Origin of the sequence: Streptomyces rubellus, from assembly GCF_036323805.1 — a bacterium.
Classification (GTDB): domain Bacteria; phylum Actinomycetota; class Actinomycetes; order Streptomycetales; family Streptomycetaceae; genus Streptomyces.
Genome location: NZ_JAZDCX010000036.1, coordinates 1 through 45,554, shown reverse-complemented (window position 1 = coordinate 45,554; position 45,554 = coordinate 1). Strand labels below are relative to the sequence as shown.

Below are 45,554 nucleotides of genomic sequence, written 5' to 3'. Positions count from 1 at the left end.
GGGAGCCGGGGCAGGGCCGGGCTCCGGGTGGCACGGGCGCCTGCCGGGGTTGCGGACGCCGCCGCGAGTTCCGCCCCGTGACGTCCGGCATACGGGCGCGCCTTCACGGCCGAGCGGCCGGATGTGCTCGGTCTGCGGCGTCGAGGACGGCGCACGTCCGGGTCCGGACCCGCGGAGCCCGCAGGTCCGTCCTCGGCCGGGACCTCGACGCGGCGGTCGGCGTCGCCGGGACGGCCGGACCGGCGGTCTCCGCCCGCGGAGCTCCGCGGGCGGAGACCGCCGTCCCTTCAGGCGGCGGGGGACGTCAGCCCAGGGTGATCTCCAGGACCCGGTCGGAACCGGCCGGCTGTCCGCCGGACCAGTCGCCGTTGGTGGTGGTCAGCCACAGGGCGTCACGGCCGGGCACCGTCTCGACGGTGCGCAGCCGCCCGTAGTCGCGTACGTAGAACGCCTCGGGGGTCCCGGTGTTCTCACCGTCCACCGGGATGCGCCACAGCCGCTCGCCGCGCTGGGCGGCCATGTAGAGGGCGCCGTCGGCGTAGGTCACCCCGCTGGGTGAGGCCTCGCCGGTGGCCCACTGCTCCTCGGGGTCCGTCATCCCGGCGGTGTTGCAGGCGCCCTCGCACTGCGGCCAGCCGTAGTTGTTGCCGGGCTCGATCAGATTGAGCTCGTCGAACCGGTTCTGGCCGAACTCCGCCGACCACAGCCGGCCCTGCTCGTCCCAGGTCAGCCCCTGCGGGTTGCGGTGGCCGACGCTGTAGACCACCGTGCCGTACGGGTTGCCGGGGGCGGGCCGCCCGTCCGTGGTCATCCGCAGGATCTTGCCCTCCAGCGCGTCGCGGTCCTGGGAGCGCTGCGGCTGCTGGGCGTCCCCGGTGGTGGCGTACAGATAGCCGTCGGGGCCGAACTTCAGCCGCCCGCCGTTGTGGTAGGTGGCCCGCGCGATGCCGGTCAGGATGGGCTGGTAGCCGCTGACCGAGGTGCCGTCGAAAGTCATCCGCGCGATGCGGTTGTCCGTCGGGGAGGTGTGGAAGACGTAGACGGAGCGGTCCTCCGCGAAGTCGGGGGAGACGGCGATGCCCAGCACCCCGCCCTCTCCGCCGGTGCTCTGCGCGTTGGGCACGGTGCCCACCGGGGTGCGCCGTCCGTCGGCCGTGAGACGGAAGACCTGGTGGCTGTCGCGTTCGGTGAGCAGTGCCGAGCCGTCCGGCAGCCAGGCCAGGCCCCAGGGGACGGTCCAGCCCTCGGAGAGCACCGATATGCCGGTGGGGACGCTCAGCACGCCCGGTAAGCCGGAGCCGGACCGTTCCTGTCCGGAGGCCGTCGCGCCGCCGGTGCCCGCGGTGAGGAGCCCGGCGGTCAGCGCGGCGGTCGCGCCCAGGGCCAGGGCGGCGCGGAACTTCTGGAATGCCATGGAACCTCCAGTGGTGTCATCCGGAAATCCTTTCGATTTCCGGAATCGATACCACCAGTTCGGTGACAGACCGTCAAGACATCTCCGGACCTTCCGGCTGCCCCGGCCGTGCCTCAGGTGCGGGACTCCAGGTCCCGCCGGGTGTCGTCGCCGTACACACCCTCCTCGTCGCCCCGTATCCCGTACCACTGCTGGAACCGGGCGACGGCCCGGGCGACCTCGTCGTCGTAGCGGCCGTCGACGTCCCCGCCGGGGTAGACCTCCGGGACCTGCCGCAGCCGCGCCTGCAGATCCGACACCGCGGGGCCGCTGTCCCCCGGCCGGAGCTCGTCCGGCGCTCCGGACCGCGGTCCGGAGGCGGCCGGGGCGGCCGGCCGCGAGGGGGGCGCGTCGGTGACCGGTCCCTCCGGGGCGGAGGTCGGAGCGGGCACCGGCGAGGCGGTGGCCGGGGGCGGCGGTGCGGGAGCCGCCGAGCGGGACGCGGAGGGGGCGGGCGCCGCGGAGGTCTCCGCGGGCGGTGCGGGAGGCAGGCCGGAGGGGCCGCCGGGATCGGTGGGCGTCAGCACGCCGGAGGCGAGCAGCAGGGCGGCCAGCGCGGAGCCGATCGCCCCGGTCGTCAGAAGCAGGGCGGTGGTGCGCGGTCCGCGCCGGCCGGTCAGGAAACCCGTGTGCGAAGGCGCGTCCGCCTCGGCGGCGGAGGACCCGCCGTCCTCCGCGGGGGCGGATCCGGCATCGTTGCCGTCCCAGGGGGGCGGGGCCGGGCGGAACGGACGGGTGCGGGACCGGAGGCCGAAGGCCCGGACCGGGCCGGTGGCCGGAGGGCGGAACGGCGATGCCGGGTCCGGACGGGCCGTCACACCTCCACCTCCTGTCTCTCCTCACCCCCGTCGTACGGTACGGAGGGGGCCGGGGAAAACGCCGGACGCCCGTCTCCCGCGCAGGCGCGGGGACCGGAGGCCGATCGGCAGGGCCGCACCCGAGAGTGCGCGGCCGTGCACGGATGGTTCACCCGACGACGATACTCGGTCGGCCCCGTTCCGGAACCCGTCCCGTCGCCATCCCGGCGGGCCGTTCCCGCGGGGGAGGCGTCGGCGGCGGACCGGCGGTGGTCACTTCCCGCCGGAGGCGTCCAGATACACCCAGGCACCGGCAAGGCGCACGAAACGGCTGTGCTCGTACAGGGACTCCTCGTGTCCCCGCTCCGCGTAGTGGGCCCGGAAGGCGACGGTGCCCTCCGAGTGGAACGGGCTGCCGCCGGTGGTGGCGAGGATCTCCAGCCGCAGCCAGCGGACCCCGGGGGCGGGCACCGGATCCCGCGGCCGGGTGTCCGGATGCCAGGTGCGCAGCAGATAGGCCCGGTCGCGCACGGCGAAGGCGCTGTAGCGCGAACGCATCAGGACCTCCGCGGTGGGCGCGGCCAGGAGCCCCCGGTGGAACCGGGCGCAGCAGTCGGCGTAGGAGGCGGGCAGCCCGCACGGGCAGGGTGCGGCCGGGGACACGGCGGGGGACACGGCCGGGGAGGCGGCCGGGGAGGCGGCCGGCCGCGAGCGGGATCGGCGTCGGGACACCCCTCCATGGTGCCCCGCGGCGACCGCCGCCCGCGGCCGGGGCCCGCCGGCCTACCGGGCGGCCGGGCCCGCGTCGTCCGCCTTGGACAGCTCCGTCAGGTACCTGTGGCACTCGGCGGCGCGCTCCGAGTCCTCCGCCATGACCTTGCGGAAGAACTCGGCGATCTCCTGGTGTCCGGCGTTCTCGGCGTCGCGGACGTACTGTCCGTAGTCGTGCCCGGCCTTCAGCGCGTGGTACTGCACCGAGATCAGGTCGTAGGCGACATCGCTGAAGCCGGTCTCTCCGGTTGCCATGGTCATCCTCTCCGGGGTCGGGGACTGGAGAGGAACGGGGTTTCCCGCGACGGCGCGGGGAAACGGCCTTCCGCCCACCGGTACGGGACGGCCGGGAGGAGGAGGCCGGAAGGAAGAGTGGGAAGAAGGGCCCGGTGGTTCCCGGGCCACTGCCCCGTTCGGCCCTGTGTCCGGCCCCGGCCCGGGCGGCGGGCTCGTCGTACGGCCGTGGGGGCCGGGTAGGGGAGCAGGATGGGCGGTCCGGGCCGGGAGGCCCGGACCGCCCCGCGCCGTACCACCGCTCCGCTCCGGGAGGAGACCCATGCCACGACAGGAACCACGGCGGGAACAGGCGGACCGGCCCGCCCGGCTGCCCCGCCGCGTGTACGAGAAGGAACTGTTCCGGCTCCAGGAACAGCTGGTGATCATGCAGGAGTGGGTGCGCGAGACCGGCGCCCGGCTGGTGGTCGTCTTCGAGGGGCGCGACGCCGCGGGCAAGGGCGGTGCGATCAAGCGCGTCACCGAGTACCTCAACCCCCGGGTCGCCCGGATCGCCGCCCTGCCCGCGCCCACCGAGCGCGAGCGCACCCAGTGGTACTTCCAGCGCTACACGGAACACCTGCCCGCCGCGGGCGAGATGGTGCTGTTCGACCGCAGCTGGTACAACCGCGCCGGAGTCGAGCGCGTCATGGGGTTCTGCACCGAGGAGGAGCACGCCCGCTTCCTGCGCCAGTGCCCGGTCTTCGAGCGGCTGCTCATCGAGGACGGCATCCTGCTGCGCAAGTACTGGTTCTCCGTCGGCGACGAGGAGCAGGAGCGGCGGTTCCGGGCCAGGCTGGCCGACCCGATGAAGCGCTGGAAGCTCTCCCCGATGGACCTGGAGTCCCGCATCCGCTGGGAGGCGTACTCACGGGCCAAGGACGAGATGTTCGCCCACACCGACATCCCCGAGTCGCCCTGGTACGTCGTCGACGCGGACGACAAGCGCCGGGCGCGGGTGAACATGATCGCCCACCTGCTGTCCAGCGTGCCGTACCACGAGGTCGCGGGGCCGGAACTGGCCCTGCCGCCCCGCCCGCCGTCCACCGGCTACACGCGCCCGCCGCGGGAGACGCAGACCTGTGTCCCGGACCACGCCGCCGGCCTGCCGGGGGCGGAGGAGGCGGGCGGCCGGCCGTAGCGCGGGCCCGCCGCCCGTACGGCGCGGCGCCGGTGCGGGCCGGACTCCTGTCGTCCGGCCCGCACGCGCGCGCGTCCCGCGGACGGGGGCACCGCCGGACGCCGGGCCGCCGGAGGACCGCCTCGCCCGTGCGGTGCGCGGTCGTGGTGCCGCCTCCGGTGCCGTCTCCAGGACACCACGCCCGGCGCCGGGGCGGCAGGGTCCGCGGCCCCCGGACGGGAGGCCGACCGGCCTGTGCCGGAGGCGCGTACGGTGCCGCACACTCCCGGGGCGGGACGGAAGCCGCGCCACCGCCCTCCGGCGCACGGCCGCCCCGACCGGGTCCGGGATCCGGCACGGTACGGGCGGGACCGGCGCGCACGCGCGCGGAAACCGGCACCGGAGGACGGGCAACCTCTCCGGGGCGGGTGGTGGTCCTCCTCTCGGAGAATCTGTCACCCCCCGAAGAGAGAGAACCTTGAGACGACCACTGAGCAGGCGGGCCGCCGTGGGTGCCGTGGCACTGGCCCTCACGGCCACCCCCGTGGCGACGGCCGCCGCGGCGGACGCCCCCCGTCCCGCCACACCGCGCTCCGTCGCTGCCGAACTGCCGCCGCCCGACATGCGGGCGGTGCGGGAGGTGCTGCGGCAGGCCGTGGAGCAGGGCGCGCCGGGCGGTCTGACCCGCGTCGAGTCCGACGGCGCCGTGTACGGCGAGGCCGTCGGACTCGGCGACACCGCCACCGAAGAGCGCATGAGGACCGGCAACCGCTTCCGCGTCGGCAGCGTCACCAAGACCTTCTCCACCGTGGTGCTCATGCAGCTGGTGGCGGAGGGCGGGGTGGAGCTGGACGCCCCGGTCGGCGAGTACCTGCCGGGACTGCTGCCCGACGAGCGGGTCACCGTCCGCCATCTGCTGAGGCACCGCAGCGGTCTGTGGGACTACACCAACGACATGTTCGCGCGGACCGTTCCCGGCTTCGAGGCGGTGCGCGACGAGGTGTTCACCATGGAGGAACTGGTGAAGCGCTCCGTGGCGCACGGCCCCACGGCCGAGCCGGGCGCGGCGTACCAGTACTCGAACACCAACTTCGTCGTGGTCGGCATGATCATCGAGAAGGTCACGGGCAACCCGGCCGCCGAGGAGTACCGGAAGCGCATCATCGGTCCGCTGGGACTGCGGCACACCCACTACGTCCACCCCGGGACGACCGTTCCCGGGCGGCACAGCCGCGGCTACCTCAGACCGGACGAGGCCGGGCAGCCGCTGGTGGACTCCACCGAGCAGACGGTCTCCTGGGGGCAGACGGCCGGCGCGATGATCTCGAACGCGGCCGATCTGAACCGCTTCACCTCCGCCCTGCTCGGCGGGGAACTGCTGGCACCGGAGCAGCTGGCGGAGATGCTCGCCATGACCCCCAGCGACGGCACCGGCAAGCGGTTCTACGGTCTGGGCCTGCGCCGCTACGACCTGTCCTGCGTCTCGGTGTACGGGCACACCGGCACCGTGCAGGGCTACTACACCTACGCGTTCACCACCCGCGACGGGAGCCGCAGCGTCGCCTCCTCCGCCAACACCTCCAACAACGGCACGGTGAACACCACTCTGGGCGGCACCCTGGAGGCCGCCTTCTGCGGTACGGACCGGGCCGCGGCCGTCAACCGCATCCCGAAGACGCTCCGTGAGGACATCGCCCCGAACGTCCGCACGCGCTGACGTTCCACCCGGTGCGGTGGTCGCACAGCGACCGCACAACGGCCGCTGTGCGACCACCGGCCGTTGTGCGGCGGGCGCGGCCGGGGACACGATGCGCGGCATGAGTCTGACGACCGCCGGAAAGGCGCCGGGCCCGGTGCGGTTCTACCTGGCCTGTGACCGGATGGGCTGCCGGGAGAGGGTCAGCTTCGATCTCGTCATCGCCGAGGAGCCCCCGGACCGCGGAACGGATCTGTTCGGGTATCTGCTGCACGAGGCGGGGAAGGCCGCGCCCTACATCAGGGACTGCGGCTGGGTCTTCATCGAGGGCGGGGAGGGCTACTGGTGCCCGAAGTGCTCCGCCCCGGCCTCCCGGGCCCCGTCGGCCGACCGGTTCTGAGGGCGGTCGGGACGGCCACTTCGCCGTTCCCGCCCGCGGTCGGCCGCCTCCCGGACGGCTTCCCCGGCCGTGCCTCACCGTGCCCACCGCGAGGTCCTGACCCGACACGTTCGCGCCGTGGTGCCTCCTCGCCCTGTGCGGCCGGATCCCTCCGCTGCCCACCGGATGCCCGGACAACCGGCCGCGGGCCGGTACCCGGCCCGGGACCAGGGGCGGGAGGAACGCCGTGGGCGGGCCGGCGGACGGAAAAGGCCGAGGAAGGAGTGCGCCCGGGAGCCGTGCGTAACTCCCGAAACCGCGACCGGGACCGGAGGCCTGTTCAGCTCAGCCCTCGCCGGACTCCTGCCGTTCGACGGCGGCGGCGGCACCGTCCAGGGCCAGGGCCAGCAGTTCGTGCAGCCCGTCGATGTCCGCCGGGTCGACATCGGTGCCGTTGGCGGCGTACAGGCCGTCCGCGGCCGCCATCGTCAGCCGCGCCAGCTGGGACGGCAGAGCGGGGCGGGCCGCGCACACCCCGGGCGGGAGGACGGCCGTCCACCACTCGCCCATGGCCTTCAGCACCTCCTGGCGCAGTGCCAGGAACCGCGCCCGGGCCGCCGGCTCGACCGCGCGGCGCTCCAGCATCAGCATCAGGCCGAGCCGCATGAACTCCGGCCGGTCGACCATCGTCCGACCCGCCTGGCGCAGTATCGACCGCAGCCGCTCGCGCCGGTCGCCCGCGCCGTCGGCCGGCGGCTCCCAGGCGGGGATCTTGGCCGCCCACTCGCGGTAGCTGTGCTCGATGACCTCCGCCAGCAGCTCGTCCTTGCTGCCGAAGTGCCAGTACAGGGAACTGGCCGGGAGCCCGGAGCGCTGGGTGACCAGGGCGATGCTGGTGCCCTCGTAGCCCCGCTCCGCGGCGATCTCGGCCGCCGCCTCCAGAATCCTGCGGCGTGACTCGGCGCTCTGCCGGGTACGCCGTTCGGTCTTCCTCGCTGACACGGGACACCTCGTCGTCGCTGACGGCACGGCGGACCGCGCCGCGGCCATGCCTTTCCTGTAGTGGTCACTACAGGGTATCCCGGGGGCGACTGCCGCGTACCACCGCCGTCCGCCGGTCCCGGGGGCTTCGGGTGGCCGGTCACGGCTCCCGCCGGGAGCGGGCGACCCGGGTAATGTACGCCGTCCGTCCGGGGCGAGGAAGGGCCCCGGCCCGGCCCGCCGACCGGGCCTGCCGGGCCGCCCGCCGGCCTGTGCCGCCCGGATGTGATCCGCGCCCTTTGCCGCGGCACCGCGGCCGTGGACGATGGGGGTGCCCCGCGGACCGTACGGCCCGCGGGACGAGCACCGACCGGGAGCCGGACCGCGATGGCAGAGCATGTGCACGTACGCCTCAACCACGGACTGGAGGTGTCCGAGGAGGGGGAGCTGATCGAACTGTCCCGCTGCCGCTGCGGCGCCTCCTGGACCAGGACCTACCGGGTGGACGAGGCCGACCCCGAGAAGTGAGCCCGGCCGCCGGCCCCGTGAGCGCCGTCGCCGTACGGGCCCGCCTCACGGGGGCGGCCCCGGCCGCTCCGACAGGAACTGGGTGGCCGCCAGCCGCCGGTACAGGGCGTCGCGGCGGAGCAGTTCGGCATGGGTGCCCACCGCCCGCACCCTGCCGCCCTCCATGACCACGATCCGGTCGGCCGAGGCCACGGTGGACAGCCGGTGGGCCACCACCAGCACGGTGGTGCTCCGGGCGGCGTCGGCGACCGTCTCCCGCAGCGCGGCCTCGTTGGCCGCGTCGAGCTGCGAGGTGGCCTCGTCCAGCAGCAGCAGTCTGGGCTCCCGCAGCAGGGCGCGGGCGATGGCGACGCGCTGCCGCTCGCCCCCCGAGAGCCGGTCGCCCCGGTGGCCGACAGGAGTGTCCAGGCCCTGGGGCAGCCGGGCGACCAGGGATTCCAGCCGGGCGCGGCGCAGCACGCCGGGAAGGCGCGCCCCGGCCTCGGCCGGGGCGCCGAACAGCAGGTTGTCCCGGAGGGTCCCGGACAGTACGGGGGAGTCCTGCTCGACGTACCCGATGGCCGCCCGCAGTTCGGCCAGCGGCCACTCCCGTACGTCCCGGCCGTCGAGCAGGACACGGCCGCGGTCCGGGTCGTGGAAGCGCTCGATGAGGGAGAAGACCGTGGTCTTGCCCGCGCCCGAGGGGCCGACGAAGGCGGTCATGCCCCGGGCCGGGACGGTGAAGCTCACCTCGCGGTGCGCGGGGGGCAGTCCGGCGCGGTAGGCGAAGCCGACCCGGTCGAAGACCACCGCGGCCGGTCCCTTCGCGCCGGTGTACCCGGTGCGCCCGCCGGACGGGGCCCCCGGCCGTCCCCCGGGCGGCTCACCGCGCGCCTCCGCAGGTGCCTCCGCGGGCGGCCCTGCCGACGTCTCGACGGGCATCCGCTCCACCTCCGCCACCCGCCGGGCGGCGGCGGCGCCGGACTGGAGCTGGCTCACCACGTCGATCAGCTGGTGGACGCGCGGAGCGAGGGAGAACAGGTAGAGCAGGAAGGCCACGAGTGCGGAGACGCTGGTCTGCCCCGCGGCCACCCGTGCTCCGCCCACCCCCAGCACCAGCAGGAACGCCACCTGCACGGACACGGCCCCCGCGGTGCCCGAGACCGCCTCCCAGCCGGCGGCACGGACCCCGGCCCGCCGGGCGTCCGCCGCCGCGCCGTGCAGCCGTACGGTCTCCGCCCGCTCCGCGCCGGCCGCCTTCACGGTGCGGAAGGCGCCCAGGGCGCGCTCGAGCGCGGCACCCATGGCGCCCACGGCCTCCTGCGCGTCCCGGGCCGCACGGCCGATCCGGGGCGCGGCCAGCGTCACCGCGGCGGCGACCAGCGCGAGCGCGCCCAGGGTCACCCCGAGCAGCACGACGTCCAGCAGCCCCATCATGACGACGGCTCCCGCCAGGACCAGCACGCAGACGACGGCCGAGGCCACCGACTGGGTGGCGGTCTGGCGCAGCACGGTGGTGTCGGAGGTGACCCGGGAGATGAGGTCGCCGGGCTCGGTGCGCTCCACCGCCGGCACCCGCAGCCGCAGCAGACGCGCGGTCAGTTCCCTGCGGGTGGTGTGGACGACGGCCTCCGCGGTCCGCTCCAGGACGTACTGCCCCGCGGCGGCCAGCCCCGCACCGGCCAGCACCAGCACGCTGAGCAGCAGGATCCAGCCGGTCGCCGCCCGGCCGCCGTCGAGTTCGTCCACCAGCCGCTTGGCGGCCATCGGCTGGGCCAGGCCGAGCAGGCTGCCGAGCAGGCCGAGCGAGACGCCGGCGAGGACGCCGGCACGTTGCGGGCGCAGCATGCGGGCGAGCGCGCGGCGGCCGGACGGGGACGCGCCGGTACGGCCCGCGGAGCGCCGCCGCCGCTTCGCGTCCGCCGGCCGTGCTCCGGCGCCCGGCCCCGCCCCGTGTCCCGGACCGTGCTCGGGGCCGGAGGTACCGGTGGGGACGGGTGATGCGGCCTCTGCGGTCACGACGTCAATCCACCGCGAAGAAGCGCCGGTAGTAGTCGGCCGGGCAGCCCTCGCCCACGGGCACCCCCTCGGCCTCCACCCAGGCGTGCGCGGCGAAGGGCGGCCTGGCGCGCGCCCCCACGCACCAGGTGGCCCACCGGCCGCGCATACGGCACAGCAGCACGGTGGCCAGCGAACGCGGCAGACAGCCGTACCGCCCGCCGCAGACCAGGCTCACCGCGACCACCGTCTCCCGGGCCGCCGCCGCCTCGGCGACCGTCGCCGGGCGGGCGCCGCGCCGCAGCGGCCCCAGCACGGCACGGATGCGGCCCGGGGGCAGGACGGCCAGCAGATGGGCGCACCCCACGGCGAACCGCGCCGCCAGACGGTGCGGCAGGGGGACGGAGCGGGGTTCGTACGGGACCGCCTCCGGTGTGGACATCGTCGTTCTCTCCTCCTCGCTCGGACCTTTCGGCCTTCCGTGGCTTCTCCTCCGCCGTCACCGCCCCGCGTCCGGTCCCGGGTCCGAGACGAGCCGGGCCTCGCGCAGTTCGGCGAGGATCCGGGCCACGTCCTGCTCGGCCTCCCGGGGGCTCACGTCGTACTCGCCGGTCAGGGCCGTCACCGCCTGCCCGGCGGAGCGCCCCTCCAGCAGCACCCGCAGCACGGCGGCCGCGGTGGGGTTGAGGGTCCAGTACTCGCCGCTCCGCTCGTCGAGCAGCGCCGTTCCGTACTCGGTGTCGGTCATCAGCACACCGGACCGCAGGGTGAGTGCCATGGGCGGCCTTTCTCGTCGGCTCTCGTCGTCTTCCGCCGTCCCGCCCGCCGGGGCGGGGCAGTGTGGGGTGGGGCCGGGGTGGGACGGGGCTGGGAGGTGGATCAGCGGTCCGCCGGGGAGGGGGCGGCGGCGGCCTCGCGGGAGCGCAGCCACACCTCGCAGGCCACGGTCGGATGCAGCAGCTCGCTCTCCCCCTCCGGGGACAGCGGCCGGGCGCACCAGCGGCGCAGCTCGGCCGGATCGACCAGGCCCAGCCGTCCCAGCCGGGAGTCCTCGCACAGTGCCAGCAGCCGGTCGCGGTGGCGGCGCTGGCCGGCCACCTCCTCCAGGGTGGCGTTGGCCCGGGTGGCCCGGGTCCGGCTCGCCTCGGGCACGATGCCGCGCATGGCCTCCACGATCAGCGGCTTGTACCGGTAGGGCGTGATCCGGTCCTGCGGCCGTACCGCCAGGGCCGCCTCGACGACCCGGTCGTCGTAGTACGGCGCCGAGCAGACCACGCCCAGCGGCACGGACAGCTGGTTGACGTGCCGGGTGAAGCGGGAGAGGAGGTCCATGGTGACCAGCTCCCGGTGCGCCCCGTGGCCCGGGGCCAGCGGCCGTACGGCGGACGCCTCGGCCCGGAGGAGATCGCGCACCGCGTCGGCGGCGTCGGCCGTCACCCACGGCGGCAGCCGGGGCGGTGCGCACCACTCCAGCAGCGGCTGCCGCTCCGCCGGCTGCGGCCGCCGCAGATCCGCCGCGACCCCCCTGAGCCAGGCCGGGTAGCTCCGCCGGTCGGCCAACTGGCGCAGCGCCTGGCGCCGGGACCAGCCGTACTTGGCGGCGTAGCCCCGCAGCCGGTGCAGGGCCGCGAGCGGACGCGTGCGGATCATCGCGTGCAGGTGAGCCGCCGAGCCGCCGAGCAGTTCGTCACCGCCCAGCCCCGTCAGGTGCAGGGCCGAGCCCCGCTCGGCCGCCAGCCGCAGCAGGCTCATCCGCCGGTCGTGGTCGACGGTCATCAGACAGGGCGCGTCGAGCAGGCCGCCCGGCGAGCCGAGGCCGTCGTAGGACAGCGGGATCCGCTCGGCCGGGACCAGGTGGTGCTCCACGCCGCTCCCCAGGGCGGCCACCGTCCGGCGTGCCCAGTGCACGTCGTCGCCGAGCGGGTCGTGGGTCGCCGCGGTGTACGCGACCACCCGGGCCGGTCCGCGGGCGGCCGTGCAGCACACGGCAGTGGAGTCCAGGCCGCCGAGGTCGGCCGTCACCAGGGTGCGTCCCCGGGTGCGCACCTCGACGGCCTCGGTCAGCGCCCGGGCCAGGGCCGCCGCGCCCTCGGCCAGGGGGACGGCCGGCTCCGGCGCGGACCACCGGCGAAGGCGGCGCGCCCGGCCGTCCGGTTCCAGCAGCAGGCAGTGGTCACCGGGCAGGCGCTCCACACCGCGCCACAGCGGGCGCCCGGAGAACGGATGGAGCAGACCCGCCGTCAGCAGCTGTACGGCCAGCCGGGTCTCGTCCAGCTCGCCGCCCAGGAGGTCGGCCACCACGTCGGCCCGGTCGCCGGCCACCGTCACCGGGCCGGTGGTGGCGCCGTGGAAGACGCGCCGCACCCCGGTGACGCCGCCCTGCACGCGGGTTCGCCCGGCGGCGCTGGCCAGCAGGTGGAAGCTGCCCGGCCAGGCGGCGGTGAGCCGGTCGAACGCGGCCGGGGAGTCCGCCGCGGCCGCGGCGGCCCGTGCGGCCTCCCCGTCGGTGACGCGGTGCTCGCCGAGCACCGCCACCCGCGCGCCGCGGCCGTCCCCGACCGTCAGCGTGTCCCGCGGCCAGCGGCCCAGCAGCCAGGGGCGGCCGGAGGGGTGCGCCAGCTCCCGGGAGGCGTGTGTCCGGGCGCGCGCGCCGATGTCGGAGGCCGCGTCGCTGTCCGGCAGGACGACGAACCAGGCGGGGGCGCGGGCGGGGGAGAGGGAACGGCTCGCGGACACGGGCACACCTCCGGGCGGCGGCACACGGGATCGGTGGTACGGAAGCGGTGAGGCACAGGCACAGCGGTACGGCGGCACTACGGCGGCGGTACGGAAGGGAGGGCCGGGTGGCGGGGAGCGCCACCCGGCCGTACGGCCCGGTCAGCCGTGGGACCGGCGGAACACCGGCGGTCCGGTCAGAGCAGCTGCTTGCCGCCCAGCAGGTCCCGCGGGCCCTTGTTGCCGATGCCGGTCGTCCGGCGGAAGCCGCCGGCCTTGGACAGGGTGGGGCGCTCGTAGGTGCGCATGGTTGTTTCCCTTCTCTGCGATGTGTGGGATGTGCGGTCCGGACGGATCCGGACGCGGACACGGGTCACCCGCGAAGGCTCCGGGAGCGGACAGGGTGGGGGGCGCCGGAGTCCCGGTGGGACACCGGCCCGAAGCCCGGGTGGGGGCACATGCCCGGTCCGCCGGCGGGCCCGCCGACGGTTGTGGCAAATCCCTCGAAGCCGCACACCACGCTAGAAAGACGAGCACATCACCACAACAGCGCACGGTGTCACCAACGGCGCGTAGGGAAATTCCTATGTGTACTTGCGTGAGGCGCTGTTTTCGGCCATGGGGCGCGCTCGGACCCGCCCGCCCGCCGGTGCCGCACCGGCGGGCGGACGGGTGTCCGGGCCGCGGCCTCCGCGCGGCGGCGGGTCAGGCCGGGTCCAGTCCGGCGACCCGCAGCAGGAGTCGCTGCAACTGCCGCCGCTCCTCCTCGCCGAGGGGCTCGAGCAACTGCTCGGTGACGCGTGCCGCGTCGTGGTCGCTGTCGCGCAGCAGGTCCCGGCCGGCCCGGGTGAGGACGACGATGCGGTTGCGCCGGTCGCCGGGATCGGGGCGCCGCTCGGCCAGTCCGAGGCGCTGGAGGTCGTCGACGAGGCCGACGACGGCGCTGGGGTCGTAGCCGAGCCGGTCGCTGATCTCCCGCTGCCGGACGCCCTCGGCGGTGGCCAGATAGCGCAGCAGGGCGTAGTGGCGCAGCCGGAGCCCGTGCTGTTCGAGCGCGGAGTTGAACAGGCTGCCGGCGCGCAGGCCGATGCGGTGGAGGAGGTAGCCCGTGTCGGTGTGCAGCCCCCGCATCCAGGGTTCGTCGGTCATGGCGTCGATGGGAGGCTCCGTCGGCTCTCGGCGGTGTGATGCGGGCCGATCATCCCGCAATCGCAGGTGGGAAACAACCATTGACGGCAACAACTATTGCTCTTACCTTCGTTTCTCGCATCCCCGCTCGAAGGGACGGAACCCGTATGTCCATCGATCTCACCGGCAAGGTCGCCGTCGTGACCGGCAGCGGACGCGGCCTGGGGTACGCCTACGCCGCCGCGCTGGCCCGCGCGGGCGCGGCCGTGGTGGTCAACGACCTCGACGCCGACGCGGCCGGGCACGCCGCGAAGACCATCGGCGAGGCCGGCGGCCGGGCCGTCGCCGAAGCCGTGGCCGTCGGCACCGCACAGGCCGCGGACCGCCTGGTGGAACGCGCGGTGACGGCCTTCGGCCGACTGGACGTGATGGTCACCAACGCGGGCATCCTGCGGGACCGGGTGCTGTGGAAGATGACGGACGAGGACTTCGACGCCGTGCTCACCACCCACCTGCGCGGCACCTTCACCTGCGCCCGCGCCGCGGCGGTGCGGATGCGCGAGCAGGGCGAGGGCGGCAGCCTGATCACGGTGGGCTCCCCGGCCGGGCAGCGCGGCAATTTCGGGCAGACCAACTACGCCGCGGCCAAGGCCGGCATCGCCGCGATGGTGCGCACCTGGTCCATGGAACTGGCCCGGTCCTCGATCACCGTCAACGCGGTCGTCCCGGTCGCCGCGACCGCCATGACCGAGACCATCCCCGCCTTCGCCCCGTACGCCGAGGCCATGCGGCAGGGGAAGCCGCTGCCGGACTTCCTCCGCAAGGGGGAGGGCTTCGGCACCGTGGACGACTGCGCCGCGCTGGTGCCCTTCCTCGCCTCCGACGCCGCCCGCGGCATCACCGGGCAGTGCGTCGGCATCGGCGGCGACCGGCTGGCCCTGTGGTCGCACCCGCAGGAGACCGCCACCGCGTACGCCGACGGCGGCTGGACACCCGAGGACATCGCCACCGTGTGGGAGTCCGCGCTGGGCCGCCACCAGGAAAGCGTCGGCATCCCCGCGCCCCGGATCCCGGAGGAGTGAGCCCATGACCGACCGGGCCGCACACCTGGACGTCGAGGCGCTGACCGCCATCGACGTGCACACCCACGCGGAGGTCTCCAGGGACGGCCACGGGGCGCTGAGCCCCGAGCTGTTCGCCGCCTCCGAGGACTACTTCAAGGCCCACGGGCACCGCAGGCCGACCATCGAGGAGATCGCCGCCCACTACCGCGAGCGGTCCATGGCCGCGGTCGTCTTCACCGTCGACGCCGAACACGCCACCGGGCACCGGCGCATCTCCAACGAGGAGATCGCCGAGAGCTGCGCGGCCCACCCCGACGTGCTGATCCCCTTCGCCTCGGTCGACCCCTGGAAGGGGCGGGCCGCCGCCCGGGAGGCCCGGCGGCTGGTGGCGGAGCACGGCGTGCGGGGCTTCAAGTTCCACCCGAGCATCCAGGGCTTCTTCCCCGACGACCGCATGGCCTACCCGCTGTACGAGGTCATCGAGGAGACCGGGACCATCGCCCTGTTCCACACCGGCCAGACCGGCATCGGCGCGGGCGTCCCCGGCGGCGCCGGGATCCGGCTGAAGTACTCCAACCCGCTGCACGTGGACGACGTCGCCGCCGACTTCCCCCGACTGAAGATCATCCTGGCGCACCCGTCCTTCCCCTGGCAGGACGAGGCGCTGGCGGTGGCCACGCACAAACCGGGCGTGCACATCGACCTGTCGGGCTGGTCGCCGAAGTACTTCCCCGACTCCCTGGTGCGGTACGCCAACTCGCTGCTGAAGGACAAGGTCCTCTTCGGCTCCGACTACCCCGTCCTGACCCCCGACCGCTGGCTGGCCGACTTCGCCGGGCTGCCGATCAGGGACGAGGTGCGGCCGAAGATCCTCAAGGAGAACGCCGCCCGCCTGCTCGGCCTGACCCCTCCTCCCGATCCCTCCCCCTGACCCCGCCGCCTCCGGGAGAGCACCTCATGCGCAACCAAGGACTGGGCTCCTGGCCCGCCCGGCGGGCCCGCCGGACCCCGCGCCGCACGGCGCTCGTGCAGGGCGGGAGCGGCACCGAACTGACCTACGCGCGCCTGCACGAGCGCACCACCCGCCTCGCCCACGCGCTGCGCGACCGGGGCGTGCGGCGCGGCGACCGCGTCGCCTACCTCGGCCCCAACCACCACACCTTCCTGGAGACGCTGTTCGCCGCCGGGGTGCTCGGCGCCGTCTTCGTCCCGCTCAACACCCGGCTGGCCGCCGCGGAGATCGACCACCAGCTCCGGGACTGCGGGGCCGGAGTCCTGGTGCACGCGTCCTCCCACCGGGAGCTCGTCGAGAACCTGGACACCGGCCTTCCGGGGACGGTCCTGCCGGTCGGCCGGCAGTACGAGGCATGGCTGGAGCAGGCCGCCGCCGAACCCGTCGACGAGACCGTCACCCACGACGACCCGTGCCTGATCATGTACACCTCGGGCACGACCGGCCGCCCCAAGGGCGCCGTGCTCACCCACGGCAACCTCGTCTGGAACGCCGTCAACGTCCTGGTCGACCACGACCTGACCGCCGGTGAACGGGCCCTGGTCGCCGCCCCGCTGTTCCACGCCGCCGGACTCGGCATGATCACCCTGCCGGTCCTGCTCAAGGGCGGCACCTGCGTCCTGGCCGAGTCCTTCGACCCGGCCGGGGCGCTGGAGGCGATCGCCCGGCACCGGATCACCTTCATGTTCGGCGTGCCGACCATGTTCGACCTGATGAGCCGCCGGCCCGAGTGGCCCGGGGCCGACCTGACCTCACTGCGCCTGCTCACCTGCGGCGGCGCGCCCGTGCCCGAACCCCTCATCCGCACCTACCAGCGGCGGGGCCTGGCCTTCCAGCAGGGCTACGGCATGACCGAGGCCGGTCCCGGAGCGCTCTTCCTCGACGCCGAACACGCCACCGGCAAGGCGGGCTCCGCCGGGGTCCCGCACTTCTTCACCGACGTGCGGGTGGTCCGGCCCGACCTCACCGAGACAGAGGTGGGCGAGGTCGGCGAGATCGTGGTGAGCGGCCCCAACGTCAGCCCCGGCTACTGGGGGCTGCCCGAGGAGACCGCCGCCGCCCTCACCGACGGCTGGCTGCGCAGCGGCGACGCCGCGCGGGCGGACGCCGACGGCCACATCACCATCGCCGACCGGATCAAGGACATGTACATCTCCGGCGGCGAGAACGTCTACCCCGCCGAGGTGGAGAGCGCCCTGCTGGCCCATCCCGACGTCGCCGAGTGCGCGGTGATCGGGGTGCCGGACGAGAAGTGGGGCGAGGCCGGGCGTGCCCTGGTCGTCCCCCGGGCCGGCGCCCGGCCCGACCCGGCCGAACTCCTGGCCTCCCTGACCGGCGTCCTGGCCAGGTACAAGATCCCCAAATCGGTCGTGGTGGTGCCCGAACTCCCCCGTACCGCCTCCGGGAAGCTCCTCAAGCACCGCATCCGGGCCCGCTACGGCGACTGACCCGCCCCTGCCCGCCTCCTGCCCGAACACCGAAGGAAAGAAGCGGCACATGACCGTCACCGTCTCCGGCCTGGCCGAACTCGGCACCATGTCCGGCACCGATCTGGGCACCAGCGACTGGATCGAGGTCACCCAGGAGCGCATCGACACCTTCGCCGACGCCACCGGCGACCACCAGTGGATCCACGTCGACCCCGAGCGCGCCGGGGACGGCCCGTTCGGTAGGACCATCGCCCACGGCCATCTGACCCTGGCGCTGTTCATCCCCCTGTTCACCGGCCTCCTCGACGTGCGGGGCGTCACCACGAAGGTCAACTACGGCCTCAACAAGGTCCGCTTCCCCGCACCCGTCCCCGTCGGCTCGCGCCTGCGGCTCGCCGCCCGCATCGCCGAGGTCACCGAGGTGCCCGGCGGCGTGCAGCTCACCGTGGACGGCACGATCGAGATCGAGGGCGGCACCAAGCCCGCAGTGGTGCTCCAGAGCATCCTCCGCTTCTACGCCTGACACCCCGCGGGAGCGTCCCGCCGCCCGCCGCGGGTGGGCGGCACGCCACCGAGAGCACCGGGAAGGAAGAAGCACCATGGCAGATCCGCACCCGTACCTGGGCCTGGAACTCCTCGCCGAACTCCACGTCGGGACTGGGGAACCCGTGGCGGCCGGGCGGGTTCCCGGCGGAACCAGGACCGTCATCCCCATCACCGGGGGAACCGTCGGCGGCCGCATCGAGGGCACCGTGCTGCCCGTCGGCGCGGACTGGAACCTGCGGCGCGCGGACGGCACCGGGACCGTCAGCGCCACCTACCCCGTCCGCACGGCCGACGGCACCGTTCTGACCATCACCAACAGGGGCACCGTCACCACTCGCGACGGCGTGCTCCTCGGACTCACCGCCGTCGTGGTCGAGGCGCCGGAGGACAGCCCCTGGGCGTACCTCAACGACACCCCGGTGGTCGGCTCCCTGGCCCTGGCCGGGAGTGCCGACCGGCCCGCCGTCCACCTGCGGTTCTACACGGTCGACCCCGTCTGAACCGCCGGCCGCCGCTCCTCCGCCGCCCCCGAACAGCCGAGGAGGACCATGTCCGTCCTGTCGACCCCGATCGTCGCCGACACCGTGGCCCGCGTCCTGAGACGCGGGATGTCCCTGATGAAACCGCGCCCGGCCTTCGAGGAGATCCCGGGCAGGACGCGCACGGTCCGGGTGCCGACCCGCCACGGGGAGGTGGAGTGCACCGTCTACTCCCCGCCGCCCGGCGGTGGGGAGCGGCCGGGCGTGTACGTGAACGCCCACGGCGGCGGATACGTCATGGACAACCGCGAGCAGGACGACCCGTGGTGCCGCTACCTGGCCGCCAGGGCCGGCGTCACCGTGGTCAACACGGACTACTCCGTCGCCCCGGAGCACCGCTTCCCCGTCCCCGTCGAGCAGGTCTTCGACGTCGTGACCTGGGCGGCGCGGCCGGAGCACGACTGGGACGGGCGGCGGCTGTGCGTGGGCGGCCAGAGCGCGGGCGGCGCCCTCGCCGCCGGGGCGGCCCGCCTCGCCCTGGAGAACGGCGGGCCCGCGATTGCGCTCCAGGTGCTGCACTACCCGCCCCTGGATCTGGTCACCCCCGGCGGGGAGAAGCGGGCCAGGGCCGCGAAGCCGATGCTCCGCCCCTGGATGTCCGAGGTGTTCGACACCGCCTACATCCCCGATCCCGCCGCCCGGCGCGACCGCCTGGCCTCGCCCGCCTGGGGTGCCAACGCCGAGGGCATCGCCGGGATCGCCCCCGCCCTGGTCGTCACCTGCGAGCTGGACCTGCTCCGCGACGAGGGCGAGGCGTACGCCAGGGCGCTGGACGCGGCCGGCGCCCTGGTGGAGCACCACGAGGTGGCCGGGGCCGACCACGCGTACGACCTGGCGGGCGGTGACCGCGAACTGACCGGGCGTGTGTACGACCTGATCGCCGGTCATGTGCGCCGGGCCGTCGGCGGGGCGGACGCCCGGTAGGGCTCCCGGCAGCGGCGAAACCGGGCCGTCGGCAGTGCCGATACGGCCGTTTCCTGCTTTCCGGCCCCGGAACGAGGGCTTCATCCGTATGCTCGGCGTCCGGCCGGGTGGGATCCGTGGCTGACAGGGCACACAGGGTGAACTGGGTGAGGGACGGTGCCGGGATACGAGGCGCTCCTGACACGTGTCATGTCAGAACTGGTGATGCTGAAAAAACTCCGCCCCAGTGCGGGAAGCCGGCTGCGCGCCCGGGGCGGACCCCCGGTCATCGAGATCACCGGCCTCGGCGAAGCGGAGCGGAACCACCTGCTGGAGCGGCTGCACCAGCGCTACTGGCGGCTGCTGCCGGTCAACAACCCCGCCGAGATGCCGCTCGGGTCCGGGCCGGTAACCGACTCCTTCTGGTACCTGTCGACGCGGGTGTACGGCCTGGGCGGCCGGGTCGCCCGGCGGCGGCCGATCCGCTTCCCCCGGTTCGCCCTCGGGATGATGGCCCATGCCTGGGTGAAGGAGAACGGCCGTCCCGACCTGGAACAGATCGAGTGGTTACACGAGTGGCTGCAGCGCGAGCTGCGCAAGCAGAGCAAAAAGAACCCGCCACCGGCAGGTCAGGTGCTCGCCGAGCTGGAGCCCCCCATGGCGGCCGTCGGGGGCCTGACGGGCGGCGGCCCGGATCCTGCTGGCCAGGAAGCGGCCGAGCCGGGTCGCGCTGCGCTGGTGGGGAGCGGTGCTGAGAACACCGCCGGGGACGTTCGCCCGGCGCGAGACCGTGGCCACCGAACTGTTCCGCGCCTTCAGCGGTGACCGGGACGGGCAGAAGCCCTCCAGGGACAAGCCCTCCAGGGAGGAGCTTCTGGCGGCCGCCCTGCTGGCCGACATCGACGCGTACTACGGGCCGCGCCGCCGGTTCAACAGGGACCTGCCGCCGGTCATCCTGCTGCCCGAGTACAGGCCCGGCGGCCGGGAGTTCCTCGACACCCTGCTGCGGGCGTACGACATCATGCCCCCGCGCGCGTCGAGGAAGCGGACGGTGACCAGGCCGGTCGTCGTCGCCGTGGCGGACGAGGTGCCCGGGGAGCGGGCGGCCGGACCGCTGGAGGACCTGGAGATCCACCTCAACAAATGGAGGCTGCCGGAGGAGGGCGGCGTACGGGAACGCCGGGTGCTCCGGGTGGCCGCGACGGACCCGGGGAGCACGGAGGCGGACGCGGGGAGCACGGAGGCGGACGAGGCCGGGGAGGACCGCGGCGAGATCCGTTCCGGCCCGGGGCGGGTCACCGTCATGCTGGCCGCGACGGCCGTCCTCGCCCTGGCAGCGCTGCTGTGGGGCACGCTGGGACAGCGGATCCTCCCCGGCCCGTGCGGGACGGAACTGGAGCAGGTCGGCGGGGAGTGCGTCGGGGTGACCGACGGCAGCAGCGGGAAGTGGCCCGGTCTGGAACAGGTCATGGCGCGGATCGAGGCCGAGAACGACCGGGTCACCCAGGGAAAGGACCCGTATGCCACCATCGCACTGATGATCTCCATGACCTCGGACAGCGAGGACGTCCGGGAGGAGATCCTGCACCAGGTGCAGGGCGCCTACCTGGCGCAGTACCGGGCGAACAACGACGAGAAGGAGCACGACCACCCGCCCAGGATCCGCCTGGTGCTGGCCAACCCGGGCGAGAGGCGCGACCACTGGGAGCCGGTGGTGGAACGGCTCGCCGAGATGGCCGGATCCGGCAGGGACAGGCTGCGGGTGGTCTTCGGGTTCGGCATCAGTGAACGGCACACCGAGGACGCCATAGCGCACCTGACGAACGACAGGGGCATCCCCGTCGTCGCCGGTTCGCTCACCGGGGACGACTTCGGCAACTCGGACCAGGACGAGAAGAAGTTCAAGGGGTTCGCCCGGATCGCGCCCAACAACAGCGACCAGGCCGACGCGCTGGTCGCCTTCGACAGGGACCTCGACCTGCGGCAGGCCGTCCTGGTCGAGGACAGGCGGGAGGGGGACGACTACAACGACTCGCTGCGCGAGGTCTTCCAGCGCAAACTGGACGCCTCGCCGCACCGGTCGTACCCCTTCGTCTCCGAGGGTCCGAACACCGAGGGCGTGCTGGCGAGCGAGTTCCGGAACATGGTGGTCAACATCTGCACGCTCTCGCCCGCCGTGGACACCGTGTACTTCGCCGGCCGGCAGGTCCATCTGCGGCAGTTCGTCAACGCCATGGCGGCACACCGGCCGTGCATCGACCGGGAGATCACCGTGGTCAGCGGTTCGGCGGCCTCCACCCTCTACTCGGACGGGAAGCTGAACTGGGAGGCGATGCGGGGCGACCCCGGCCCCGGCCGGAAGGAGGTGGAGGTCGTCTACACCTCCTTCTCCCATCCCGAGGCCTGGACCAGGAAAAAGGTCCCGGACACCGGCGGTTCCCGGGAGGCCTTCGACACCCTGCGCGCGTACGTGGCGAAGGCCCGCCACGAGCCGGTCGGCCCCGTCGGCGGCACCGACCTCTCCGACTCCCGCACCGTGTCCGCCTACGACTCGGCCTGGACGGCCATCACCGGTATCCGCATCCACACCCAGAAGGGCGAGGTCCCCGCGCTGCAGACCATCGGCAACGACTGGGACGGCCTGCAGGGCGTCTACAAGGTGGAGGGAGCCAGCGGATGGATCTGCCTGGACGGCGCGGGCAACCCGTACAACAAGGCCGTCGCGGTGGTCCGTCTCGACCCGCTGACCAGGAAACCGGCCTTCCTCGGCCTGGCCTGGCCCGAGGGCACCCCGCCGCCCAGGCCCCCGCAGGGCACCAAGTCCTGCCAGATCCCCAAGGAGGGCTGATCGCTCCGGGGCCGCCGGGGCCGCACGGCAACGGGTTCCTCAGCCCGCGAGGGGCACGGTGGTCCGGGTGGCGGAGTCGTAGCTGCGGGCGGCGGTGAACCGGCCCCGGGGCGCCTCGTGCGGCGCGGCGGGCAGCAGGGCGGACAGCAGCTCCTCGTCCGGCCGGTCGTCCCAGACCGGTCGGCGGCTGCGGCCGAGGGTGAGGTGCGGGACCCAGCGCCCGGGGGCGTGCAGCGGATTCAGCCGGCCGGCGGCCGGAACCGACGCCAGCGCCCGCCAGACCGCCGTGTGCAGTGCCAGCAGGGCGGGATCGGGGCGTACGGCCCAGGCCAGCACGTGGACCCGCCCCGGGAACCGCACCAGCCCCGCCACGACGAGGGGCACCGGCAGCGCCTCCAGCGCTTCCGCCAGTCGCCCCCGAACCTCCTCCGGCAGTGTCCCGGCGGTGGCCAGCGTCAGGTGGGGGCGGTTGGTGGGGTGGGTGTGCGCCGCCTGGCTCGGCAGTCCCGCTCCGGCCAGCCGGTGCCAGGACTCCCGTACGGCCCGGTCGGCCGCCTCGTCCGGAAGCAGCTCCACGGTGCGCACACCGGCCAGCGTACGGCCGCCGGGCCGGGGCCGCCCGGCGGCGGGTGCGACCGGCCGGTGCCTCTGCGGGCGCGGACCCGGGGCGGCTCAGGGCAGGCCGCTGCCGAGCAGGAAGACGGCCAGTCCGTGGGCGAGCGCGGCGGCCGTCACACCCCGCGCGTTCCGCAGGAAGGCGCAGATCAGCCCCTCGTGGAGGGCGAAGAGCAGCAGCGGCCAACCGGCGCCGGTCACCGTCGAGGCCAGGAAGGAGTGACAGGCGGCGAAGAACAGACCGGACAGCAGCGCCGCGCGCGGGACCGTGCCACTTCGCCAGGTGCCCCTGGAACAGCCCCCGGAAGAGCACTTCCTCGGCGAGGTTCCCGGCCAGGGCGAAGAACGCCAGCGCCGGCAGCACGGCCGGGGCGACGGCCCCGCCGCGCTCGGAGAGGGGCTGGAAGAGGCCGAGGACGAGGACCGGGGCGGCGGCCAGCAGTCCGCCCGCGAGCCCCCAGCCCAGCGTGGCCGGGTCGGGCCGCCCCCAGCGGACCAGCGCCGACAGCTCCCGGTCGGCCCGCAGCACCAGAGCGGTGGCCGCCACCGTCACCGCCCCGAGGATCACCAGCACCCGGCCGTCGGTGGTGAAACGCAGCCACGGCACCGGGCCGGCCGTGCCCAGCCGCCACAGACCCGCTGGTGTCATCGCGTCCCGGACCAGGAGGAAACCGAGGATCAGCAGCACGATCCGCGGAAGCGGATCGCGAACGGCGCGCACCAGCGCGAGGCAGGCGGTGAACAGCAGCGGCCCCGGCAGCACGCGGGCAGCGTAGGCGGGCAGCTCGGGCAGCACGAAGTGGCCTCCGGAGGAGACGGAAGGGAAGGGTGGAAGCGGGCCCGCACAGCCATAATGCGAGCAAAAATCGGTTTTCTGTACTCGCATGGGAGCCCCGTGGCCGTTCCTCGCAAAACCCCTCGTCAGCAACGCTCCCGTGAGACGGTGGCGGCGATCCTGGAAGCCGCCGCTCAGCTTTTCCAGCGGCACGGCTACCAGGCGACCACCACCAACAAGGTCGCCGAGCGCGCCGGGGTGTCCGTCGGCTCCCTCTACCAGTACTTCCCGAACAAGGACGCCCTGCTGACCGCCCTCGCCCAGCAACACCTGCGGGACGCCACCGCCGAGGTGCGACGGCTCCTGGACCGGGCGGCCGAGCGGGAACTGCCCCTCGGGCCGCTGGTGGAGGAGCTGGTGAGCGGGGTGACGGCACTGCACACCGACCGGCCGGAGCTGCACCGCCTGCTGTTCGACCAGGCACCCCGCACACCGGAACTCGTCGCCCGGCTGCGCGGTTTCGAGCGGTGGGCCGCCGGCGCGCTGGCACCCCATCTGCGCCGCCTGGACGTCGGCGGCCCCGATCCGGAGGTGACCGCGCTGCTGGTCGTGCAGGGTGTCGAGGCCCAGCTCCACGGCGCGGTCCTGGACCCGTCCGGCGCCGCGGAGACGGCCGCCCGGGTGCGGGCCGTGGCCGACCTGTGGACCCGCGCGCTGAGCGCGCCGCACACCGGGGGACGCTGAGGGCGCGTCAGGCCGGCCGGCCGGCGCCCTCCGCCTCCGGCGGTGTCCGCGCGGCCCGCACCAGGGCGGCGTTGTCCGGGGCGGGAGAACCGTCCGGCAGGACCAGGGCGTCCTCCAGACCGATCCTGGTGTCCAGACCCAGCCGGACGGCCAGGCGCAGCACGGGCCAGGCGCCGCCGTCCTCCCCGTGCAGCAGGACCGGTACGGGCAGGTCCCCGGGCAGCTCCGCCAGCAGGGCCGACGCCGTTCCGGCCGCCGTGGCCGGATCGGTGTCGGTGACCTCGGCGAGCACCCGCAGCACCCGGCCCGACAGCGGCGAGGCACGGAAGAGGCGGGCCGCGTCCGTCCCCGACCAGATGCCCGCCTCCACCCCGACGCCGCGCTCCAGCAGCACGCCGGCCACCTCCTCGGCGCCCTCCTCGTGCCAGTTCACCGAGGCGTGGTCGGGCAGCACCGTCCAGGAGCGGACCAGCGCGGCGCGCCGGGCGGGATCCGGGACGGCCCACGCCCCGGTGGTGACCCCGACCCGCACCCCGGCCGGCACGGCGCCGCGCACCGCCGCGACCGCCCGCGCCACCACCCGCGGTTCCAGGCTGTCGGCGCCGTCGGCGTCCTTGGGATGGAGGTGGACGTCCTCCGCCCCGGCGGCCACCGCACGTGCGGCCTCGGCCGCCAGCTCGGCGGGGGAGAGGGGGAGGGAGGGGTGCTCGGCGCGGCTCCGCGCCCCGTTCGGACACACCTGCAGCATGCCGACCACTATGCCGGACGTGTGCCGGACGCGTCCGCGGTGCGCGGCCGGGCCGCCCGCTCCCGGGACGGGAACGGGCGGCGTCGCCCGGTGCCGCCGGGGCAGACGGACCATCGGACCGAGGGCGGCGCACGGCCGCCGGGCAGTCCCGGGTGGCACGGAGGCGGGGAACGGCGTCCGAGAGGACAGGCGTGCTCGTACCGGACTGCGCCGAGCCGGAGGAGCTGGCTGAGTTCCACGCCGGACTGCTGGGTGCCCGGGTGCGCCCGGGCACCGACCCGGACCTCATCGAGGTGGTCGGGGGACCGGGCACCCGTATGGAGATCCGGCGCGACCGGGGCCTGGCCCCGCCGAGCTGGCCGCGTCCGGACGACTCGCTCCAGGCGCATCTGCACGTCCTGGTCGCCGAGCGCGACATGGACGAGGCGGAGCGGGTGGCGGTGAGCCTCGGCGCGCGCCCGGTCGACACCAAGGACAAGGGCGGGCCGCGCGACGTCCGCCGGTACGCCGACCCGGCCGGCCACACCTTCGCCCCGGTGGCCCGGGAGGGCCGCACCGGGGACTGAGAGCCGCCGCCTGCGCCGGGACGGCCGGGCCGCCGGGCAGCGTCAGTCGGGCAGCCGTACCCCGGTCAGCTCGGCGCAGGCGGCCAGCAGGCCGTCCTGGACGGCCCGGTCGTACGCCGCCGGGTTCGCCGCCAGCTCCCGCCGCCGCTTGAAGTACCGCCCGGTGACGGTCGCCGCGGGCTCGTCGCTCGTGGCCAGCCACACCTGGGTCTCCGCGCCCTCGGGGAGGTCGTCGGTGGCGTTCGGGCCGCCGAGCCTCGTCCGGATCCAGCCCGGATCGACGGCGTTGGACAGGGTGCCCTCCCAGCGGCGGGCGACGGCGAACGCCAGGACCACGTCGTGGAGCTTGGAGTCGGAGTACGCCTGCATGCCGTCCCAGGGCCGCCGCTCGTACTGCAGGTCGTCCGGCACGAACGTGCCCTGCGCCTCCAGGCCGGAGGTCAGGTGGACCAGCCGGCGCGGCCTGGGCATCAGCGCGGTGAGCAGATAGGGCGCCAGGACGTTGATCTGGAAGATCCGCTCCAGGCCGTCCCCGGTGAGGGTGCGTTCGGGCGCTCCGCCCCCGACGCCCGCGTTGTGGACCACCACGTCGAACGGGCCCGCCGCGGCGGCGGCATCCGCCAGCTCACGGGTCTGCGCCAGCGACGCGAGATCACCGGTGAGCACCTTCGCCGCGTCCGGCACCGCGGCCCGCGCCTGCTCGGCCCGGGCCGCGTTCCGCGCGTGCAGGACGACCCGATGGCCGGCCGCGGCGAGCACCCGGGCGGTCTCGCGCCCGATCCCGTCCGCCGAGCCCGTCACGAACACACTGCGCACAGCACTTCCCGGGCCCATGGGCTCTCTCCTGGCGGTCCTGAGGCGATCTTCCGTACGTCCTGGTGGTGCCACCCTAGCCACCCGGCCGGGAGCCCGCCGCCCGGCGTTCCCCGCCGGCAGCGGCCCGGCGAGACGCCGTACCCCCGGGTGGACGCCTCGGCGAAGGCGAACTCCGGTGAGTAGCTGATGAGTCCGGCCGCGGCGCGTGGTGGGACGCCGTCCTCGTCACCGTGACCGGCGGCGGCAAGCGGCAGTCCCGCTGGACGTGGGTGCGGCCCGTGCCGTCGTCTCCGGCGAGCAGGACGTGGCCGGGGGAGTCCGGCGGAGGCGGCCGTGCCCAGCGGCACGGCCACCGTCCATGGCCGGTTGGACCCGGGGCCGATGCCGATGCCGCTCAACCGGACCGGACGGCGCGCTTGTACGCCGTCCGGTGCCTGGCCGGCCCCCTCGCCGGACTGCGCAGGACCGACCACTTCGTCAAGGCGAACGCGGGCGCCAGGCTGTGCGGGCGAGGTCGGCGAGGGTGCGCAGGACGAGTGTCGGGCGGCGGTCCTTGTGCCGGATGTAGTGGACGCCCAGTACGGGTTCCACCGTCCAGGGCAGGACTGTCAGTTCTCCGCGCCTTGTCTCGTCCTCGACCGTCGCTCCGGGGACGAGGGCTATGCCGAGGCCGGCGGCCGCGCACCGTTTGAGGGCTTCCACGCTGACGAACTCCATCGTCGCCGGCCGGGCGCCCGCTCGGCGCAGTTCCCGGTCGATGATGTCGCGCTGTGCGCAGCCCCGCTCGATGACCAGCAGCGTTTCTCCTGCCAGTTCCCCGGTGTCCAGCTGTTTCCGGGCGGCCAGCGGGTGGTCCGGGCGTGCCACCAGCCGCAGCGGCTCCTGCGCCATGCGTTCGGCCACCGTCATGGGATGGTCCACGGCTTCCTCCAGGAGGAAGCCGGCGTCCAGGGTGCCGTCCTCCAGCCCGGCGACGAGCGAGGCCCGCCCGGCCGGGCCGAAGACCACCCGCAGCAGCGGGAACCGCTCCTTCAGCGCGCCGAGCACGGCGGGCAGCCGGTAGGCGCACAGGCTCTCGGGGGCGGCGATGCGCAAGGTGCCCCGGACCGTGTGCGGGTCGGCGGCGCCCACGACGGCCTCCCTGGTCTGCTCCGCGTAGCCGACCAGGTGCCGGGCGCGCGGCCGCAGCTCCCGGCCCGCGTCGGTGAGCGCGACCCGGCGGCCCAGGCGCTCGAACAGGGGCACGCCGAGGTCCGTCTCCAGCGCCTTGACGTGGGCGGTGACGCTGGACTGCACGTAGCCCAGATCCCGTGCGGCACGGGTGAAGCTGAGCTCCCGGGCGACGGCCAGGAACGTGACCAGGTGCTTGAGCTCCATACACCCATCGTATTCACCGATCCTTCGGATCGAAGAGGTTCGTTGGACGCGATGGGCAGGGGCGCGTACACCGGAGGCATGGCCTTCTCCCCCTTCCGCCGCTCCGGTCCGCCCCCCGCTCCCACCCGGGGGATCGGCGGGCGGGACTTCCTGCTGCTGCTCGCCGCCACGCTGGGCACCTTCTCGAACTACGCGCCCCTGCTGTCGGTCGTCCCCGCCTGGTCCGCCCGGGGCGGTACCGCCCTGGGCGGAGTGGGAGCGGCCACCGGGGTGACCATGGCCACCACCGTGGGCGTCCAGTTGTTCATGGCCGGGCTGCTGCGCCGGTTCGGCCTGCGCACGCTCCTGGCCGCGGGCGCCGCCCTGCTGGGGCTGCCCACCTTCGCCTACGTGCTGTCCTCCGGCCTGGAGTGGGTCCTTGCCGTCTCCGCCGTACGCGGCGCCGGCTTCGGCATGGTGGCCGTCGCGGGCAGCGCCCTGGTGGCCGAACTCGTCCCGGCCGGGCAGCGCGGCCGGGCCGTCGGCCGGTACGGAATCGCCGTCGGGCTCCCGCAGGTGTTCTGCCTGCCACTGGGCGTCTGGAGCGCCGCGCACGTGGGCTTCACGCCCGTCTTCATCGCGACGGGGCTCCTCAGCCTCCTCGCGGTGCCCCTGGCCCTCGCCCTGCGGGTGCCTCCCGCCACCCCGCGTCCGAGCCCGGCGGATGCGCCGGCCGGCCTCCGCGCCGCCGGACGACTGCGTCCGCTGGCCGCTCCGTGGGCCATGCTGATCGCCTCCGCCTGTGCGTTCGGCGCGGTGACCTCGTTCCTGCCGCTCACCGCGAGCGGGACCTTCGTCGCCTCCACCGCCTTGTTCGTCCTCTCGGCGACCGTCATCGCCGGACGCTGGGCGGCCGGGGTGTGGAGCGACCGCTTCGGCACGGGGCGGCTGCTCCTGCCCGGCCTCCTGGCGTGCGTCCTGGGCGTGGCCGGTTTCGCGCTCTCCCCCGGTTCCTCCGGGTACGCGGCCGCACTGGCCGTGGCGGCGGCGGCCGTCTACGGCACCGGCTTCGGCGCCCTGCAGAACGACACCCTCGTCGTCATGTTCCGCCGGGCGGGCCCGCTCGGGAACGGCATGGCCAGCACGGCCTGGAACATGGCCTACGACGCGGGCACGGGCGCAGGAGCGGTGGCCCTCGGGCTGCTGATCCGGCCGTTGGGGGTGAGCGGCGGTTACCTGGCGTGCGCCGCCCTCATCGCCCTCATCCTTCCTCTCGCCCGCCGCCCCACCGACCCGGACCACCCCTCCGAACGCGCCGCGGCCCACCTCCCCGCCGGTCAGACGTGACGCCGTCCACCGGCACCAGGAGACCCCGGCACGCTCCCGGCCGCCGCACGGCAGGCAGCACACCACCACGACACGGCCGACAACGCCGGGTCCCGTTGCCCGGTCGAGGGTCCGGTGCGGAATGTCCGCCGCCCTCAGAACGCGTACCGCACGCGCAGCCACGGCGCGTGCGCGGCGATCAGGCCGCGCAGCCGCTCCACGGCGGCCCGTTTGACCCCGGCCCGGTAGCGCACGTTGCGGCTGCCGTTCTCGGAGTACTTCGCCTCCTGGACCTCCGGCCGCCACAGTGCCTCCTCGGCGCGCGGGTGCCAGCCCAGGTTCACCTCGTGCAGGTCCCGGTTGTGGGTGAGCATGATCACCTCGGCCGCGGCCTGTCTCTTCACCGCGTGCGGCAGGACGTCGTCCAGCTCGCGCAGCAGCCCGGCCCACGCCTCCTCCCAGCCCGGGCGCACCACGACCGGCGAGAGGTTGAAGTGCACCTCGTATCCGGCCGCCAGGAAGTCGCCCGCGGCGGCGATCCGCTCGGCGACCGGGCTGGTGCGGATGTCCAGCAGCCGGGAGTCGGCGGCCGGCATGAGGGAGAAGCGGATCCGGGTGCGGCCGCGCGGGTCGTACGCGAGCAGGTCGGGGTTGACGAACTTCGTCGCGAAGGACGCCTTCGCCGTCGGCCACCGCCGGAAGGCGGCGACCAGCTCGGCGGTGCTGTCGCAGACCAGGGCGTCGACCGAGCAGTCGCCGTTCTCGCCGATGTCGTAGACCCAGGCGGCGGGATCGCACTGGTTGGGGGCGGGCTTGGCGCCCTGGGCGGCGATGTGGCGGGCCAGGCGCTCGACGATCCGGTCGGTGTTGGTGAAGACGGTGATCGGGTTGGCGTAGCCCTTGCGGCGGGGGACGTAGCAGTAGGCGCAGGCCATGGCGCAGCCGTTGGAGGCGCCCGGCGCGATCCAGTCGGCCGAGCGGCCGTTGGGGCGGACGGTGAGGGTCTTCTTCACCCCCAGGACCAGCGTCTCGGTCTTCACCCGCACCCAGCGCGCGGTGTTGTCCGCGTCGCCGTGCAGACCGGGGATCCGCCAGTGCGAGGGGACCTCGGTGACCCGGGCGCGGGGGAAGCGCGCGATGACCGCCCGGCCGCGCTCGGAGGCGGCGGCCTCCGGCTCCGCGTGGATCTCCCGGATGTCCAGCAGCCGGGCCGCCGCGGGGGAGTCCCGGAAGGCGGTCACGGGGGGCGGCGGCAGCAGGTCCGCCACGGGGAACAGGCCGTCCGGCTCGTCGGCGGTATGCGGCACGCTGGGCTCCGGGCGGCTGGGGCGATCTGCGGACAAGAAGGGACGTATCGCCGATCCTACGCGACCGGCGCCGACCGCCGGATTCCGGCCGTCCGGCGGGAGCCGCGTGACCGCGGGGCCGCTCACCGTCTCGCGGCGGCCGGTCCCGCGGCGTGCCGGACGGCCGGGGGAGCGGCCCGCGGCGGAGCCTCCTCCGCCGCGGGCCGTCCGGGACTCCGGTTCCGGCGTTCCCGGATCCCCGGCCGGTCAGACGCTGTCGCAGGCGGTGCCGTCGAGCGCGTAGGAGGCGGGCGCGGCGGTGTCGCCGGTGTGGGTGGCCTGGAAGCCGATGCGGACGGACGCGCCGGGGGCGATGGTGGCGTTGTGCGAGGTGCTCCTGGCCGTCACCCGGCCGGAGGCGGGTGAGTAGTCGGCGTTCCAGCCGGAGACGATGGTCTGGCCGCCGGGCAGGGTGAAGGCCAGGGACCAGCCGTCGACCGGGGCGGTGCCGGTGTTGGTGATGGTGAGGTTCGCGGTCAGGCCGTTGTTCCAGGCGTTGACGGAGGCGCTGACCTCACAGGTCGACGGCCCGGGCTCCGGCTCGGGGTCCGGGTCCGGGTCGGGGCCCGGCTCGGAGCTCTCGAACTGCGTGAAGAACTTCCACACCTCCTGCGGCAGCCAGGTCCGGGAGCCGCTGTCACCGGGGGCCCCGTCCTGCGGAGCGGCGATGTGCCCCTCGTCGAACGCGGCCCAGGCGACCGGGTACCCCTCCGCGCACCCGGAGTAGGTGGTGACCCGGTGCGTCAGGCTGCCCTGTGCCGGCTCGGGCGGGTTCTGGGGGGTGCAGCCGTTGTTCCTGACGAACCTGTCCCGCATCGTCCGTCCGCCGGAGATGTTGAGCACGGTGTCCCTGATGCCGTGCACGCCGAGGTAGGCGATGGGCTGGTTGCCGCCGCTGCATCCGCTGAGCTGTCCGCCGTTCTGGACCGCGACCGCGCGGAAGACCGTCGCCCGGGAGCACGCGAGCGAGTAGGACATGGCGGCGCCGTAGCTGAATCCCAGCGCGAAACGCTGGGTGGTGTCGATGCACAGCTCCGCGTCGAGCAGCCTGATCATGTCGTCGACGAAGGTGATGTCCTCCCCTCCGGTGTTGGCCCAGCCGTTGTTGAGGCCCTGGGGCGCGACGAAGATGGTGCTGTTGTTCGCCAGCCGCTGGAGCCCGTAGTAGGCCCAGGTGCCCGTCTCCACGGTGCGGCCCGTGTCGACGTCGGCGGAGGTGGCGCCCAGCCAGTGGAACCCGAAGACCAGCCGGTAGGCGTGGTTCGGGTCGTAGCCGTCCGGGATCCGCAGGATGAAGCTCCGGCTCTTGCCGCCGCTCTGGATCGTGTGGTTGCCGCTCCGCAGGGTGGGGTTCCTGCCGCATCCGGGGGTGTCGGCGGCGGTGCCGGTGGTCGAGGCCTCCGGGCCGGAGGCCGTGAGCGGCGGGCTCGCGGCATGGCCGCTGCCCAGCGCCGTGCCGCCGATGCCCAGCACCAGCAGCACCGCCAGCACGGGGGACCATAAGAGGGATCCTGCCCTTGTCATTCCGAAGCTCTCCTCTTCCTGTGGGGGGACATCGCCCTGTGCGGACGGGGGGCCGAGGGGCGTGAGGTGTGAGGACGCGCCACTGGCGCGGGCCGGCGCGGGTGGGGAACGGCGCACGGTGCTTCCCCGGGGACAGTGACGGCGGAAAGTTGTCCGAGATGTCGAACGCTATTCGAATCATCGGCCGCTATGGATGGTAGAGGGGCTTTCGGGCGTGTCAACACCCCCCCGGCTCCGGGCGGCCGGAAGGGCGCCCCCGCGCTCCCTGCCGGGGCGGTCTCGTCAGGCGCTGGAGCGGACGACCAGGCGGGTGGGCAGAATCAGCGGGGTGGGGTCCTGGCCGCCCACGAGCGAGACGAGCATGCGCGCCATCTCCCGCCCGAAGGCGTTGATGGGCTGGTGGACGGTGGTGAGCGGCGGATCGGCGAACTCGGCGACGGCCAGGTCGTCGAAGCCGACCACACAGACGTCGTCCGGGACCCGCCGTCCGGCCTCGCGCAGCGCGCGCAGCGCGCCTGCCCCCATGTTGTCGTTGGCGGCGAACACCGCGTCCAGGGCGGGATGCTCCTCCAGGAGCGCGGCCATGGCGGCGGCGCCGCTGGCCTCGGTGAAGTCCCCCTCCTGCGGCGGGAACGGGTCGAGGCCGGCCGCCAGCATGGCGTCCCGGTAACCGCGGTAGCGGGCGCGTCCGGCCTCGGTGTCCAGCCGCCCGCAGATCATGGCCACGCGTGTCCGGCCGCGCGCGATCAGGTACTCGGTCGCCTCGCGCGCCCCGCCGACGTTGTCGACGTCCACGTACCACCGGGGGGCCGGACCGACGGGGCGTCCTCCGAAGACGACGGGCATCTTCGCCTGCTCGGCCATGGCGGCCAGCGGGTCGCCCTCGCGCAGCGCCATCAGCATGACGCCGTCGGCGCCCTTGGCCCGAAGGAGCCGCTCCACCCGCCCGCGGCCCCGGTCGGAGGCGGCCAGGCACAGCATCAGGTGCAGGTCGGCCTCCTCCAGGGCGGCCGACGCCCCCACGATCACCTGGGCGAAGAACGGGTCCGCGAAGATCGACGGGTCCTCGCCCGCGACGACCAGGGCGGCCGCTCCCGTGTGGCGGGTGGCCAGCGCGCGGGCGGTCGGGTTGGGCACGTAGCCGAGCTGCCGGACGGCCCGCTCGACCGCCTCGCGCTTGGCGCGGCTGACGTGGGGTGCGTTGTTGAGGGCGCGGGAGGCCACCGAGCGGGAGACGCCGGCGAGTTCGGCCACCTCGTCGAGGGTCGGCTGCGGGCGTGGCGCGTCGATTGCCATGGAGCCTTGAGCCTTTCCCTCCCGACCGGACGAGAAGCATCTCACCCGGTCTTCCGTGCTGCCACCCGCTCGGCCGACGACGGCGGACCGCTCCGGGGCCCTGGGGGACCTGAGGACTGGAAGCGCTTCCAGTCCATGGCGTCCGCAGGGCCGTGTTCTCGTCATGTGGACGGTGCTCGTGCATCGACCCTTGACACTTCTACCAGCCCATCACATGATACCGAGCATCCCGCAGGGCCCCCAGGGGATTTGGGACCGCTTCCAGTGGGAGCGCTCCCGGGGGGTGCTGGCGGTCCTTCGGGAATGGCGTTCCCGGCGGAGAGCCACCGCCGTACGGGGGCGTCGTACCACCGCACTTCCTCAGCGCGTCGCACGCTCGGGGCGAGAGCTGCGACGCATCCCTGCCAGGAAATCGAGGTACAGCCATGCGCCGCAGACTCCGCGTCCTGGTGGCAGCACTCTCAGCGCTGCCTCTGGCGCTCACCCTCGCGCCTTCCGCACACGCGGCCGATCCGACCACCATGACCAACGGGTTCTACGTGGACCCCGACGCCAGCGCGAAGCGATGGGTCGCCGCCAACCCCGGTGACGGCCGGGCGTCCGCGATCGACGCCTCCATCGCCAACACCCCGACGGCCCGCTGGTTCGGCTCCTGGAGCGGTGCCATCGACACCGCCGTGGGCGCGTACGCGGGAGCGGCGGACCGCGCGGACAAACTGCCCGTCCTCGTCGCCTACAACATGTACAACCGCGACTACTGCGGCGGGCACTCCGCCGGCGGGGCCTCCTCGCCGTCCGACTACGCCAACTGGATCTCCCGGTTCGCCGGCGGGATCGGCGACCGCCCGGCCGTCGTCGTCCTCGAACCGGACTCCCTCGGGGACTACGGCTGCATGAACCAGGCCCAGATCGACGAGCGCGAGAGCATGCTCACCGGCGCCCTCGCCCAGTTCAGCCGCCAGGCCCCCAACACCTGGGTCTACCTCGACGCCGGCAACCCGGGCTGGGCCAGTGCGCAGGCCATGGCCGGGCGCCTCCACGAGGCCGGCCTCCGCCAGGCCCGCGGCTTCTCGCTCAACGTCTCCAACTACTTCACCACGGCCGAGAACATCGCCTACGGCGAGGCCGTCAACAGGGAGCTCAGCTCCCGCTACGGCTACACCAAGCCGTTCGTCGTGGACACCAGCCGCAACGGCAACGGCTCCAACGGCCAGTGGTGCAACCCCGCGGGCCGCCGTATCGGCACCCCCACCCAACTGGGCGGCGGCGCCGAGATGCTCCTGTGGATCAAGGTACCGGGCGAGTCCGACGGCGACTGCGGTGTCGGGGGCGGCTCCTCGGCCGGGCAGTTCCTCCCCGAGGTCGCCTACAGGATGATCCACGGCTACTGATTCAACGGCTCCCGTGCCCCGGCGCCCTCCTGCCCCGCGACCGGGCCACGGGAGCCGCCCGCCGCACCGCCGACCGGCCGCCGGGCGCGCCTTCCCCCGAAGGACGCGCCCGGCGGCCGGTTGGCCGGTTCCGGCGAGCGGGTTAGTGTCGCCCCATGTCCGCCGACTCCGTCCGCCCCCGGGTGCGCCTGAGCGCCGCCGACCGCCGCGGGCAGCTGATCGGCATCGGGCTGCGTCTGCTGGTCACCCGCCCCATCCACGAGCTGTCGGTCGACGAGGTGGCCGCCGAGGCGGGCATCTCGCGCGGGCTGCTGTTCCACTACTTCCCGACCAAGCGCGACTACTACGTCGCGGTGGTCCGGGCCGCCGGACAGCGGCTGCTGAGGGATGCCCGGCTGCCGCCGGAGGGGAGCCCGAAGGAGCGGGTGCGCGCCGTCGTGGCGGGCTTCACCGGCTTCGTCCGGCGCCGCCGCGCCAACTACGTGGCCCTGGTGCGCGCCGGGGCGGGCGGCGACGAGAAGGTGCTCGAGGTCTTCGAGCACCTCCGCGCCACCCTGGCCGAGCGGGTCCTGGCGGCGCTGGGCGAACCGGAACCCGTCCCGCTGGTGCGGCTGGCGGTGCGCGGCTGGGTGGCGATGGCCGAGGAGATGGCGATCGAGGCCGACGGGGGGAGCGTCACGGCCGACGAGCTCGTCGACTTCCTGGTGGACGGGCTCGACCGGCTGCTCGCGCCGCTCGCGTCCGCCGATCCCCCTCCGTAGGCGGGGCCGCCGCCGGTGGATCCGCCCCGTCCGGTGGGGCATCCGCCGCTGCCCGGCGGCCCGTCCGGCCGGGTAGTCCGAGGTCGTGGCGCGCTCCTGTTATTGAGCAATGCTCAGTAAGGGGGTTAGCCTCGTGCCGTGCCCCACCCGCCCCGGCGGGGGACGGACAGCGAACGGGCAGCGAGAGGCAGGGAGCCGGCCGTGGACTTCGCACACTCACCGCGGGCGCGGGAGTACCTCGAGAAGGTCACCGTCTTCGTCGAGACCGAGATCATCCCGCGTGAACGCGAGTACCTCGAAGCCCAGCGCTCCCAGGCCGACCGCTGGGCGGTTCCGCCACTGGTCGAGGAGCTCAAGGAGAAGGCCCGCGAACAGGGGCTGTGGAACCTCTTCCTGCCCGACGCCCGCTACGGCCCCGGCCTGGGCGTGACCGAGTACGCGCCGCTGGCCGAGCGGATGGGCCGCTCCCTCATCGCCCCCGAGGTGTTCAACTGCAACGCCCCGGACACCGGCAACGCCGAGGTCCTGGTGCACTACGGCAGCGACGAGCAGCGCGAGAAGTGGCTGGCGCCCCTGCTGGCGGGCCGGATCCGCTCGGCGTTCTGCATGACCGAGCCGGAGGTGGCCTCCTCCGATGCCACCAACATGGCGGCCACCGCCGTCCTGGACGGTGGCGAGGTGGTCCTCAACGGGCGCAAGTGGTGGAGCACCGGCATCGGGCACCCCCAGTGCGCATTCGTGATCTTCATGGGGTTGACCGACCCCGGCGCGCACCGCTACCTGCGGCACTCGATGGTGCTCGTCCCCCTCGACACCCCCGGGGTGCGGATCGAGCGGATGCTGCCGGTCCTCGGCCAGTACGACGAGCCCTACGGCCACGGCGAGGTGTCCTTCACCGACGTACGGCTGCCCGCCGACGCGGTCATCGCCGGACCCGGCCGCGGCTTCGAGATCGCCCAGGGCCGTCTGGGACCGGGCCGCATCCACCACTGCATGCGCCTGATCGGCATGGCCGAACGCGCCCTGGAGCTCGCCTGCCGCCGCGCCACCGAGCGCACCGCGTTCGGCAAGCCGCTGGTCGACCTGGGCGGCAACCGCGAGCGCGTCGCCCGCGCCCGTATCGCGATCGATCAGGCCCGCCTCCACGTCCTGCACACCGCCTGGCTGCTGGACACCGCCGGGGCGGCCGCCGCGACCGGCGAGCTGTCGCAGGTCAAGGCCGCGGTCCCGGCCATGGCACAGGAGGTGATCGACATGGCGATCCAGCTCCACGGCGGGGCCGGACTGTCCGACGACACCCCCCTGACCGGCTTCCTGGCCGCCGCCCGGGCCCTGCGCCTGGCCGACGGGCCCGACGAGGTGCACCTGGGCGTGGTGGCCCGGAAGGAGCTGCGCCGGTACCGGGACGAGCAAGGCGGAGACGGCGGGCACGGCAGGACCGACAGGAACCACAGGAACGACAGAGAAGACGCAGAAGGAGAACAGCGATGAGCACCCGGGTTCTGGTCACCGGCGCCACCTCCGGCCTGGGCCGCGCCATCGCCGGGCACTACGCCGCCGCCGGCTGCCGGGTGCTGGTCACGGACCTGGCACCGGATCCGGCCGGAGCCGGCCCGCTGCCCGCCGGCGAGGTGTCGTACCACCGCCTGGACGTGCGCTCCGAGCCGGAGTGGCACGCGGCGCGCGCCTGGTGCGAGGAGCACTGGGGCGGACTCGACATCCTGGTCAACAACGCCGGAGTGGCCGCGGCGGGCCGCATCGAGCGGGTCGAGGAGGCCGACTGGCAGTGGATCCTCGACATCAACCTGCTCGGCGCCGTACGCGGCTGCCGTACCTTCGTCCCCGTCCTCAAGCGCCAGGGCAGCGGCCACATCGTCAACATCGCCTCCTTGGCGGGGCTGATGAACATGCCCGGTGTGGCCTCCTACAACGTCTCCAAGGCCGCCGTGATCTCCCTGTCGGAGACCCTGCGGTACGAGCTGGCGCCCTGGGGCGTCCACACCACCGTGGTGTGCCCCGGCTTCGTGCCCACCGCCCTGGACACCGCCCTGCGCAGCCCCGACCCGGTGCTCGCCGAGCAGGCCACCGGGCTGATCCGGCGCGGCACCCGCACCCCCGAGCAGATCGCCGAACAGGTCGCCGACGCCGTCGCCAGGCGCCGCTTCCTGGTCAACACCCACCCCGAGGGACGCAGGGCCCTGCGCATCCGGCGCCTGTGGCCCGCCCTGGTCGACCGGAAGATCGCCGAGGCCTGGCAGCGCACCAAGGAGAGACTGGACGCCCAGGACGCCCAGCAGCCACCGCACCCCCAGGAGCCCACCGCGTGACCGCCCGCCGCACCATCCTCATCACCGGCGCCAGCTCCGGACTGGGCGAGCAGATGGCCCGCGACTTCGCCGCCCTGGGCCGCGACCTCGCCCTGTGCGCCCGCCGCACCGACCGCCTGGAGCGGCTGCGGGAGGAACTCCTCGCCGCCCACCCCGGCATCACGGTCGCGGTGCGCGCCCTGGACGTGACCGACCACGACCGCGTCTTTACGGTCTTCCGCGCCTTCCGGGACGACCTGGGCGGCCGGCTGGACCGGGTGATCGTCAACGCCGGGCTCGGCAAGGGCCAGCCCGTCGGCACCGGCCGCTTCGACGCCAACCTCCACACCGTGCGGGTCAACCTCGACGCGGCCCTCGCCCAGTGCGAGGCCGCCGTGGAGATCTTCCGCGCGCAGAACGCCGGCCACCTGGTCGTCGTCTCCTCGATGAGCGCCATGCGCGGCCTGCCCCGCAACCTCACCGCCTACGCCGCCTCCAAGGCCGGGGTCGCCACCCTCGCCGAGGGCATCCGCGCCGAACTGCTGCGCACCCCGATCAAGGTCACCACCCTCTTCCCCGGCTTCATCGCCTCCGAGATGAGCAGCCGATCCGAGAAGGCCCCACTGACGGTCTCGACGGAGAAGGGCGTACGCGCCATGGTGCGGGCCGTCGAGGCCGAACGCGCCCGGGCCGAGGTCCCCGCCTGGCCCTGGGTCCCCATCGGGTTCGCGATGCGCCACCTGCCCCTGCGGCTGGTAGCCAAGGTCACGTGAGATGAGCAGCGACGACAAGCACGGCGCCGTACGCGCCGAGGACGCCTTCGACGTGCCCCGGGTGGACGCCTGGCTCAAGGAGCGACTGGACGGCCTGACCGGCACCCCGGAGGTCACCCAGTTCTCCGGCGGCGCCTCCAACCTCACCTACCTGCTGCGCTACCCCGGCAGCCCCGGCGCCGAGCTGGTGCTGCGCCGCCCCCCGGCCGGCCGCAAGGCGTCCTCCGCGCACGACATGGCCCGCGAGTACCGCGTCCAGCAGCGGCTGAAGGACGCCTTCCCGTACGTGCCCACCGTCCGCGCCCTGTGCCAGGACCCGGACGTCATCGGCGGCGACTTCTACGTCATGGACCGCGTCCCCGGCATCGTCCTGCGCGGCAACCTCCCCACCGGCATGACGCTGGACCGGGCACGGGCGCGCGCCCTGTCGGAAACCTGTGTCGACACCCTCGCCGACCTCCACCGCGTCGACGTGGCCGCCGCCGGCCTGAGCGACCTGGGCAAGGGCGCGGGCTACGTACGCCGCCAGGTCGAGGGCTGGACCCACCGCTACACCCTGGCCCGCACCTGGAACACTCCGGGCTTCTCGAAGGTGACCGCCTGGCTCGCGGCCAACCAGCCCGACGACGTGGCCACCTGCGTGATCCACAACGACTGGCGGCTGGACAACATCGTCCTGGAACCGGACACCCTGCGGGTGACCGGCGTCCTGGACTGGGAGATGGCCACCCTCGGCGACCCGCTGATGGATCTGGGCAGCGCCCTGGCCTACTGGGTGCAGGCCGACGACGACCGGATGGCGCAGGCCACCCGCCGCCAGCCCAGCCACCTGCCCGGGATGCTCACCCGCGCCGAGATCGTCGAGCGCTACTGCGACCGCATGGGCCTGTCCGCCGAGAACTGGACCTTCTACGAGGTCTTCGGGATGTTCCGGCTCGCCGCGATCGCCCAGCAGATCTACTACCGCTACCACCACGGGCGGACCCGCAACCCGGCGTTCCGCAACCTGTGGCTGGCGGTGAACTACCTCCACTGGCGCTGCCGCACCGCCATCCGCCGCGGCGGCCGCTGACCCGGAACCCCGCACAGGAAGGAGGCCGCCGGTGCCCGTCATCCACCTGGTCCGCCACGGCCAGGCGACGGCCGCCGCCGTCACGACCGAGGGCTACGACATGCTGTCCGACCTCGGCCGCCGCCAGGCGGAGGCCGTCGGCGCCGAACTGGCCCGCCGCGCCCCGCGCGACCCCCGCGTCGTCTGCGGCACCCTGAACCGGCAGCGGGACACCGCCGAACTCCTGGTGAAGGCCGCCGGGATCGGCGGGCAGGTGCGCACCGACCCGCGCTGGAACGAGTACGACCACCTCGCCCTGATCGGGCGCTACGGCACCACGTTCCCCGGCGGGCCCGCCCCCGCCGACGGCCGCGGCGTCCAGGCGCTGCTCGACCACGCCCTGGGGGAGTGGATCGGCGACCCCGGCGGCGGCTGGCAGGACTTCTCCGGCGGCGCGCTCGCCGCCCTGCGGGAGCTGGCCGCCGGACTGGGGCCCGGACGGGACGCCGTCGTCGTCACCTCCGGCGGGGTGCTGGCGGCCCTGTGCGGCGCGCTGCTGTCCGCGCCCCCCGTCGGAGTGGTGGCGCTCAACCGCGTCACCGTCAACGCCGCCGTCACCACCGTCACGGCGGGCTCCGCCGGCCTCAGCCTGCTGAGCTTCAACGACCACGCACACCTCGCCGGCGACCGGCGCGCCCTGCTCACCCACCGCTGACCCCGCCGCCCGCCCCTCACCCGTAAGGAATCGTCATGCGCGCAGCCCAGGTGGTCTCCCTCGACGGCCCCGGCGCGATCCGCCTCACCGACCTCGACGCCCCGCGGCCCACCCCGCAGCAGGTGCTCATCGACGTCCACGCCGCCGGTGTCGCCTACCCGGACGTCCTGCTGAGCCGGGGCGAGTACCAGTTCAGGCCCGAGCTGCCGTTCGTCCCCGGCTCTGAGGTGGCCGGCACCGTCCGCAGCGCACCCGAGGGCTCCGGTTTCGCGTCCGGTGACCGCGTCGCCGCCTTCCCCGCCTTCGGCGGCTTCGCAGAACAGGTCGCCACCGACCCCGCCGTCGTCTTCCCGCTGCCGGACCGGATGCCGTTCACCGCCGGGGCCGGGGTGCCGATGAACTGCCTCACCGTCCACTTCGCCCTGACCCGCCGGGGACGGCTGCGCGCGGGCGAGACGGTCCTGGTGCACGGCGCCGCCGGGGGAGTGGGCACGGCGGCGGTGCAACTGGCCCGCGCCCTGGGCACGAGGGTGATCGCGGTGGTCTCCACCGGGGCCAAGGCGGAGACCGCGCGCCGGGCCGGAGCCCATGAGACGGTCCCTGCGGACGGCTTCCGCGCGGCGGTGGCCGAACTGACCGGCGGCCGGGGCGTGGACGTGGTGGTCGATCCCGTCGGCGGGGACCGCTTCACCGACTCGCTGCGCAGCCTCGCCCCCGAGGGCCGCCTGCTGGTCATCGGCTTCACCGGCGGCGAGATCCCCACCGTGAAGGTCAACCGGCTGCTGCACAACAACGTCGACGTGGTCGGCGTCGGCTGGGGCGCCTTCTGGCTGCCCCGCCCGGACTACCTGCGCGAGCAGTGGGACGAACTGCTGCCGCACCTCGAAGCCGGACACCTCGACCCGCTCACCGGCTCCGTCCACCCGCTGGAGCGGGCCGCCGACGCGCTGCGCGAGCTGGACGAACGCGCCGCCACCGGCAAGGTCGTCCTGACGGTCCGCTGACGGCGGCGGCCGGGTGGGCAGGGGGAGAAGTCCCCTGCCCACCCGGCCGCTTGCGCTGGTCCTCGGAGCCCGTCGGCCGTGGCCCCGGCCCGGAACGCCGTCCGCCCGCGCCGTCCGAAGCACGGTCCGGCTAGGGCCTGTCGTTTGGATCAGGTCGCAGGAAAGTGACGGTGCTGTTCAGTGCCGGTGAGCGTGGTCTGGTGCGTGCAGCCGCAAGGCGGAGGAGGGAGTCGACGCGGAGCGTCGGCGACCGACGACAACGCCGCAGATGTGCGTGCCGGACCACGCGTCCGCGGCGTGAGCCAAACGACAGGCCCTAGGCCACGTCCGCTGGGTGATTGGTGCGTTGGTCCGCTCGTGGTGCGTCGTCGAAAGGTGACTGACGTGGGCGGTGATCGAGCCGTTTCGGGCTCCGTCGCGCATGGCCGCCCGGTACGCGATCGCCGGCAGGTGGTCAACCGGGCCGGTTCCAGTGACGGGCTGACCACGAAAAGCCACCGCGCCTGCGACGGACACGGTCACCCACTGGCCTCCAGGATCACCGCCGGGACCGTCACCGGCTGCACGCACCTCGAGGCTGTGATGAGCGCTGCTGCAACGAGTTCAAGCACAGCAGAGCCCTGGCCCTCACCATCGCCTGCCTACAGCTTCGGCTGCCCCGACATCGCGAACACGACCTTGGTGAGGTGCCCAGTCGCCCAGTAGCCAGGAAAGCGTCCTTTCGGCACGCCGCCGTGGCCGTGCCGCCCAAGCTGATCAGTCGAGAGCGTGAGCGCGGCAGGTCCGCAGAATCTCGTCGGACAGTTCGGGCTGGACGTGGCGGACCGCTCGGGCGAGCACCATCGCCCCGACCAGCCTGCTGAGCAGCAGCACCGCCCGGTCTCGCGCCTGCTGTGGGGTGATCTCCCCGTCCTGCTCACGGGCGAGTTCTGCGGCGAAGCCCGCGAGGTACCCTTCCACGCCGGCTGCGTACGAGCGCTGGATCGTGTCGTTGTGCCGTCCGGCGTCGGTGACCAGGGAGGCGGAGGGGCAGCCGCCGTCCGGAGCGTCGCGGTGGGCGACCGAGAGATAGTCGTCCACCACTCGCCTCAGCGGTGGGCCGGCGGGATCGTCCCCTTCCTCGACGGCCTGCTCCAGGACGCCCAGAGACGCCGCGAACGAGGCGTTGCACACCTCGGCGGCCAGGTCGTCCTTGGATGCGAAGTGGTTGTAGAAGCCGCCGTGTGTCAGGCCCGCTTCCTTCATCAGGTCCGCGATCCCGACGGTGTCGATGCCCTGCGCGCGGAACATGCGCCCGGCCGCCTCGACGATGTTCTGCCGATTCCTGGCCTTGTCTTCCTTGGTGATCCGCGGCATGCCCGCCCTCCCGCCTCGACTGTGATTGACCTTTTCAAGGTTACCCTTCATCATTGTTTTAATGTTGTCCATCATCAATAGGTGAGTGGAGGAGCCATGCGCGCCTTGGTGCACACCCGGCAAGGAGAACCCGCACAGGTACTCACGCTGAGGGAGGAGCCCGAGCGACCGCGTCCCGGCACCGGGCAGGTTTTGGTTCGCATGCGGGTCCGGCCCGTCCATCCGGGCGACCTGGCCGGTGTGGAGGGACTGCCGGGACTCCCGGAACAGCAGTCGGGCGCCCGAACTCCCGGAGTGGAGGGGATGGGCGTCGTCGAGAGCGTCGGGCCGGACGTGCACACACTCGGTCCCGGTCAGCGCGTGGCGGTCTTCCCTGCGCCGGGGACGTGGGCCGAGTATGTCGTGGTCGCGGCCGACCGGGCCGTGGCGGTGCCGGATGAGGTCGGCGACGAGACCGCGGCCCTGATGCTGGTCAATCCTCTGACGCTGCTCATGCTGTACCGCGCGCTGGACAGTGCCCTGCGCGGCCAGCAGGGCTCCGTCCTCCAGACGGCCGCCGGTTCCTCCGTCGGCCGGCTGGTCAGCGCGGTCGCAGTCCGGCGCGACCTGCCCCTGATCAACCTCGTACGCAGCGCATCCGGTGCCCAGAAGATGCGAACGCTGTACCCCACGCTGCCCGTGATCGCGACTTGCGACGACGACTGGCGGGAGCGGGTCCGCCACGAAGCCGGCGAGCAGGGCATTCGGGTCGTCCTCGACTGCGTCGGCGGTGCCATGACCCGGGACCTCGCCGAGCTGCTCGCCGACGGTGGCACCCTCATCTCCTACGGGCAACTGGGCTCCGGCACCACCCCGCTGGAGAGGCTGCCACTCATCCAACGGGCGCTGACCGTGCAGGGCGTGACCGTGTTGCAGTGGATGAGCCGCACCCCGAAGGAGCGGGCCCAGGACGTCGCCTTCGCCCTGGACTTGGCACGGAACACGCCGGACCTGCTCGAAGTCGCGGCCAGCTACGACCTCGCCGACTTCGAGGCGGCCATCGAACACGTCCGCCGCCCGGCCAAGACCGGGACCGTCCTGCTCACCACACCGCAGGCGGCCAACCCCGGGCAGGAGGCGGCCTGATGAAGATCGGAACGCTCGGAGCCGGAACCATCGCCCAGGCCATCGCCCGGCACGCGATCCGGCACGGCCACGAGGTCGTGCTCAGCAACAGCCGAGGACCCGACTCCTTGGCTCCGCTGGTGAAGGATCTCGGCGCACGCGCGACGGCCGCAACCCCCGCCGAGGCTGCTGTCGCAGACCTCGTCGTGCTCGCGGTCGGCTGGCCGCAAGTCCCCGACGTCGCCGCCCAACTCCCTCCCCTGGACGGGACCGTCGTCATCGACGCCACCAACCAGTTCGACTCCCCTCCCCCGAACGCGAAGATCGCCGACCTGGGCGATCTCACCGGAAGCGAATACGTGGCCTCCCTGCTTCCCGGCGCGCGCGTGGTGAAGGCCTTCAACGCCCTCTTCGCGCAGTTCATCGCACCCGATCCCCGCCACGAGGCCGGGCGTCAGGTGCTGTTCCTGGCCGGCGACGACGCGGACGCCAAGAACACCGTGATGGGCCTGGCCTCCCAGTTCGGCTTCGCGCCCGTCGACCTCGGAGCGCTGCGCGAGGGAGGCCGCCTCATCCAGCTCGGCGGGCCCCTGTCCGCCCTCCACGCCCTCAAGCAGGACTGATTCCACCCACCCGCTCGTACTCCCCGCGTCCGCGAGGAGCGCCTTCCTTCACGAAAGAGATCCTCATGTCCGACCCGGCTTCGGCATCCGGCACCCAGCCCCTCCTGCAGCCCGTTCGACTGGGCGCGCTCGAACTGCCCAACCGCGTCGTCATGGCTCCCATGACGCGCTCCCGGGCCACCAACGCGGAACTGGCCCCCACCGCCCTGCACGCCACCTATTACACGCAGCGTGCCGGCGCCGGCCTGATCATCAGCGAAGGAACCTGGGTCAGCCCGGACGCGATCGGCTTCATCAACGTCCCCGGCATCTACACGGACGCTCAGACCGCCGGCTGGGCCAAGGTCACCGAATCCGTGCACGCCGCGGGAGGCAGGATCATCTCGCAGATCGGCCACGTCGGCGCCGTCTCCCATCCCGACCACCTCGGTGGCCGCCTCCCCGCCGGTCCCTCGGCGATCAACCCCCGGGAGATGTCCTTCACTCCCGACGGCCCGAAGGACACGGTCACGCCCCGCGCCTTGACCGCGGCGGAGATCGCCACCACGATCGACACCTACCGGCAGGCCGCCGCCAACGCTCTGCGCGCCGGCTTCGACGGCCTGGAGATCCACGCGCAGGCATCCCACCTCGTGGCCCAGTTCCTCAACCCCCGCCTGAACCAGCGCACCGACGCCTACGGCGGCAGCAGTGAGAAGCGGGCCCAGTTCCTGTTCGACGTCGTGGATGCCGTCAGCAGCGTGTGGGGCAGCGACCGCATCGGCGTCAGACTGTCCCCATACTGGCGTCGCGAGCCGGCCTTCACCGCGGACGCCGAGATGCTGGCCGACTACGACCTGCTCCTCAAGCGCCTCAGCGACACCGACCTGGCCTATCTCCACCTCCTGGGGCCGGAACCTCACACGGGCACCGACGACACCTTCACCGCCTTCACCCGCTTCCGCACCCACTACCGCGGTGCCGTCATCGCCAATCTCGGCTTCACGCAGGCGACCGGCAACGAGCTACTCGAACGAGAGTTGGCTGACGCGGTTTCCTTCGGTGCTCCCTTCATCGCGAATCCGGACCTCGTCGATCGGTTCGCCCACGGTCATCCTGTTGCCGCCGGCGACCGCGACACGTACTACGCCGGTGGTGTGGAGGGATACACGGACTACCCCACCGTGACCGGGTCCTAGGCCATTTCGTTTGGATCGGC

General features: G+C 73.9%; 46 protein-coding genes and 1 pseudogene. 27 read left to right on the top strand and 20 right to left on the bottom strand.

Features of this window, described 5'->3' with window-relative positions:
• Window positions 1-304: 304 nt before the first annotated feature.
• The 4 genes from V1L54_RS28080 to V1L54_RS28065 form a co-directional block, all read right to left on the bottom strand.
• Window positions 305-1,414: a PQQ-dependent sugar dehydrogenase gene (locus V1L54_RS28080; RefSeq protein ID WP_330120970.1), complete on the bottom strand. Its 1,110-nt coding sequence runs from the start codon at window positions 1,412-1,414 to the stop codon at window positions 305-307.
• Window positions 1,415-1,527: 113 nt separating this feature from the next.
• Entirely contained in the window at window positions 1,528-2,271 is a 744-nt protein-coding gene (locus V1L54_RS28075; RefSeq protein ID WP_330120969.1) for a peptidoglycan-binding domain-containing protein, read from the bottom strand.
• 252 nt (window positions 2,272-2,523) lie between these two features.
• On the bottom strand, window positions 2,524-2,982 hold the full coding sequence (locus tag V1L54_RS28070) for a YchJ family protein (protein ID WP_330120968.1): 459 nt from the start codon (window positions 2,980-2,982) through the stop codon (window positions 2,524-2,526).
• A 51-nt stretch (window positions 2,983-3,033) separates the two neighbouring features.
• Window positions 3,034-3,276 carry an acyl carrier protein gene (locus V1L54_RS28065; RefSeq protein ID WP_330120967.1) on the bottom strand — a complete coding sequence of 81 codons (243 nt, stop codon included), beginning with the start codon at window positions 3,274-3,276 and terminating at the stop codon, window positions 3,034-3,036.
• 301 nt (window positions 3,277-3,577) lie between these two features.
• On the opposite strand from V1L54_RS28065, the gene ppk2 reads away from it, so the two are divergent.
• The 3 genes from ppk2 to V1L54_RS28050 all read left to right on the top strand — a co-directional run bounded on the left by ppk2 (window position 3,578) and on the right by V1L54_RS28050 (window position 6,510).
• Window positions 3,578-4,435, top strand: coding sequence for a polyphosphate kinase 2 (gene ppk2, locus V1L54_RS28060; RefSeq protein WP_330120966.1), 858 nt, complete (start codon window positions 3,578-3,580; stop codon window positions 4,433-4,435).
• 457 nt (window positions 4,436-4,892) lie between these two features.
• Window positions 4,893-6,131: a serine hydrolase domain-containing protein gene (locus V1L54_RS28055; RefSeq protein WP_330120965.1), complete on the top strand. Its 1,239-nt coding sequence runs from the start codon at window positions 4,893-4,895 to the stop codon at window positions 6,129-6,131.
• Window positions 6,132-6,231: 100 nt separating this feature from the next.
• Window positions 6,232-6,510, top strand: coding sequence for a hypothetical protein (locus V1L54_RS28050; protein WP_330120964.1), 279 nt, complete (start codon window positions 6,232-6,234; stop codon window positions 6,508-6,510).
• A gap of 324 nt (window positions 6,511-6,834) precedes the next feature.
• Here the strand turns inward: V1L54_RS28050 and V1L54_RS28045 are convergent, their stop codons facing one another.
• Entirely contained in the window at window positions 6,835-7,491 is a 657-nt protein-coding gene (locus V1L54_RS28045) for a TetR/AcrR family transcriptional regulator (protein ID WP_330120963.1), read from the bottom strand.
• 366 nt (window positions 7,492-7,857) lie between these two features.
• Between V1L54_RS28045 and V1L54_RS28040 the strand changes: the two genes are divergently transcribed.
• Window positions 7,858-7,998, top strand: coding sequence for a hypothetical protein (locus tag V1L54_RS28040; protein ID WP_330120962.1), 141 nt, complete (start codon window positions 7,858-7,860; stop codon window positions 7,996-7,998).
• Window positions 7,999-8,043: 45 nt separating this feature from the next.
• Here V1L54_RS28040 and V1L54_RS28035 read toward each other — a convergent pair whose 3' ends face one another.
• The 6 genes from V1L54_RS28035 to V1L54_RS28010 form a co-directional block, all read right to left on the bottom strand.
• Window positions 8,044-9,825 carry an ABC transporter ATP-binding protein gene (locus V1L54_RS28035; protein WP_330120961.1) on the bottom strand — a complete coding sequence of 594 codons (1,782 nt, stop codon included), beginning with the start codon at window positions 9,823-9,825 and terminating at the stop codon, window positions 8,044-8,046.
• 175 nt (window positions 9,826-10,000) lie between these two features.
• Window positions 10,001-10,417, bottom strand: a complete 417-nt coding sequence (locus tag V1L54_RS28030) for a lasso peptide biosynthesis B2 protein (RefSeq protein ID WP_330120960.1) — start codon at window positions 10,415-10,417, stop codon at window positions 10,001-10,003.
• 57 nt (window positions 10,418-10,474) lie between these two features.
• Window positions 10,475-10,753 carry a lasso peptide biosynthesis PqqD family chaperone gene (locus V1L54_RS28025; protein WP_330120959.1) on the bottom strand — a complete coding sequence of 93 codons (279 nt, stop codon included), beginning with the start codon at window positions 10,751-10,753 and terminating at the stop codon, window positions 10,475-10,477.
• Between the two features lie 101 nt (window positions 10,754-10,854).
• A complete protein-coding gene (locus tag V1L54_RS28020) occupies window positions 10,855-12,711 on the bottom strand; it encodes an asparagine synthase-related protein (RefSeq protein WP_330120958.1) in 1,857 nt (618 codons plus the stop codon).
• Between the two features lie 176 nt (window positions 12,712-12,887).
• A complete protein-coding gene (locus tag V1L54_RS28015) occupies window positions 12,888-12,998 on the bottom strand; it encodes a keywimysin-related RiPP (protein WP_330120957.1) in 111 nt (36 codons plus the stop codon).
• Between the two features lie 397 nt (window positions 12,999-13,395).
• Window positions 13,396-13,839: a MarR family winged helix-turn-helix transcriptional regulator gene (locus V1L54_RS28010; protein WP_330120956.1), complete on the bottom strand. Its 444-nt coding sequence runs from the start codon at window positions 13,837-13,839 to the stop codon at window positions 13,396-13,398.
• A 146-nt stretch (window positions 13,840-13,985) separates the two neighbouring features.
• Here V1L54_RS28010 and V1L54_RS28005 point away from each other — a divergent pair, with 146 nt between their 5' ends.
• The 8 genes from V1L54_RS28005 to V1L54_RS27970 all read left to right on the top strand — a co-directional run bounded on the left by V1L54_RS28005 (window position 13,986) and on the right by V1L54_RS27970 (window position 22,160).
• Entirely contained in the window at window positions 13,986-14,900 is a 915-nt protein-coding gene (locus tag V1L54_RS28005) for an SDR family NAD(P)-dependent oxidoreductase (RefSeq protein WP_330120955.1), read from the top strand.
• 4 nt (window positions 14,901-14,904) lie between these two features.
• The gene (locus V1L54_RS28000) at window positions 14,905-15,813 is read left to right on the top strand and encodes an amidohydrolase family protein (protein ID WP_330120954.1); all 909 of its coding nucleotides are present in this window, start codon (window positions 14,905-14,907) and stop codon (window positions 15,811-15,813) included.
• 26 nt (window positions 15,814-15,839) lie between these two features.
• Window positions 15,840-17,342: an acyl-CoA synthetase gene (locus V1L54_RS27995; RefSeq protein ID WP_330120953.1), complete on the top strand. Its 1,503-nt coding sequence runs from the start codon at window positions 15,840-15,842 to the stop codon at window positions 17,340-17,342.
• A 49-nt stretch (window positions 17,343-17,391) separates the two neighbouring features.
• Complete coding sequence (locus V1L54_RS27990) at window positions 17,392-17,847, top strand: MaoC family dehydratase (protein ID WP_330120952.1); 456 nt, start codon at window positions 17,392-17,394, stop codon at window positions 17,845-17,847.
• Window positions 17,848-17,923: 76 nt separating this feature from the next.
• The gene (locus tag V1L54_RS27985; protein WP_330120951.1) at window positions 17,924-18,370 is read left to right on the top strand and encodes a DUF3237 domain-containing protein; all 447 of its coding nucleotides are present in this window, start codon (window positions 17,924-17,926) and stop codon (window positions 18,368-18,370) included.
• Window positions 18,371-18,418: 48 nt separating this feature from the next.
• Complete coding sequence (locus V1L54_RS27980) at window positions 18,419-19,333, top strand: alpha/beta hydrolase (RefSeq protein ID WP_330120950.1); 915 nt, start codon at window positions 18,419-18,421, stop codon at window positions 19,331-19,333.
• A 156-nt stretch (window positions 19,334-19,489) separates the two neighbouring features.
• Window positions 19,490-20,137: a hypothetical protein gene (locus V1L54_RS27975; RefSeq protein ID WP_330120949.1), complete on the top strand. Its 648-nt coding sequence runs from the start codon at window positions 19,490-19,492 to the stop codon at window positions 20,135-20,137.
• On the top strand, window positions 20,061-22,160 hold the full coding sequence (locus tag V1L54_RS27970) for a type 1 periplasmic-binding domain-containing protein (protein WP_330120948.1): 2,100 nt from the start codon (window positions 20,061-20,063) through the stop codon (window positions 22,158-22,160). Before V1L54_RS27975 ends, V1L54_RS27970 begins: the two co-directional genes overlap by 77 nt.
• Window positions 22,161-22,199: 39 nt before the next feature.
• Here V1L54_RS27970 and V1L54_RS27965 read toward each other — a convergent pair whose 3' ends face one another.
• Together V1L54_RS27965 and V1L54_RS27960 are read right to left on the bottom strand one after the other, a co-directional pair.
• On the bottom strand, window positions 22,200-22,745 hold the full coding sequence (locus V1L54_RS27965) for a 2'-5' RNA ligase family protein (protein ID WP_330120947.1): 546 nt from the start codon (window positions 22,743-22,745) through the stop codon (window positions 22,200-22,202).
• Between the two features lie 87 nt (window positions 22,746-22,832).
• Window positions 22,833-22,976: a hypothetical protein gene (locus V1L54_RS27960; protein WP_330120946.1), complete on the bottom strand. Its 144-nt coding sequence runs from the start codon at window positions 22,974-22,976 to the stop codon at window positions 22,833-22,835.
• Between the two features lie 742 nt (window positions 22,977-23,718).
• On the opposite strand from V1L54_RS27960, the gene V1L54_RS27955 reads away from it, so the two are divergent.
• Window positions 23,719-24,294, top strand: a complete 576-nt coding sequence (locus V1L54_RS27955; protein ID WP_330120945.1) for a TetR/AcrR family transcriptional regulator — start codon at window positions 23,719-23,721, stop codon at window positions 24,292-24,294.
• A gap of 7 nt (window positions 24,295-24,301) precedes the next feature.
• Here the strand turns inward: V1L54_RS27955 and V1L54_RS27950 are convergent, their stop codons facing one another.
• A complete protein-coding gene (locus V1L54_RS27950) occupies window positions 24,302-25,042 on the bottom strand; it encodes a 3-keto-5-aminohexanoate cleavage protein (RefSeq protein WP_330120944.1) in 741 nt (246 codons plus the stop codon).
• A 191-nt stretch (window positions 25,043-25,233) separates the two neighbouring features.
• On the opposite strand from V1L54_RS27950, the gene V1L54_RS27945 reads away from it, so the two are divergent.
• Complete coding sequence (locus tag V1L54_RS27945) at window positions 25,234-25,608, top strand: VOC family protein (RefSeq protein ID WP_330120943.1); 375 nt, start codon at window positions 25,234-25,236, stop codon at window positions 25,606-25,608.
• Window positions 25,609-25,650: 42 nt separating this feature from the next.
• Here the strand turns inward: V1L54_RS27945 and V1L54_RS27940 are convergent, their stop codons facing one another.
• Together V1L54_RS27940 and V1L54_RS27935 are read right to left on the bottom strand one after the other, a co-directional pair.
• Window positions 25,651-26,424 carry an SDR family NAD(P)-dependent oxidoreductase gene (locus V1L54_RS27940; protein ID WP_330120942.1) on the bottom strand — a complete coding sequence of 258 codons (774 nt, stop codon included), beginning with the start codon at window positions 26,422-26,424 and terminating at the stop codon, window positions 25,651-25,653.
• Between the two features lie 477 nt (window positions 26,425-26,901).
• A complete protein-coding gene (locus V1L54_RS27935) occupies window positions 26,902-27,801 on the bottom strand; it encodes a LysR family transcriptional regulator (RefSeq protein ID WP_330120941.1) in 900 nt (299 codons plus the stop codon).
• A 78-nt stretch (window positions 27,802-27,879) separates the two neighbouring features.
• Here V1L54_RS27935 and V1L54_RS27930 point away from each other — a divergent pair, with 78 nt between their 5' ends.
• Window positions 27,880-29,127, top strand: a complete 1,248-nt coding sequence (locus V1L54_RS27930) for an MFS transporter (RefSeq protein WP_330120940.1) — start codon at window positions 27,880-27,882, stop codon at window positions 29,125-29,127.
• A 134-nt stretch (window positions 29,128-29,261) separates the two neighbouring features.
• On the opposite strand, the gene V1L54_RS27925 is transcribed toward V1L54_RS27930, so the two are convergent.
• The 3 genes from V1L54_RS27925 to V1L54_RS27915 all read right to left on the bottom strand — a co-directional run bounded on the left by V1L54_RS27925 (window position 29,262) and on the right by V1L54_RS27915 (window position 33,272).
• On the bottom strand, window positions 29,262-30,413 hold the full coding sequence (locus V1L54_RS27925; protein WP_443076813.1) for a spore photoproduct lyase family protein: 1,152 nt from the start codon (window positions 30,411-30,413) through the stop codon (window positions 29,262-29,264).
• A gap of 246 nt (window positions 30,414-30,659) precedes the next feature.
• A complete protein-coding gene (locus tag V1L54_RS27920; protein WP_330120939.1) occupies window positions 30,660-31,976 on the bottom strand; it encodes a CE1 family esterase in 1,317 nt (438 codons plus the stop codon).
• 282 nt (window positions 31,977-32,258) lie between these two features.
• Window positions 32,259-33,272: a LacI family DNA-binding transcriptional regulator gene (locus tag V1L54_RS27915; protein WP_330120938.1), complete on the bottom strand. Its 1,014-nt coding sequence runs from the start codon at window positions 33,270-33,272 to the stop codon at window positions 32,259-32,261.
• A 425-nt stretch (window positions 33,273-33,697) separates the two neighbouring features.
• Between V1L54_RS27915 and V1L54_RS27910 the strand changes: the two genes are divergently transcribed.
• From V1L54_RS27910 to V1L54_RS29605, 9 genes and pseudogenes are all read left to right on the top strand, one after another.
• Window positions 33,698-34,663 (top strand): glycoside hydrolase family 6 protein, encoded by a 966-nt coding sequence (locus V1L54_RS27910; RefSeq protein ID WP_330120937.1) that lies wholly within the window; start codon window positions 33,698-33,700, stop codon window positions 34,661-34,663.
• Between the two features lie 155 nt (window positions 34,664-34,818).
• On the top strand, window positions 34,819-35,424 hold the full coding sequence (locus tag V1L54_RS27905; RefSeq protein WP_330120936.1) for a TetR/AcrR family transcriptional regulator: 606 nt from the start codon (window positions 34,819-34,821) through the stop codon (window positions 35,422-35,424).
• A gap of 201 nt (window positions 35,425-35,625) precedes the next feature.
• On the top strand, window positions 35,626-36,915 hold the full coding sequence (locus tag V1L54_RS27900) for an acyl-CoA dehydrogenase family protein (protein WP_330120935.1): 1,290 nt from the start codon (window positions 35,626-35,628) through the stop codon (window positions 36,913-36,915).
• A complete protein-coding gene (locus V1L54_RS27895) occupies window positions 36,912-37,751 on the top strand; it encodes an SDR family NAD(P)-dependent oxidoreductase (protein WP_330120934.1) in 840 nt (279 codons plus the stop codon). The genes V1L54_RS27900 and V1L54_RS27895 overlap by 4 nt, the downstream gene beginning before the upstream one ends.
• Complete coding sequence (locus V1L54_RS27890; protein WP_330120933.1) at window positions 37,748-38,503, top strand: SDR family oxidoreductase; 756 nt, start codon at window positions 37,748-37,750, stop codon at window positions 38,501-38,503. Before V1L54_RS27895 ends, V1L54_RS27890 begins: the two co-directional genes overlap by 4 nt.
• A 1-nt stretch (window position 38,504) precedes the next feature.
• Window positions 38,505-39,575 carry a phosphotransferase family protein gene (locus V1L54_RS27885; protein WP_330120932.1) on the top strand — a complete coding sequence of 357 codons (1,071 nt, stop codon included), beginning with the start codon at window positions 38,505-38,507 and terminating at the stop codon, window positions 39,573-39,575.
• 31 nt (window positions 39,576-39,606) lie between these two features.
• Window positions 39,607-40,269 carry a histidine phosphatase family protein gene (locus tag V1L54_RS27880; RefSeq protein ID WP_330120931.1) on the top strand — a complete coding sequence of 221 codons (663 nt, stop codon included), beginning with the start codon at window positions 39,607-39,609 and terminating at the stop codon, window positions 40,267-40,269.
• A 35-nt stretch (window positions 40,270-40,304) separates the two neighbouring features.
• A complete protein-coding gene (locus tag V1L54_RS27875) occupies window positions 40,305-41,273 on the top strand; it encodes an NADPH:quinone oxidoreductase family protein (protein ID WP_330120930.1) in 969 nt (322 codons plus the stop codon).
• Between the two features lie 330 nt (window positions 41,274-41,603).
• Window positions 41,604-41,861: pseudogene (locus tag V1L54_RS29605) on the top strand (hypothetical protein); the annotation flags it as partial.
• A gap of 168 nt (window positions 41,862-42,029) precedes the next feature.
• Here the strand turns inward: V1L54_RS29605 and V1L54_RS27865 are convergent.
• The gene (locus tag V1L54_RS27865; RefSeq protein ID WP_330120928.1) at window positions 42,030-42,629 is read right to left on the bottom strand and encodes a TetR/AcrR family transcriptional regulator; all 600 of its coding nucleotides are present in this window, start codon (window positions 42,627-42,629) and stop codon (window positions 42,030-42,032) included.
• A gap of 96 nt (window positions 42,630-42,725) precedes the next feature.
• Between V1L54_RS27865 and V1L54_RS27860 the strand changes: the two genes are divergently transcribed.
• The 3 genes from V1L54_RS27860 (at window position 42,726) to V1L54_RS27850 (ending at window position 45,534) form a co-directional block, all read left to right on the top strand.
• Window positions 42,726-43,754 (top strand): zinc-binding dehydrogenase, encoded by a 1,029-nt coding sequence (locus V1L54_RS27860; protein WP_330120927.1) that lies wholly within the window; start codon window positions 42,726-42,728, stop codon window positions 43,752-43,754.
• Complete coding sequence (locus tag V1L54_RS27855; RefSeq protein WP_330120926.1) at window positions 43,754-44,356, top strand: NADPH-dependent F420 reductase; 603 nt, start codon at window positions 43,754-43,756, stop codon at window positions 44,354-44,356. Before V1L54_RS27860 ends, V1L54_RS27855 begins: the two co-directional genes overlap by 1 nt.
• 65 nt (window positions 44,357-44,421) lie before the next feature.
• Window positions 44,422-45,534 carry an alkene reductase gene (locus V1L54_RS27850; protein ID WP_330120925.1) on the top strand — a complete coding sequence of 371 codons (1,113 nt, stop codon included), beginning with the start codon at window positions 44,422-44,424 and terminating at the stop codon, window positions 45,532-45,534.
• Window positions 45,535-45,554: the final 20 nt, after the last annotated feature.

Excerpts from the sequence above, each read along its gene's own strand:
- V1L54_RS27875 (WP_330120930.1), top strand. The coding sequence starts at position 40,305 with ATGCGCGCAGCCCAGGTGGTCTCCCTCGACGGCCCCGGCGCGATCCGC.
- V1L54_RS28005 (WP_330120955.1), top strand. The coding sequence starts at position 13,986 with ATGTCCATCGATCTCACCGGCAAGGTCGCCGTCGTGACCGGCAGCGGA.
- V1L54_RS27990 (WP_330120952.1), top strand. The coding sequence starts at position 17,392 with ATGACCGTCACCGTCTCCGGCCTGGCCGAACTCGGCACCATGTCCGGC.
- V1L54_RS27915 (WP_330120938.1), bottom strand. The coding sequence starts at position 33,272 with ATGGCAATCGACGCGCCACGCCCGCAGCCGACCCTCGACGAGGTGGCC.
- V1L54_RS27985 (WP_330120951.1), top strand. The coding sequence starts at position 17,924 with ATGGCAGATCCGCACCCGTACCTGGGCCTGGAACTCCTCGCCGAACTC.
- V1L54_RS27950 (WP_330120944.1), bottom strand. The coding sequence starts at position 25,042 with ATGCTGCAGGTGTGTCCGAACGGGGCGCGGAGCCGCGCCGAGCACCCC.
- V1L54_RS28010 (WP_330120956.1), bottom strand. The coding sequence starts at position 13,839 with ATGACCGACGAACCCTGGATGCGGGGGCTGCACACCGACACGGGCTAC.
- V1L54_RS28065 (WP_330120967.1), bottom strand. The coding sequence starts at position 3,276 with ATGGCAACCGGAGAGACCGGCTTCAGCGATGTCGCCTACGACCTGATC.
- V1L54_RS27905 (WP_330120936.1), top strand. The coding sequence starts at position 34,819 with ATGTCCGCCGACTCCGTCCGCCCCCGGGTGCGCCTGAGCGCCGCCGAC.
- V1L54_RS27895 (WP_330120934.1), top strand. The coding sequence starts at position 36,912 with ATGAGCACCCGGGTTCTGGTCACCGGCGCCACCTCCGGCCTGGGCCGC.
- V1L54_RS27920 (WP_330120939.1), bottom strand. The coding sequence starts at position 31,976 with ATGACAAGGGCAGGATCCCTCTTATGGTCCCCCGTGCTGGCGGTGCTG.
- V1L54_RS28030 (WP_330120960.1), bottom strand. The coding sequence starts at position 10,417 with ATGTCCACACCGGAGGCGGTCCCGTACGAACCCCGCTCCGTCCCCCTG.
- V1L54_RS27865 (WP_330120928.1), bottom strand. The coding sequence starts at position 42,629 with ATGCCGCGGATCACCAAGGAAGACAAGGCCAGGAATCGGCAGAACATC.
- V1L54_RS27930 (WP_330120940.1), top strand. The coding sequence starts at position 27,880 with ATGGCCTTCTCCCCCTTCCGCCGCTCCGGTCCGCCCCCCGCTCCCACC.
- V1L54_RS28040 (WP_330120962.1), top strand. The coding sequence starts at position 7,858 with ATGGCAGAGCATGTGCACGTACGCCTCAACCACGGACTGGAGGTGTCC.
- V1L54_RS28050 (WP_330120964.1), top strand. The coding sequence starts at position 6,232 with ATGAGTCTGACGACCGCCGGAAAGGCGCCGGGCCCGGTGCGGTTCTAC.
- V1L54_RS27860 (WP_330120927.1), top strand. The coding sequence starts at position 42,726 with ATGCGCGCCTTGGTGCACACCCGGCAAGGAGAACCCGCACAGGTACTC.
- V1L54_RS28015 (WP_330120957.1), bottom strand. The coding sequence starts at position 12,998 with ATGCGCACCTACGAGCGCCCCACCCTGTCCAAGGCCGGCGGCTTCCGC.
- V1L54_RS28000 (WP_330120954.1), top strand. The coding sequence starts at position 14,905 with ATGACCGACCGGGCCGCACACCTGGACGTCGAGGCGCTGACCGCCATC.
- V1L54_RS28035 (WP_330120961.1), bottom strand. The coding sequence starts at position 9,825 with ATGCTGCGCCCGCAACGTGCCGGCGTCCTCGCCGGCGTCTCGCTCGGC.
- V1L54_RS28025 (WP_330120959.1), bottom strand. The coding sequence starts at position 10,753 with ATGGCACTCACCCTGCGGTCCGGTGTGCTGATGACCGACACCGAGTAC.
- V1L54_RS27980 (WP_330120950.1), top strand. The coding sequence starts at position 18,419 with ATGTCCGTCCTGTCGACCCCGATCGTCGCCGACACCGTGGCCCGCGTC.
- V1L54_RS27995 (WP_330120953.1), top strand. The coding sequence starts at position 15,840 with ATGCGCAACCAAGGACTGGGCTCCTGGCCCGCCCGGCGGGCCCGCCGG.
- V1L54_RS27850 (WP_330120925.1), top strand. The coding sequence starts at position 44,422 with ATGTCCGACCCGGCTTCGGCATCCGGCACCCAGCCCCTCCTGCAGCCC.
- V1L54_RS27910 (WP_330120937.1), top strand. The coding sequence starts at position 33,698 with ATGCGCCGCAGACTCCGCGTCCTGGTGGCAGCACTCTCAGCGCTGCCT.
- V1L54_RS28080 (WP_330120970.1), bottom strand. The coding sequence starts at position 1,414 with ATGGCATTCCAGAAGTTCCGCGCCGCCCTGGCCCTGGGCGCGACCGCC.
- V1L54_RS27885 (WP_330120932.1), top strand. The coding sequence starts at position 38,505 with ATGAGCAGCGACGACAAGCACGGCGCCGTACGCGCCGAGGACGCCTTC.
- V1L54_RS27935 (WP_330120941.1), bottom strand. The coding sequence starts at position 27,801 with ATGGAGCTCAAGCACCTGGTCACGTTCCTGGCCGTCGCCCGGGAGCTC.
- V1L54_RS27855 (WP_330120926.1), top strand. The coding sequence starts at position 43,754 with ATGAAGATCGGAACGCTCGGAGCCGGAACCATCGCCCAGGCCATCGCC.
- ppk2 (WP_330120966.1), top strand. The coding sequence starts at position 3,578 with ATGCCACGACAGGAACCACGGCGGGAACAGGCGGACCGGCCCGCCCGG.